Source organism: Roseobacter sp. OBYS 0001, from assembly GCF_019654895.1.
Lineage (GTDB): Bacteria > Pseudomonadota > Alphaproteobacteria > Rhodobacterales > Rhodobacteraceae > Roseobacter > Roseobacter litoralis.
This window is the reverse complement of sequence record NZ_BPES01000008.1, coordinates 1-57,671: the sequence shown is the minus strand read 5'-3', so window position 1 is coordinate 57,671 and position 57,671 is coordinate 1. Positions and strand designations below refer to the sequence as shown.

The 57,671-nt window shown below is 58.0% G+C and carries 49 protein-coding genes (1 of these 49 running past the window's edge); 19 read left to right on the top strand and 30 right to left on the bottom strand.

Going from position 1 to position 57,671, the window contains the following annotated elements; all coding sequences use genetic code 11:
- The 5 genes from K5Q35_RS15475 to K5Q35_RS15455 form a co-directional block, all read right to left on the bottom strand.
- On the bottom strand, positions 1 to 661 hold the 5' portion of the coding sequence (locus tag K5Q35_RS15475; protein ID WP_220800198.1) for an amino acid ABC transporter ATP-binding protein. 68 nt of this gene lie to the left of the window's left edge; the window shows 661 of its 729 coding nt (coding positions 1-661); its start codon is at positions 659 to 661; its stop codon lies beyond the left edge, outside the window.
- On the bottom strand, positions 658 to 1,314 hold the full coding sequence (locus K5Q35_RS15470) for an amino acid ABC transporter permease (RefSeq protein WP_013960708.1): 657 nt from the start codon (positions 1,312 to 1,314) through the stop codon (positions 658 to 660). Before K5Q35_RS15470 ends, K5Q35_RS15475 begins: the two co-directional genes overlap by 4 nt.
- A gap of 3 nt (positions 1,315 to 1,317) precedes the next feature.
- Complete coding sequence (locus K5Q35_RS15465; protein ID WP_220800197.1) at positions 1,318 to 2,037, bottom strand: amino acid ABC transporter permease; 720 nt, start codon at positions 2,035 to 2,037, stop codon at positions 1,318 to 1,320.
- Positions 2,038 to 2,097: 60 nt separating this feature from the next.
- Entirely contained in the window at positions 2,098 to 2,964 is an 867-nt protein-coding gene (locus K5Q35_RS15460; RefSeq protein WP_220800196.1) for an amino acid ABC transporter substrate-binding protein, read from the bottom strand.
- Positions 2,965 to 3,275: 311 nt separating this feature from the next.
- Positions 3,276 to 4,220, bottom strand: a complete 945-nt coding sequence (locus K5Q35_RS15455; RefSeq protein ID WP_013960711.1) for a LysR family transcriptional regulator — start codon at positions 4,218 to 4,220, stop codon at positions 3,276 to 3,278.
- Positions 4,221 to 4,339: 119 nt separating this feature from the next.
- On the opposite strand from K5Q35_RS15455, the gene K5Q35_RS15450 reads away from it, so the two are divergent.
- Positions 4,340 to 5,353, top strand: a complete 1,014-nt coding sequence (locus K5Q35_RS15450) for a D-cysteine desulfhydrase (RefSeq protein WP_220800195.1) — start codon at positions 4,340 to 4,342, stop codon at positions 5,351 to 5,353.
- Positions 5,353 to 6,060, top strand: coding sequence for an aspartate/glutamate racemase family protein (locus K5Q35_RS15445; protein ID WP_220800194.1), 708 nt, complete (start codon positions 5,353 to 5,355; stop codon positions 6,058 to 6,060). The genes K5Q35_RS15450 and K5Q35_RS15445 overlap by 1 nt, the downstream gene beginning before the upstream one ends.
- 94 nt (positions 6,061 to 6,154) lie before the next feature.
- Here the strand turns inward: K5Q35_RS15445 and htpG are convergent, their stop codons facing one another.
- The 4 genes from htpG to araD all read right to left on the bottom strand — a co-directional run bounded on the left by htpG (position 6,155) and on the right by araD (position 11,938).
- The gene (gene htpG / locus K5Q35_RS15440) at positions 6,155 to 8,020 is read right to left on the bottom strand and encodes a molecular chaperone HtpG (RefSeq protein WP_220800193.1); all 1,866 of its coding nucleotides are present in this window, start codon (positions 8,018 to 8,020) and stop codon (positions 6,155 to 6,157) included.
- A 215-nt stretch (positions 8,021 to 8,235) separates the two neighbouring features.
- A complete protein-coding gene (locus tag K5Q35_RS15435) occupies positions 8,236 to 9,636 on the bottom strand; it encodes a M20 family metallopeptidase (RefSeq protein ID WP_220800192.1) in 1,401 nt (466 codons plus the stop codon).
- Between the two features lie 166 nt (positions 9,637 to 9,802).
- Positions 9,803 to 10,108 carry a DUF4389 domain-containing protein gene (locus tag K5Q35_RS15430; RefSeq protein WP_044025190.1) on the bottom strand — a complete coding sequence of 102 codons (306 nt, stop codon included), beginning with the start codon at positions 10,106 to 10,108 and terminating at the stop codon, positions 9,803 to 9,805.
- Between the two features lie 96 nt (positions 10,109 to 10,204).
- Positions 10,205 to 11,938: an L-arabinonate dehydratase gene (gene araD, locus K5Q35_RS15425; protein WP_220800191.1), complete on the bottom strand. Its 1,734-nt coding sequence runs from the start codon at positions 11,936 to 11,938 to the stop codon at positions 10,205 to 10,207.
- 276 nt (positions 11,939 to 12,214) lie between these two features.
- Between araD and radC the strand changes: the two genes are divergently transcribed.
- From radC to K5Q35_RS15410, 3 genes are all read left to right on the top strand, one after another.
- Complete coding sequence (gene radC / locus K5Q35_RS15420; RefSeq protein ID WP_374758637.1) at positions 12,215 to 13,159, top strand: DNA repair protein RadC; 945 nt, start codon at positions 12,215 to 12,217, stop codon at positions 13,157 to 13,159.
- A 316-nt stretch (positions 13,160 to 13,475) separates the two neighbouring features.
- The gene (locus K5Q35_RS15415; protein ID WP_220800190.1) at positions 13,476 to 14,735 is read left to right on the top strand and encodes a sorbosone dehydrogenase family protein; all 1,260 of its coding nucleotides are present in this window, start codon (positions 13,476 to 13,478) and stop codon (positions 14,733 to 14,735) included.
- Positions 14,732 to 15,319, top strand: coding sequence for a cytochrome c (locus K5Q35_RS15410; protein WP_220800189.1), 588 nt, complete (start codon positions 14,732 to 14,734; stop codon positions 15,317 to 15,319). The genes K5Q35_RS15415 and K5Q35_RS15410 overlap by 4 nt, the downstream gene beginning before the upstream one ends.
- Positions 15,320 to 15,430: 111 nt before the next feature.
- On the opposite strand, the gene K5Q35_RS15405 is transcribed toward K5Q35_RS15410, so the two are convergent.
- From K5Q35_RS15405 to K5Q35_RS15380, 6 genes are all read right to left on the bottom strand, one after another.
- Positions 15,431 to 17,206 (bottom strand): hydantoinase B/oxoprolinase family protein, encoded by a 1,776-nt coding sequence (locus K5Q35_RS15405; RefSeq protein ID WP_220800188.1) that lies wholly within the window; start codon positions 17,204 to 17,206, stop codon positions 15,431 to 15,433.
- Between the two features lie 14 nt (positions 17,207 to 17,220).
- Positions 17,221 to 19,293, bottom strand: coding sequence for a hydantoinase/oxoprolinase family protein (locus K5Q35_RS15400; RefSeq protein ID WP_220800187.1), 2,073 nt, complete (start codon positions 19,291 to 19,293; stop codon positions 17,221 to 17,223).
- A 40-nt stretch (positions 19,294 to 19,333) separates the two neighbouring features.
- Complete coding sequence (locus K5Q35_RS15395) at positions 19,334 to 20,617, bottom strand: TRAP transporter large permease (protein WP_220800186.1); 1,284 nt, start codon at positions 20,615 to 20,617, stop codon at positions 19,334 to 19,336.
- Between the two features lie 5 nt (positions 20,618 to 20,622).
- Positions 20,623 to 21,222 (bottom strand): TRAP transporter small permease subunit, encoded by a 600-nt coding sequence (locus K5Q35_RS15390; protein ID WP_220800185.1) that lies wholly within the window; start codon positions 21,220 to 21,222, stop codon positions 20,623 to 20,625.
- A 97-nt stretch (positions 21,223 to 21,319) separates the two neighbouring features.
- Positions 21,320 to 22,372 (bottom strand): TRAP transporter substrate-binding protein, encoded by a 1,053-nt coding sequence (locus tag K5Q35_RS15385; RefSeq protein ID WP_259650551.1) that lies wholly within the window; start codon positions 22,370 to 22,372, stop codon positions 21,320 to 21,322.
- A 61-nt stretch (positions 22,373 to 22,433) separates the two neighbouring features.
- Positions 22,434 to 23,138 carry an isochorismatase family protein gene (locus tag K5Q35_RS15380; protein ID WP_013960726.1) on the bottom strand — a complete coding sequence of 235 codons (705 nt, stop codon included), beginning with the start codon at positions 23,136 to 23,138 and terminating at the stop codon, positions 22,434 to 22,436.
- A gap of 200 nt (positions 23,139 to 23,338) precedes the next feature.
- Here K5Q35_RS15380 and K5Q35_RS15375 point away from each other — a divergent pair, with 200 nt between their 5' ends.
- Complete coding sequence (locus tag K5Q35_RS15375; RefSeq protein WP_220800184.1) at positions 23,339 to 24,241, top strand: LysR family transcriptional regulator; 903 nt, start codon at positions 23,339 to 23,341, stop codon at positions 24,239 to 24,241.
- Between the two features lie 4 nt (positions 24,242 to 24,245).
- Here K5Q35_RS15375 and K5Q35_RS15370 read toward each other — a convergent pair whose 3' ends face one another.
- The 4 genes from K5Q35_RS15370 to K5Q35_RS15355 all read right to left on the bottom strand — a co-directional run bounded on the left by K5Q35_RS15370 (position 24,246) and on the right by K5Q35_RS15355 (position 28,439).
- On the bottom strand, positions 24,246 to 25,352 hold the full coding sequence (locus tag K5Q35_RS15370) for an ABC transporter ATP-binding protein (protein ID WP_220800183.1): 1,107 nt from the start codon (positions 25,350 to 25,352) through the stop codon (positions 24,246 to 24,248).
- 30 nt (positions 25,353 to 25,382) lie between these two features.
- Positions 25,383 to 26,207: an ABC transporter permease gene (locus K5Q35_RS15365; RefSeq protein ID WP_220800182.1), complete on the bottom strand. Its 825-nt coding sequence runs from the start codon at positions 26,205 to 26,207 to the stop codon at positions 25,383 to 25,385.
- Positions 26,208 to 26,217: 10 nt separating this feature from the next.
- Positions 26,218 to 27,072 carry an ABC transporter permease gene (locus K5Q35_RS15360; RefSeq protein ID WP_013960730.1) on the bottom strand — a complete coding sequence of 285 codons (855 nt, stop codon included), beginning with the start codon at positions 27,070 to 27,072 and terminating at the stop codon, positions 26,218 to 26,220.
- Positions 27,073 to 27,152: 80 nt separating this feature from the next.
- Positions 27,153 to 28,439 carry a PotD/PotF family extracellular solute-binding protein gene (locus K5Q35_RS15355; protein ID WP_220800181.1) on the bottom strand — a complete coding sequence of 429 codons (1,287 nt, stop codon included), beginning with the start codon at positions 28,437 to 28,439 and terminating at the stop codon, positions 27,153 to 27,155.
- 499 nt (positions 28,440 to 28,938) lie between these two features.
- Between K5Q35_RS15355 and K5Q35_RS15350 the strand changes: the two genes are divergently transcribed.
- Positions 28,939 to 30,081, top strand: coding sequence for an alanine racemase (locus K5Q35_RS15350; protein ID WP_220800180.1), 1,143 nt, complete (start codon positions 28,939 to 28,941; stop codon positions 30,079 to 30,081).
- Positions 30,082 to 30,141: 60 nt separating this feature from the next.
- Here K5Q35_RS15350 and K5Q35_RS15345 read toward each other — a convergent pair whose 3' ends face one another.
- Genes K5Q35_RS15345 through hutI form a run of 8 tightly spaced genes read right to left on the bottom strand, consistent with a single transcriptional unit; the run spans position 30,142 to position 39,550 of the window.
- Positions 30,142 to 30,945, bottom strand: coding sequence for a phytanoyl-CoA dioxygenase family protein (locus tag K5Q35_RS15345; RefSeq protein WP_220800179.1), 804 nt, complete (start codon positions 30,943 to 30,945; stop codon positions 30,142 to 30,144).
- 37 nt (positions 30,946 to 30,982) lie between these two features.
- Positions 30,983 to 32,023: an aromatic ring-hydroxylating dioxygenase subunit alpha gene (locus K5Q35_RS15340; protein WP_013960734.1), complete on the bottom strand. Its 1,041-nt coding sequence runs from the start codon at positions 32,021 to 32,023 to the stop codon at positions 30,983 to 30,985.
- A gap of 17 nt (positions 32,024 to 32,040) precedes the next feature.
- The gene (hutU, locus tag K5Q35_RS15335; protein ID WP_220800178.1) at positions 32,041 to 33,711 is read right to left on the bottom strand and encodes a urocanate hydratase; all 1,671 of its coding nucleotides are present in this window, start codon (positions 33,709 to 33,711) and stop codon (positions 32,041 to 32,043) included.
- A gap of 11 nt (positions 33,712 to 33,722) precedes the next feature.
- Positions 33,723 to 34,868, bottom strand: coding sequence for an acyl-CoA dehydrogenase family protein (locus K5Q35_RS15330; RefSeq protein WP_220800177.1), 1,146 nt, complete (start codon positions 34,866 to 34,868; stop codon positions 33,723 to 33,725).
- The gene (locus K5Q35_RS15325; RefSeq protein WP_220800176.1) at positions 34,865 to 36,031 is read right to left on the bottom strand and encodes a CaiB/BaiF CoA-transferase family protein; all 1,167 of its coding nucleotides are present in this window, start codon (positions 36,029 to 36,031) and stop codon (positions 34,865 to 34,867) included. Before K5Q35_RS15325 ends, K5Q35_RS15330 begins: the two co-directional genes overlap by 4 nt.
- Complete coding sequence (gene hutG / locus K5Q35_RS15320; protein ID WP_220800175.1) at positions 36,028 to 36,822, bottom strand: N-formylglutamate deformylase; 795 nt, start codon at positions 36,820 to 36,822, stop codon at positions 36,028 to 36,030. Before hutG ends, K5Q35_RS15325 begins: the two co-directional genes overlap by 4 nt.
- Positions 36,819 to 38,360, bottom strand: coding sequence for a histidine ammonia-lyase (gene hutH, locus K5Q35_RS15315; protein WP_220800174.1), 1,542 nt, complete (start codon positions 38,358 to 38,360; stop codon positions 36,819 to 36,821). Before hutH ends, hutG begins: the two co-directional genes overlap by 4 nt.
- Positions 38,357 to 39,550 (bottom strand): imidazolonepropionase, encoded by a 1,194-nt coding sequence (gene hutI / locus K5Q35_RS15310; protein WP_220800173.1) that lies wholly within the window; start codon positions 39,548 to 39,550, stop codon positions 38,357 to 38,359. Before hutI ends, hutH begins: the two co-directional genes overlap by 4 nt.
- Before the next feature lie 75 nt (positions 39,551 to 39,625).
- Between hutI and K5Q35_RS15305 the strand changes: the two genes are divergently transcribed.
- Both K5Q35_RS15305 and K5Q35_RS15300 read left to right on the top strand, forming a co-directional pair.
- The gene (locus tag K5Q35_RS15305; RefSeq protein WP_220800172.1) at positions 39,626 to 40,990 is read left to right on the top strand and encodes a formimidoylglutamate deiminase; all 1,365 of its coding nucleotides are present in this window, start codon (positions 39,626 to 39,628) and stop codon (positions 40,988 to 40,990) included.
- Positions 40,991 to 41,132: 142 nt separating this feature from the next.
- Positions 41,133 to 44,150 carry an aminotransferase class III-fold pyridoxal phosphate-dependent enzyme gene (locus K5Q35_RS15300; RefSeq protein WP_220800274.1) on the top strand — a complete coding sequence of 1,006 codons (3,018 nt, stop codon included), beginning with the start codon at positions 41,133 to 41,135 and terminating at the stop codon, positions 44,148 to 44,150.
- 10 nt (positions 44,151 to 44,160) lie between these two features.
- Here the strand turns inward: K5Q35_RS15300 and K5Q35_RS15295 are convergent, their stop codons facing one another.
- The 3 genes from K5Q35_RS15295 to K5Q35_RS15285 form a co-directional block, all read right to left on the bottom strand.
- A complete protein-coding gene (locus tag K5Q35_RS15295; protein ID WP_220800171.1) occupies positions 44,161 to 45,204 on the bottom strand; it encodes a PLP-dependent cysteine synthase family protein in 1,044 nt (347 codons plus the stop codon).
- 38 nt (positions 45,205 to 45,242) lie between these two features.
- A complete protein-coding gene (locus tag K5Q35_RS15290; protein ID WP_220800170.1) occupies positions 45,243 to 45,968 on the bottom strand; it encodes a sulfite exporter TauE/SafE family protein in 726 nt (241 codons plus the stop codon).
- Positions 45,969 to 46,191: 223 nt separating this feature from the next.
- Complete coding sequence (locus K5Q35_RS15285; RefSeq protein WP_220800169.1) at positions 46,192 to 47,673, bottom strand: PLP-dependent aminotransferase family protein; 1,482 nt, start codon at positions 47,671 to 47,673, stop codon at positions 46,192 to 46,194.
- A 154-nt stretch (positions 47,674 to 47,827) separates the two neighbouring features.
- On the opposite strand from K5Q35_RS15285, the gene K5Q35_RS15280 reads away from it, so the two are divergent.
- From K5Q35_RS15280 to pta, 10 genes are all read left to right on the top strand, one after another.
- The gene (locus K5Q35_RS15280) at positions 47,828 to 48,844 is read left to right on the top strand and encodes a TRAP transporter substrate-binding protein (protein ID WP_220800168.1); all 1,017 of its coding nucleotides are present in this window, start codon (positions 47,828 to 47,830) and stop codon (positions 48,842 to 48,844) included.
- A gap of 61 nt (positions 48,845 to 48,905) precedes the next feature.
- Entirely contained in the window at positions 48,906 to 49,454 is a 549-nt protein-coding gene (locus tag K5Q35_RS15275) for a TRAP transporter small permease (RefSeq protein ID WP_013960747.1), read from the top strand.
- On the top strand, positions 49,454 to 50,794 hold the full coding sequence (locus K5Q35_RS15270; protein ID WP_220800167.1) for a TRAP transporter large permease: 1,341 nt from the start codon (positions 49,454 to 49,456) through the stop codon (positions 50,792 to 50,794). The genes K5Q35_RS15275 and K5Q35_RS15270 overlap by 1 nt, the downstream gene beginning before the upstream one ends.
- Before the next feature lie 24 nt (positions 50,795 to 50,818).
- Positions 50,819 to 51,322, top strand: a complete 504-nt coding sequence (locus K5Q35_RS15265) for a universal stress protein (RefSeq protein WP_220800166.1) — start codon at positions 50,819 to 50,821, stop codon at positions 51,320 to 51,322.
- Positions 51,323 to 51,346: 24 nt separating this feature from the next.
- A complete protein-coding gene (locus tag K5Q35_RS15260) occupies positions 51,347 to 51,733 on the top strand; it encodes a nuclear transport factor 2 family protein (RefSeq protein WP_013960750.1) in 387 nt (128 codons plus the stop codon).
- A 27-nt stretch (positions 51,734 to 51,760) separates the two neighbouring features.
- Entirely contained in the window at positions 51,761 to 53,155 is a 1,395-nt protein-coding gene (locus tag K5Q35_RS15255) for an FAD-binding oxidoreductase (protein ID WP_220800165.1), read from the top strand.
- A 25-nt stretch (positions 53,156 to 53,180) separates the two neighbouring features.
- Entirely contained in the window at positions 53,181 to 54,962 is a 1,782-nt protein-coding gene (gene xsc / locus K5Q35_RS15250) for a sulfoacetaldehyde acetyltransferase (protein ID WP_013960752.1), read from the top strand.
- A gap of 98 nt (positions 54,963 to 55,060) precedes the next feature.
- Positions 55,061 to 56,098 (top strand): YeiH family protein, encoded by a 1,038-nt coding sequence (locus K5Q35_RS15245; RefSeq protein ID WP_013960753.1) that lies wholly within the window; start codon positions 55,061 to 55,063, stop codon positions 56,096 to 56,098.
- 18 nt (positions 56,099 to 56,116) lie between these two features.
- On the top strand, positions 56,117 to 56,476 hold the full coding sequence (locus tag K5Q35_RS15240; RefSeq protein WP_220800164.1) for a cupin domain-containing protein: 360 nt from the start codon (positions 56,117 to 56,119) through the stop codon (positions 56,474 to 56,476).
- Positions 56,477 to 56,519: 43 nt separating this feature from the next.
- Positions 56,520 to 57,518 carry a phosphate acetyltransferase gene (pta, locus tag K5Q35_RS15235; RefSeq protein WP_220800163.1) on the top strand — a complete coding sequence of 333 codons (999 nt, stop codon included), beginning with the start codon at positions 56,520 to 56,522 and terminating at the stop codon, positions 57,516 to 57,518.
- Positions 57,519 to 57,671 lie beyond the last annotated feature (153 nt).

The following is a 57,671-nucleotide window of genomic DNA, read 5'->3' as shown; positions in this document are numbered from 1 at the left end:
CGGTTGGCCGGTCCTCGATAATCGCACCCTCATCCATGAAAATGACCCGGTCGGCGACCTTGCGCGCAAAGCCCATTTCATGGGTCACGACCATCATGGTCATCCCCTCCTGAGCAAGCTCCACCATGACATCAAGCACCTCCTTGATCATTTCGGGATCAAGGGCGGAGGTTGGCTCGTCAAAGAGCATGGCAATCGGGTCCATCGCCAAAGAACGCGCGATGGCAATCCGCTGCTGCTGTCCGCCCGAAAGCTGACTGGGGTACTTACTCGCGTGATCCTCCATGCCGACCCGGGTGAGCAGTTTCTCAGAACGGGCAACGGCCTCTGCCCGGCTGCGTTTGAGGACTTTTTCTTGGGCAAGGCACAGGTTTTCCAGCACAGACATATGCGGATACAGCTCAAAGTGCTGGAACACCATGCCGATGCGCGAGCGCAGAGCCGTCAGGTTGGCCTTTTTGGCCGTTACCTCATCGCCGTCCACGACAACGCGGCCTTCCTGCACCGGTTCCAACCCGTTGACGCATTTTATCAATGTCGATTTCCCAGACCCCGATGGGCCGCATACCACGACAACTTCGCCCTTGGTCACGCTTGTCGTACAATCGCTCAGAACTTTGAAATCGCCATACCACTTGCTGATTTTGTCGATGCTGATCATGTGCTCATCCGGGACTTGAGGCTTCGCACGAGCATTGAGCCCGAGAAGCAGATTACGAAATAGACGACGGCGGCAAAGAGGTACATTTCAACCAGCCTGCCTTCGGTGCGCGCCACGATGGACGACGCCGTCATGAAGTCGCGCAGGGAAACTACGAACACCAGCGAGGTATCCTGAAACAGGATGATGCACTGCGTCACAAGGATCGGGATCATGTTGCGAAAGGCTTGCGGTAAAACGACATAGCGCTGGATTTGCCAATAGTTCAGCCCGGTGGACTGGCCTGCATGGACCTGACCCTGTTTCACGCTTTGAATGCCGGCACGCATGATTTCGGAATAATACGCGGCCTCAAACAGGACAAAGGCGATCAGTGCGGAATAAAAGCTGCCGATGGGGCGTCCGATGGCCAGAGGCACCAGAAAGAAGAACCAGAAGATCACAAGGATCAGGGGCACCGAGCGGATCAGGTTCACATAGGTTGCGGCGACCATCGCCAGTGGTTTGATGCCCGACAGGCGTGCCAATGCAAGTAACGTGCCCAGAACGATGCCGCCGATGATCGACAGGAAGGTCAGCCAAAGGCTGAGTTGCAGGCCTTGCCACAGGAAGGGCAGGGAGTCCCAGATCAGGTTGAAATCAAAGTCTTCCATCGCTTAGCCCTCCTTTCCGACATAGCCCGGAATGCGGGTATATTTCTCGAGGATCTGCATCAGGATCGTCGCGATCAGAGCGATGCAGACGTAAATCACAGTCGCAGCCGTGAAGGCTTCAAACCCCTGAAAGGTGTATTCAGCGATCTGCTGGCTTTGGGCGGTCAGTTCCAGAAGGCCGATGGTCAGCGCCAGTGAAGAGTTTTTGAAAACGGTCAGAAATTCGGATGTCAGCGGTGGCACGATCATGCGAAATGAAATCGGCAGCAGGACGTATCGATAGGTCTGCGATACGTTCAGGCCATGGGCCGTGGCGGCAGCGGTCAAACCGGGTGGGACGGTTTCGATCCCCGCACGGACCTGCTCTGCGATGCGCGAGGCCGTATAGAGGCCAAGTGCGACGACAGCGGTCACGAATTCGGGGTTTGGCATGTCACGTTTCATCCAGCGGCCCCAGTCGTCGGGCACCATTTCTGGAACGGCAAAATACCAGATGAACATCTGCACCAACAGCGGCACGTTGCGGAAGAGTTCAACATAGGTGGCGCAGATGGCCCGGATGAAACGATTTGGCACCGTCTTTCCGACCCCGACCAGCGCGCCGATCACAATGGCGATGCACCAGGCGCTCAGCGCGACCGAAACGGTCCATCCAAAGCCACTGATCAGCCAGCTGAGGTATTGCTCCTCAAACAGAACGGCCCAGTTCCAATTGTAGTCCATCAGTCGCGCCCCGCATATGAAAAGACCGGCGGGCTATCTGCGCGCCGGTCCGGTTTTCGCTTACTCTGGCAATGCGCCGAGTATGAACGCCGCCTGCAAGAGCGGATCCGCAGGCACGCCAAGTGGGTCGAACCACTTGGAATAGATCTCAACAATTTCTCCGGTGCGGAACACTTCCGCGAGGGCTTTCTTTCCGACCAGCTCAAAAGCGCTGTCGTCACGGCGGACCATCAAGGCGTAAGGGTCAAATGACAGGAAATCACCGACAACGGCGAAATCATCCGGGTTCTTTGATTTTGAAATCAGACCATGCAGCAGGATGTGATCGGTCGCATAAGCGTCCACACGGTCAGTTTCCAGCGACAGCATGCCTTCGGCGTGATCGCGTACGGGCAGGATCTTGACGTCCAGCCCAGCAGCCTCGACAGCGGCCATGACGGCGCGTTCGTTGGTTGTTCCTTGGGCGAGAGCCACAGCCATGCCATCAAGATCGGCAACTGAGTTGATGCCTGAATCCTTGCGCGTCAGGATTTTGGTGCCTGTCACAAACGTTACCGGCAGGTATTCGACTTGCTGCTGGCGCGTCAGGTTATTGGTGGTTGAACCACATTCCAGATCAATGGTGCCATTCGCCATCAAAGCGATACGGGTCTTGGGGTTGACCGGCACATATTTGATGCTCAGTTCCTGGTCCAGCTCTGCGGCGACGGCATCGACGACTTTCATGCACAGATCAATCGAATACCCAACCGGGTTCTGGTTCTCATCAAGATATGAAAACGGCACGGAACTTTCGCGGTGTCCGATGACGATCTCACCACTTGCGGCGATTTTGTCCAGCGTGCCACCGTGACCATCCGCCATCGCAACCGGGGCCGACAGGCCCAGTGCAACTGCCGCTGTCAGTAGTGTGTTCTTAAATAGCATTCGGGTACTCCTTGTTGATTGATAAGCTCGGCGCTGTCGTTCTGATCTGTAGCCCAATCACTCCGTCAGATATGCGCAGCTAGGGAAAAAGTGAGCGTTTTGCATAGATTAAAGGTTAACCGTCTTGCTGCGCGCTAGTCTAATGCAAACTTCGCTCGCCAAATTGCGAGAACGGCAACTTAAGGGTTGACCGGTTTAGCCCGGCGCACCGACATTCGCCAAATTGAACGGGTAAAGATGCCAGCGCGCGGGGTCGGTGACGGGTGATCCTTATTAGATCGAATGGAACGCCCGGCGTCGGCGTTGCCCGCTCACTGAACGTCAGACACAGCGTCGTTCGAGGGTTTCGCCAAGCCGTTCAAATGCACAGGCAATGCGATGCTCGAAAGCACATTGCGCCAAGTGACATCTGACTGTGAGCTTTGACCCTCTGACAGGCGAAAAGCCTTTATATCCAGTGTCTGGGTCGGAAGCTGGTCTTCGAGAGAAATCAGCGACCCGTTGGCCAGCGCGCCCACAACCAAGGAACGTGGCAGCCACGCCACGCCAATTCCCCCAAGCGCGAATTCATAAGCTGCGAGCGTCAGTGCTGTTTCCGCCTTTGACACAATCTGCAAACCACTTGGCAGCCGTGGGCTGATGTTGCGTTCAAAAACCTGTCCCAGAAACACGTCGGAGGGGTAACTTATGCCGGGGATCTGCGACATCTGCGCGATATCGGCCAGATCGGGCGCGCAGACGGGGATCAGGACGTCACCGCCAAGGGTCAGCACGTCAAAGGCGCGTTCAAAGAACGGCGTTTGCACCCCCGGCAAGGTGTACATGACCACGAAATTGACCTCACCTGACAGCAAGAGCCTCAGACATTCCTCTTGATTGCTTGAACGCACCCTGACCGAAACATCAGGGTCCGCGGTGAGCGCGCGCACGATCCACGGCGAAACGGTTGTGGTGATCGCGTGCTGGCAGGCGAAACTCAATGCCACGCCGGTCTGACTGGTCGCCATTTTCAGCTTGAGCCTGATTTTGCGCAACCGCATGCTGATGTCGCGCAGTTCCGGTGCAAGCGCTTCGACACCGGGCATCAACGTGACGGGTTTACGCCGGCGGTCAAAAAGCTCTGTGCCGATACTGCTTTCGATGAGCCGCACGCGACGGGTAAAGGCGGATTGCGTCAACATCCTCTTCTCGGCGGCCCGCGCCAAGGACCCGTTGTCCAGAACGGCCAGAATATCGTCGATCCATTCCAAACGCATTTAGATCCACTCCGAATGATGTAAAACTTGCGATTTCCGCAATTTAGAGGCAGCAATTTGCATTAGCATTCAGGGTTCGTCAAACGTAAACAGCGGATATAGCAAATTAAGGATCCAAAATGCATCTTGCCCGCTTTCCCCGCCGTTTTCTTGCGCACTTGCCCACACCATTGGAGCGCCTTGACCGTCTGACCCGGGAATTGGGCGGGCCGGAGATCTGGATCAAGCGGGATGATTGCACCGGCATGTCCACGGGCGGCAACAAGACCCGCAAGCTGGAATTCCTGATGGCAGAGGCGGAACTGGAGGGGGCCGATATCGTGCTGACCCAAGGCGCCACGCAATCAAACCACGCGCGTCAGACAGCGGCCTTCGCGGCAAAGATGGGCATGCAGTGTCACATCGTGCTCGAAGATCGCACGGGATCGAATAACGCCAACTATAACAACAACGGCAACGTTTTGCTGGATCATTTACATGGTGCGACGACTGAGAAACGCCCCGGCGGCGGCGATTTCAATGCGCTGATCGAAGAGATGGCCGTGGAAATGCGTGCAGATGGCAAGAAGGTTTACACCATTCCGGGCGGTGGGTCGAACCCGACCGGGGCTTTGGGCTATGTCAACTGTGCCTTTGAAATGCTGAATCAGGTGAACAGCAGCGGGATCAAAATCGACCACATGGTCACGGCCACCGGAAGTGCGGGCACGCAGGCGGGTTTGATTGTCGGGCTGAAGGCGATGAACGCGCAGATTCCCCTGTTGGGCATCGGCGTGCGCGCACCCAAAGCCAAACAGGAAGAGAACGTCTATAATCTGGCCTGCAAAACGGCTGAAAAACTGGGCTGCCCCGGCGTCGTGGCGCGCGAAGACGTCGTGGCCAACACTGATTATGTGGGCGAAGGCTATGGTATCCCCACCGACAGCGGTCTTGAGGCCATTCAGATGTTTGCCGAGCTGGAAGCGATCCTGCTGGATCCTGTCTATTCGGCGAAAGGGGCGGCAGGTTTCATCGATCTGATCCGCAAAGGCCACTTCAAAAAGGGCGAACGCGTGGTTTTCCTGCATACCGGCGGCTCTGTGGCCCTATTTGGCTATGACGCGGCGTTCGATTTTTCAAACCGCTGGTCCTGATGGCGGATGCGTTTCGGCGCGTCGGTGTTCTGGGTGGTATGGGCGTCGAAGCGACGATTGCCCTCATGCAACGGGTGCATGGTGCGACCGCTGGGCAGGACGATCAGGATCACGTGCCCCTTATTGTGGATATGAACCCGCAAGTTCCGTCCCGTATCCGCCATTTAATTGAAAAGGACGGGCCCGATCCGGGACCGGTTCTTGCAGAAATGGCGGTCAGGCTTGAACAGGCGGGTGCAAAAGCGCTAGCGATGCCCTGCAATACTGCACATCTATACGCCCCGCAGATTAAGCGCAGCGTCAGCATTCCGCTTTTGCACATGCCGGAACTGGCCTGCGCATATGCGGCGCGGTCCATGAAACAGGGTGAGATTGTCGGTTTTCTTGCCTCGCCGGCGACGAATAGCACGGGTTTGTTCAAAGACCTTTGTGCACAAAACGGGACTGTGTCGATCTTTCCTGAAGAGGAAAATGATATTCTGGCCGCCATACGCAGGATCAAGAAAGCGGGCCCGGGCGACGCGGACATCGACCTGCTGGAGCGTGAGGCGCAAAAGCTACAATCCAGAGGAGCCACCTGCGTGATCATTGGCTGCTCTGAGTTTTCCCTTGCAAGTCAGCGCCTTGCGTCCCCGGTCCCGGTTGTGGATACGCTTGATGTGCTCGCCCATGCGGTCGTTGCGTTTTCAGGCGCACGGGCAAAATAGCGTCCCCGTCAGCGATGCGTTGGCCGCCTGTGCGCTGCCTCGACAGGTGGTCGGTTTTCACATGTGCAAATCGACCACCGCAGTGCGCAGGTTCCTACAAAGCGCTGTCCATGACCGACCCGAGGCGGCGCACAAATTCGGCGGGATCCGTCGGAATTTCGCCATCTGCAATCCGCGCCTGATCCAGCAACAAATGCGCCGCATCCCTGAGCAATGGATCAGACGCGGCCTCGCTGGCTTTGGCGCGATCTGCCAGTTTTGTGATAATTCTGTGATCCGGGTTCAGCTCAAGCACCCGTGGCATCGCGTCCTGCAACTGGCCGTGCCGTTTCAGCATTCTCTCAAGGTTGACGTCCATGTCGCCCTCATCCGCGATCAGGCAAACGGGGCTGTCGGTCAACCTTTTGGAGGGGCGCACGTCTTTGACTGACGCCCCCAGTTCCAGTTTGAGCGCTGCAATCAGTTCAGCAAGATCACGCGTTTGCGCCTCGTCTTCGGCATCATCGGTTTTTTCACCGTCGTTGATCTTGTCCAGATCAGCGGCCCCACGTGTAATGGATTTGAACGCTTTGCCCTCAAATTCCGTGATGTGCTGGAGCCAGAATTCATCTACATGATCGGACAACAGCAGCACTTCGACGTCCTTGGCCCTGAACCCTTCCAGATGCGGGGAATGCGCAATCTTTTTGGCGTCATCCCCGGCGATGTAGTAGATCGCATCCTGTCCTTCCTTGCAGCGGCTGACGTAGTCGGACAGGCTGGTCAAATCCCCGGATTTCGTGGATGAAAAACGGCAGATTTCAAGGATGCGATCGCGCAGGGCAGGGTCTTCGACCAGCCCCTCTTTGAGGACCGCACCGAAATTCTGCCAGAAACCTGCATAGTCTTCGGGGGATTTTTTGGCCTTCTTCTTCAGCTCGCCCAGCACTTTCTTGGTGACGGAGGTTTTGATCTTGGCAAGCTTCGGGTCCGACTGCAGCATCTCGCGCGAGACATTGAGCGACAGATCCTGCGAATCCACCACACCGCGCAGAAACCGCAGATAGGCGGGGATCAGATCGCGCGTATTGTCGGAAATAAACACCCGGTTCACATAGAGTTTCACGTGGCTCTTGCGCTCTGCCTCATAGAGATCAAACGGCGCCATGGAGGGTACATAAAGCAGGCTCGTGTGATTGACCGTGCCCTCAACGCGGTTGTGCAAAACATGCCACGGCTTGTCGAAGGCGTTTGAGACATGGTGGTAGAATTCAGTGTGCTGTTCCTCGGTAATCTCTTTGGGCGCGCGGGTCCAGATCGCGGAGGCGGAATTCAGCGCTTCCGTGTCCAGCCGCACCGGAAAGCTGATGTGTTCGGAATAGGTCTTGATGATGTGGCGAATGCGGCTCTCTTCTAGGAACTCCTTCGCGTCCTTTTTCATATGCAGCGTGACGGTCGTGCCGCTTTCGGCGCGCTCGCCGGGTTCGATTGAAAATTCGCCCTTACCGTCTGAAGACCACAGCCAGCTTTCGTCTTCGCCCGCTTTGCGGGTCAGCACATCCACACGGTCGGCCACCATGAATGCGGAGTAAAACCCGACACCGAACTGGCCGATCAAGCCCATGTCGCCCTTTTCCTCGGATTTCAGCGCTTTCAGAAATGCACCGGTGCCGGACCTTGCGATCGTGCCGAGCGTGTCGAGCAGATCGGCGTGGTTCATCCCGATGCCGTTGTCGGAGACCGAAAGCGTCTTTGCCTTTTTATCGACCGCGAGCGAGATGGCGAATTCATCCGCATTTTGTGCAAGGGACGGGTTGGTCAGCGCCTCATAGCGGAGTTTGTCGCAGGCATCCGAGGCGTTGGACACCAATTCCCGCAGGAAGATTTCACGATTGGAATAAAGTGATCCAGCAACGATATCCAGAAGCTGACCCACTTCCGTCTGAAAGGAAAATGTCTCTTTTACGCTTGCATCAGTCATTGTGAAAACCTTTGTATGTGTGGCGTCTGGGCCGGTCGTGCGCAGCAACATAAGAAAACTGAGGGCCGTTTCAACCTCATGGTTTGTAAATGCGGCATTATATGATCTGATGCCAAAGGCATCAGGTATGGGCCATCGGCGACGTTATGATCCGTGTTGTTTTCTAAGGGCCGTTGCAGGTTTCATCAAGGACATAGCTGAGGCACGAAGACGTCTTATTTCTTTGGCAGTGCTGAACCAACCGTGCCCACGTCCCAAAAGATGCCCGCCATGACACGCAACGCGTTGCGACAGACGGATTTCAGCACATGTTCGTCCGGCGCATGCTGCGAGCAGCCGCGATAAGAATGCGGCACCCAGATCGTGGGCAGGTCAAGGATATCCGTAAAGCTGTCATTCGGGAGCGACCCGGCGAGGTTGGGCAGGATGTGCAGCGCACCGCCACTGGTTTCGCGGATCGAGTTTGCGACATATTCTGCCCAAGGGTGCTTGGGATCGAGACGTGTGGCCGAAAAGAAGCCGCGGTCATGCTCTATGATCTGGACATCCTCAAATCCATGCGCATCCAGATGTCGGCGCAATGCAGGCACTACGTCCGCCGGGTCGGTGCCCACCACATAGCGCAGTTGGCATGTGGCACGCGCCCAGCCGGAAATCGCGTTGACCGGGGCCTCTGGCACACCGCAAACCTGCGCGAGAACCGCGAAACTGTTCCATCCGAAAACCCGTTCGGCGGGGGTGAGCGCTTCTTCGCCCCAATCGGGATTGACCGCTGGCCCATCCCCATCTGTTACCGGCAGGTTCCTGAGGGCGGCGCGCACCGTATCGGTCAGGCTGTCAGGTCGCCATTCAGGCACCTTGATCTGGCCCCGCCGGTCGGTGATCGACGCCAGCGCATGCGCAAGGATCATCGCAGGGTCCGCCAAAAGCCCGCCCCAGTTGCCGGAGTGATGCGCGCCTTCATGTGTTTCGACCAGTAAATCAAAGGTCGTCGCCCCGCGTGAGCCCATGAACATGGTCGGCACGTCGGGTTGCAGGCGCGGGCCATCCGATGCGATCAGGACATCCGCCGTGAGACGGTCCTTATAACGAGCGAAAACCTGCGCCAGACCGATTGAGCCAACCTCTTCGCTCATTTCGATCACGATGCGCAGGTTGAACCCAAGACGCCCGCGCGTGGCCAGCACGGCCTCAAGGGCCGCGATGTTGATGATGTGCTGGCTCTTGTTGTCTGCCGTGCCGCGCCCATAAAGGCGGTTGCCTTCTTCGATCAGGGTCCAAGGTGCAAGCCCGTCGCGCCACATATCCTCCTGACCAAGCACTGTGTCTCCGTGACCATAGGTTAAAACGGTGATCTGATCGTGGCTTTCGTGCCGCTCTCCGATCAATAGCGGGCCGCCGCGCGGATCAGGGTTATCGATGACCTCATAGGTGACACCCATCGCTGCAAGGCGTGGGCCGATGGCGACGTCGAGATACCGCGCGCATTCAGTGCGTGCAGTTTGCGACGGGTTCTGGCTTTCGGTGCGATAGCTCACAAGGTGGGTCAGGTCGGACTGAAACCGCCCTTGGTCGAAATATTCGGTCGCGCGGTGCAGAGCGGCGGTGCGGGTCATCATTGGTCCTGTCAGTCTTTCACAGCAGCCCCGCAGGCCTGCGATATGGATCGAATGCGTCCGCTTCTATCTGAATGGATCGTTAAGCACAGCAGGTGCCGTGCCCCAATGCTTCGCAAGCGCTGGGCAATCCGATCCAGGGCGCGGCCGATCCCGTCCCAAGGCCTCAATCAAGATCTGTCCAGGGCCATGGTTTTACGGTACTTGCTGCGGTTTGATATCTTGCCGCCTTCGCGACCCAAATACCCAAGTCGGTGCCAAAATCCGCTATCCGTTCATTGGGCTGTTTGTTGTTCACCAGCATGATGATGAACTGGATGACGGTCATGACACCCAGCACTGTTTGCGCAAAAGAGATCATGACGGCGATGATCAGCACGTAAATCAGCCGCTCCAGCAGGTTGTCCGCTTTTTCAGGCTCTATTTGCTCCCCGTGAAGACGTCCGGCGATTTTCTCTTCATCCTTGTCCATGCTCATTCCCCATACCCAACACTGCCATCGCATAAGCGATGCGTGAAATTCATCCAGACCCGCCTGCGGGATCATATGTCTGCTTTGCGCTGCAAATCAATTGATCTCTGGTTCCGGTACAAATGCGCCGAATTCCGTGCGCAGAAAGTCGAAATCACAGCCCTTGTCCGCTTGTTCTATGTGTTTGAGAAACATCCAGCCATAGCCGCGTTCATAGTGCGGTTTTGGCGGCACCCAGTTTTCCCGACGCTCTGCCAGTTGCTGTTCGGTCAATTCTACGTCCAGTCGGCGGTTCGGAATGTCGACCGAGATCATATCCCCGGTTTCGATCAGCGCGAGCGGCCCGCCCACAAAAGCCTCAGGCGCCACATGCAGGATACAGGCCCCGTAACTCGTGCCGCTCATGCGCGCATCGGACAGGCGCACCATGTCCCGGTGCCCTTCGTTCAGCAGCTTTTGCGGCATGGGGATCATGCCCCATTCGGGCATGCCGGGCCCGCCCTGAGGACCCGCGTTGCGTAGGACCAGAACGTGGTCGGCGGTAATGTTCGCCTGCGGGTCATCTATGATCGACTTCAATTCGGAATAGGAATTTGCCACCATCGCAGGTCCGCGATGTGTCATGAATTTCGCATCCATGGCGGCAGGTTTGATGACAGCGCCATCCGGTGCCAGATTGCCCTTGAGCACCGCCAGTGAGCCTTCGCGGTAGACCGGGTTGCTCAAGCTGCGGATCACATCGCTGTTGTAATTCGTGGCGCTCGCGATGTTCTGCCCGACCGTCTGCCCCGAAACGGTCAGTGCGTCCAAATCCAGCTTGTCGCCCAGTTCTTTCATCAGCGCGGGCAAGCCACCCGCATAAAAGAAATCCTCCATCAGGTAGTCCTGCCCGGAGGGTCGGATATTGGCAATCACGGGCGTCGTCTTTCCGATTGCGTCCAGATCATCAAGCGTCAGAGGCACCCCGGACCTGCGCGCCATGGCAATCAGGTGAATGATAGCATTGGTGGAACAGCCGGTGGCCATGGCAATGGTCACGGCATTCGCGACACTGCTTTGGGTGATGATCTGATCGGGCGTCAGGTCCTGCCAGACCATATCGACGATGCGTCGCCCGCAGGCGGCACTCATGCGCTGGTGGTTCACGTCCGGGGCCGGGATGGACGATGCCCCCGGCAGACACAGGCCAAGCCCTTCGGCGATGGCCGTCATGGTGCTGGCCGTGCCCATTGTCATGCAATGCCCATAGGAGCGTGCGATGCCCCCCTCGACGCCTTGCCATTCCTCTTTGGAAATGTGCCCCGTGCGCCGCTCATCCCAGTATTTCCATGCATCGGCACCCGACCCCAGCACCTTTCCGGCATAATTGCCCCGCAACATCGGACCTGCGGGCAGGTAGATGAAGGGAAGGCCCATGGAAACCGCGCCCATCACCAGCGCAGGCGTGGATTTATCGCATCCGCCCATCAGCACCGCGCCATCGACCGGGTTCGCGCGCAGGACCTCTTCGACCTCCATGGCGACCATATTGCGATAAAGCATCGCGGTTGGTTTCAACAACTGCTCTCCCAGTGAATGGACCGGGATTTCCACCGGCATGCCGCCTGCCTGAAGCACGCCCTTTTTGACGAACTCAACCCGATCCTTGAAATGCATATGGCAGGGTTGCAACTCGGACCATGTATTGAGGATGGCGATGACGGGTTTGCCCTCCCAATCCTCGCGCGACAACCCCATTTGCATCGCGCGCGAGCGGTGGCCGAATGATCGTAGATCGTCCGGTTGAAACCAGCGCGCAGAGCGAAGTTGGTCGTATGATTTTTTGTGCATGTGCAGCTGTTCCATTGTGGTTGGTGCCAGCATACCGCCAAATCTGCGGCGGTTTCCATGGCATGCGCGTTTTTTGGGTCGCGCAGCGCTCATTGCACGACTTTTGACAGGTGGAACGGTCAGACAAAAACCCACCGAAGGATGCACAAGACCCGGTTAGCCAAAACAACGGGCTCGTACGCCATAAATAGTTTTTGCGACCTGTTTTGGTTAACCATGCATTAACCAAAACCACGCATTTTAAGCGATTGATGTAACAAAATCGCTTTGAGGATTATGGGCATGAATAGTTGGCTGACATCCACCTCTTCACTCTTGCGCAAGAAAAAGAGGTCTTCGGGGTCGGACCTGAAACATCCGCCTGCGCGGAAACTGCAGGGATTTTCCGAAGACGCCTTGCGGGGCCTTGATGACTTGGAAGCGAGGATGCCGCCCCCCGACATCGAAACTAGACCGGCCTTCACGCCATCGTATAAAAATACGCGCCGCCTGTCCAAGGATGTCGCAGCGGGTGGGGGGCTGTTGATTGACGGCGATGGCAACAAGGTCCCGCATTATTGGGGACATCGGGAGCGGTTGCGTAAACGGTTCCTGAAAGGTGGGCACGCGCCCATGCCTGAATATGAAATACTGGAGCTTTTGCTGTTCAATGCGATTCCGCGCATTGACGTCAAACCTTTGGCAAAACGGCTGTTGAGCGCGTTTGGCGATCTGAACGGAGTTGTCGCGGCCTCTGAACACCGGCTGATGCAAGTCGAAGGGGTGGAGCCCAAAGTTTATTATCAGCTCAAACTCGCCGAAGCCTTTGCACAGCGTATGGGGCAGGCCAAGATACTTGAGCGTTGTGTTTTGTCGTCCTGGGATGACCTCATCGAATACTGCCGCACGACAATGGCGCATCGCGAGACGGAACAGTTTCGGGTTTTGTTTCTGGACCGCAAGAACGTCATCATCGCTGACGAAGAACAAGCCAAAGGGACAGTTGATCACGTGCCCGTCTATCCGCGTGAGGTTGCCAAGCGCGCGTTGGAGCTTAACGCCAGTGCGATTATTCTCGTGCATAATCACCCCTCGGGCGACCCGTCGCCAAGTTCGCAGGATATTGCGATGACGGATCAGGTGTCATCTGCTTGTCTTGCCATTGGCGTGACCATTCATGATCATGTGATTATCGGCAAAGAGACGGAATTTTCGTTCAAGGACGGTGGCTATTTGGCGTGATCCAGTCAAAGGCTCGCGCCTTTTTCCGATACATGCGGAATTCGTACATCGGATGCAGACCTCCGCGCTCTCAGTAAAAGTTGGCGATTCTTAGGCGTACCTCGCGCCCAGCCAGAACCTAATTTTGCAATATAGCAAAAGGTATTAGCAATAAGTGCCCGCGCCGTCGCACAGGGCACTCAAACCATACGATAGCGTCTGGTCTTCACCGTTGACACGCGTCCTCGTTCGCGCAAACCTCCTCTCATGGTTGAGGGCACACAGGCTCTCGCCATGCGAAATAGAAACGACGAGATACATTCTGGGAGGAATAAATATGATCAAGCGCAGCTTGGCGGCGATGCTTTGTACGTCCATCTTATCCACGCCACTGATGGCACAGGACAACATGGATAAACTCAGCAACATGCAAAAGACGGACGCCACGTTCACTTTTGTTGAGCAAGACGGGGCGCGGGCGGAATCGCTCAAGGCAATTGTCGATCATATAAACGTGCCGGACGGTTTTGAGGTGAGCCTTTACGCCGTCGTGCCGGACGCGCGTTCGATGGCGATGGCACCGCAAGGCACCGTGCTGTTTGCAGGCACGCGCAAGGACAAGATGTGGTCCATCGTGGATCGTGACCGCGACCGTGTGGCGGACGAGGTAAAAGACTTTGCACCCTCGATCACCTTTGATATTCCCAACGGCCCCTGTTTCTCGCCGGATGGGTTCCTCTATATCGCGGAGCGTAACCGGGTCCTCGTGTTCCCGGCGGCTGAATTCTTCTTTGAAGGGCCGGACCCTGCGGTTGGTGTCGTTGTCGCGCAAGGCGAACTTGTCCCGGCCGAGGAAGAAAGCTTCAACCACACTGCACGGGTCTGCGATATCGGCCCGGACGGCAAACTCTATATCTCGCTGGGCCAGCCGCACAATGTACAACCTGTTGAAAAGCTTGAGATATACGACGAATGGGGTATCGGCGGGATCATCCGCATAAACACCGACGGGTCAGACCGCGAAGTGTATACGCGTGGCGTTCGTAATTCCGTCGGTCAGGACTTCAACCCTGCAACGGGTGAGTTGTGGTGGACGGACAATCAGGTCGATGGCATGGGTGATGATATCCCGCCGGGCGAATTGAACCGCCAGACCGCAGCCGGGCAGCACTTCGGCTTTCCCTGGACCAACAGCCGGGTGGAGATCCCCGCCTATAAGGATGTGCCGCGACCAGAGGGGGTCAGCTTTGTTGAACCACAACTTGAGTTGACGGCCCATGCGGCGGATCTTGGCATGCGGTTCTATCACGATGACAGCTTCCCCGAAGGATACCACGGCGGCATTTTCTGGGCGCAGCACGGGTCGTGGAACCGGACCGAACCTGTGGGCGCACGGGTGATGTTCACCGCCCTTGACGAAGAGGGCAACGCCGCCGGAGCACAGGTTTTCGCCGACGGTTGGCTGAATGAAGACACGGGCGAATATCGTGGCCGCCCGATGGACATCGAATTTCTGCCTGATGGCTCGATGCTGGTATCGGATGACTTTGCCGGTGCGATCTGGCGGATTGCCTACGTCGGATCGCAGTCCGAATGAAGGCTCTGATGACACTGTTTCTCGGCGGGCTGATGCTCGCCGGGGGCACCGCTGTGCCTGTACAGGCGGGGGACCCGGAAGCGGGGCGCAAAATCGCCAATATGTGCCGCACCTGTCACGGCATTGACGGCTATGCGACGATACCAATCGCGCCCCATATCGGGGGTGAGCCGGTGGAATACCTCGAAAGTCAGCTGATGGCCTTCAAGACCGGGCAGCGCCAGCATGAAATGATGAGTGTTGTGACTGCGGGTCTGACTGCGCAGCAAATTTCGGACGTGGCGGCGTGGTATGCCGCGCATGAGGCGCGCGCAACACTGCCCGAGGGCATCTTGGCTGCAAACGCGCCGCAGGCCTGCGTATCCTGTCACGGCGCGGATGGTATCTCGCAACTTCTTGATGCGCCAAACCTTGCAGGTGAGACAAACATTTACATTGATACGCAACTTAAAGCGTTCAAGCGCGGGAAGCGTCAGCATGATATCATGTCCGACGTGGCCGCGGAGTTGTCGGACGCAGAGATCAGGGAGATTGCGGATTGGTATGCCGCTGTCGGGTTGGAAATCCTGCCCCCACCGGAGTGAGCGGTGCTAAGAACGGCAAAACACGGAAACTTGAAAAGCCAAATGCGCCAGTCTGAACGAGTGTGCCGTCCGGACTGGCGCATTTAGAACCGCGTGCAGCTCAGCGCGGGATCAACCCGCCTTTTCCAGTTCCTCGCGTCGCCGCGACGTCGCATCAAGTGCGACGGTCTCAGCCTCCAGATCAAGCACGACGCCATAAACCTCATGTGCTTGCTCGGCTGAACAAAACCCATCCAGAACATCGTCGAGCACCTTTTGAGGGTCGCGTTCCAGCGGGCTGCCATAGCCACCCCCGCAGGGGCTGTAATAGGCCATCACATCGTCTTTTTTCACCTCAAGGCCGTGAAACTTCGAATGCATCTCACGCGTCGGGGCGTTGGAGGCGGCATTGTAGATTTCGCATTTGCCAGCTGCCCCTTCCTTGCCGCCAAAAATGCCCCATGGCACGTTTGTGTGACGCTCGCTTTCATGTGTGATGATGCCATCCGTCAGGATACGCTGGCTTTTGACGACGCCAATGCCGCCCCGGTGTTTTCCGGCCCCCGGCAGTACGTCGTCGCGCAACTCGTATCGTTCGCAGATCATCGGGATATGCATCGCGAGATCTTCGAGCGGGTTGTTGCGGGTGTTGGCCATCAGGTTGTCGATGCTGTCCGGGCCGTCTGACTGCGGACGCCCGCCGTAAGCCCCTTCGTTGACCTCAAGGAAAACCCAGTATTCGCCATCCGGGCGCACGCCCGCGTAGGAGGCGAACGAGATCGACGCCGATGAGCCCGCGATGATTTCATCCGGCAGCACGGGCGCCATGGCCTTGATGATCAGGTCGATCATCATGTTGCACTGCGTAAACCGGGCCTCGGCCGAGGTGGGCGCAATGGGGTTGAAAATCGACCCTTCCGGCGCGATGACCGAGATGGGCCGAAAAGAGCCCTGATTTGACGGGACCCGTGTGTCACTGGTCGCGGTATCCAGTAGCAGCTTGCGGAACGCGGCGAAGGCCGCCACCTTGGTCGAGCCTTCAAACGGGACGTTATAGGCGGTGGGTGTCTGCGGTGAGGACCCTGTCAAATCGACCTCAATCCGGTCGTGGATTACCCGCACGCACACTTTTACGGGCAGGGTCTGACCACGGTTGCGCCCGTCATCATCAAGCCACCCTTCGGCGCGGTATTCTCCGTCGGGGATGGCCTCGATCCGCTGGCGCAGCATCTTTTCGGAATAATCCATCAGCTGGTTGCAAGCGTTGAACACCAGTTCCTTGCCGTAGCGATCCAGCAGTTCGACAAAGCGCTTTACCCCAAGGCGGGCCGAGGCGATCTGCGCCTCGATGTCATCAACCAACTGGCGCGCCGCACGGGAATTATTGTGGATGAAATTCCACATCGTGTCGTTGCGCTTGCCCTTGCGGTAAAGCTTGGTGCCGGCAAACAACATCCCTTCGGCATAGACGTCATGCACATCAATGATCAGCCCCGGCGTGGCCGCGCCAATGTCGATATGATGCGCAGTGTTGCCGGAATAACCGACCAGTTCGCCCTCGTAGAATATCGGGATGACGATGGCCAGATCAGGCGTGTGTGACGCTCCGAAATAGGGGTGGTTGTGCACGACCACGTCGTCTTCGTACCACTCGCCATCATCAAGCGTTTTCTCAATGCCGTGCAGATAGCCGGGAATGGAACCGATGTGCATCGGTGTCGATTCAGATTCGCACAACGTGTTGAAATCCGTATCAAAAAGACCCGCGCCCAAATCCTCGGATTCCCGAATAATGGACGAGAAAGACATGCGAAACAGCACATGCGCCATTTCTTCGGCAATGGTTTCGATGGCCCCCCGGATCACCTGAAGGGTGATCGGATCAATTGTTTTATTCTCTTTGGTCATTGAATTGTCCTCCTTCAGGATTTCGTCAGGCGCATGCTGCCATAGTCCAGAACCTCAGCGGTATATCCGGGCGGCAACAACGTGGTGGAGTTGTGCTGGATGATGATCGCGGGCCCGTCCACGGTGGTTCCGGCCCCGAGCTTGCCGCGATCAAGGCGCGGTGTGATGTGGCTTGTGCCATCGTCAAACACGGTTTCGCGCTCATACATAAACGCGTTTTCCACATCATCGGGCTTGCCTTTGAACAGCGGGTCCAGCGCGTGATGACGTACTTTTGCCGTGGCAATGACGCGCACGGTATAAAGTTCAACCAACGCATCATCAAAGGCGTATCCGTAATCCGCCTTGTGCTGTTTGTGGAACGCGTCGATCACCTCGGCCTTGTTTTCAAGGCTCAGCCCGCCCGTGGGCATCGGAATGCGCAGTTCAAAGCCCTGACCGTGATAGCGTATCTCGGCGATGACCTCATAGGCCTGTTCGGCGTTGGGAATATCATCGCTGTCCAACAACACCTTGCCCATCGCACTGAGATCAGCAGAAACTGCGTTGACCTTGTCGATCGCCGCCTGATCAGCACTGAAAAGGTTGGTGATGACAGAACGCGTGTGTTCGTATTGCAAATCCGTGCCCAGCAGCCCCATCGCCGCCGTGATACCCGGTGCAAGTGGCACCAGAACATCGCGGGCCGAAACAAGTTCTGCCAGCGCCGTGCCGTGGAAGGGGCCCGCGCCGCCAAAGGGCATCAGCGAGAAATCGCGCGGGTCATAGCCCCGTGCGACCGAATTGGACCGGATCGTCAGGGACATGTTGTTGTTGACGATCTTGATGATGCCAAGGGCTGCATCCGTCACAGAGATACCAAGCGGGTCCGCGATCTTTTCCTTGATCGCCTTGTGGGACAATTCCGGATCGAGCGGCAGATCGCCGCCAAGGAACTTGTCCGCATCCATCCGGCCCAGCACCACCTGCGCATCGGTCACGGTCGGCTCTGTGCCGCCACGGTTGTAACAGGCCGGTCCGGGTTGCGACCCGGCGGACCGCGGTCCGACGTTAAATCCGCCCGCCGCATCAAGATAAGCGATGGAGCCGCCACCCGCACCAATGGTCTCCAGATCAATCATCGGCGCCATAACGGCATGGCCTGAGACAATTGTGTCGCGTGGGTTTTTGATGCGAAATTGCCCGTTCGCAATGGTCGAGATATCGGCGGATGTGCCGCCGATATCAACGGTCAGGATGTTTTCGGTGCCTGCCAGACGCGCCTCGGACAGTGCACCGATCACGCCCCCGGCGGGGCCGGACATCAGGATGCCAACCGGCTTTTTGGCGCAGCCGTCGATGGTGGAAATACCGCCATTCGACTGGATCACCCGCAGCTTGGCAGGGATACCCGCGTTTTTGACCTTGGCTTCGAGATTGCGCAGATAAAGCGAGGATTGCGGACCGACAAAAGCGTTCATCGCAACGGTCGAGAAACGTTCATATTCGCGGATGACATTTGCAACTTCTGACGAGATGGACACATAGGCGTCCGGTATTTCCTCAAGCACGATGTCGCGCGCGCGCTTTTCATGGCTGTCATTCAGAAACGAAAACATAAATCCAATCGCGATGGATTTCACACCGCGCTTTTTGTAAATCGCACAGGCGGCGCGCACCTCGTCTTCGTTCATTGGAACCTCGATCTCGCCGGTGGGCGGGCGAATGCGTTCCGTCACCGCAATTCGGTTGCGGCGCTTGGACAAGGGATGGCTCTGCCATGGCACATCAAAGTGCAGCGAAAAGTTATGCGGGCGCTTGTGGCGACCAATATGCAGGATATCGCGGAACCCTTTTGAGGTGATGAACCCCACTTCGGCACCGTTGTGTTCGATGGTGATATTCGTGGCAACCGTGGTGCCGTGGCTGATCACTTCGATCTGTTTCTTGTCGATCTCGGCGATGTTGCAGATCTGTTCAATCCCTTCGACCACGGCGATGGACTGGTCCTGTGTGGTGCTGGGGACTTTGTGGAAAAACGTGCCTTTGTCACACTCCAGAACAAGGTCAGTGTTGGTTCCGCCTACATCTACGCCGATACGCGCCATGTTTCATCTCCCTTGGGGTTTATTGAAGTCATTCTGTTTGTCATTTCATTACACCGGGCAGCCAAAGCGCGATCTGCGGGAAGGCCAGCAGCAGCACGATCATCAGGATCAACGCCACCAGAAAGGGCAGGGTGCCTATTATCACGTCACTGATGGGCCCGTTTTTGCGCACACCCTGAATCACATAGAGGTTGATCCCGATCGGCGGCGTGATCAGCGCCGTTTCCAGCATCAGCATCATCAGGATGCCGAACCAGATCAGATCAAACCCCATGCCCGCAACAATTGGTGCAAGCAACGGGGTCGCGATCAGCAAAAGTGAGAAAGCCTCCATAAAGCAGCCGAGGATCATGAAGGCGATGACGATCACGATCATGGTCTGCATCGGTTCAAGGCCCAGACCGTTGACAAAGCTGCTCATCAACTCCGTCAGGCCAACAACGGCGAGCACGAAGTTCAAAAAGACAGCGGCAAAGACGATCAACATCACCATGGCAGTGGTCCGCATCGTGCCCTCAACGGCCTGCTGCAGCATGTTTATTGAGACTTTGCCGTTCCACGCGGCCAGCGCCAAGGAAGAGACAACACCCAGTGACGCGGCCTCCGTCGGGGTGGCGATCCCTGCATAGATGGATCCGACAACGATCAGGAAAATACCGAGCGGCGGCAGTAAATCGGGCAAGGCCCTGATCCGCGCGCCCCAGTCACTGTGACCGCGTGTGCCGCCCCAGGATGGTTTGATGATGCAGGCGATCAGCACGGTCAGCATGAACAGGCCAGCGAGGATCGCCCCCGGTATGAAGCCCGCCATATAGAGTTGCGGCACCGAGGTATCCGTCAGCAGCGCATAGACGATCATGTTGATGGATGGCGGGATCAGGATACCCAAAGTGCCACCCGCCGCCAAAGTCCCCATGAACAGGCGCGGGTTATAGCCGTCCTTTTCGATTTGGGGCATGGCAACCGTGCCCACCGTCGCCGCCGTCGCAATGGACGACCCCGAGGTTGCCGCAAACAGCGTACAGGCGCTGATGTTGGAGTGCATCAACCCGCCGGGCAGCCATGACAGCCAATGCGACAGGGCCGCATACATCTTTTTGGCTACATCTGCCCGCAACAGGATTTCGCCCATCAGGATGAACAGAGGCACCGCCGTGAGAATGAAATCGATGCTGTTGGTCCAGAAGATGTCACCAGCAGCAAGATAAAGCGGCATCGGCGAGTAGATATACGCCAGCGCCAGAGCCAGTATGCCAATCACCGCAGCGATTGGAACGCTAAGCGCGATCAGGCCGAATAAAATTCCCGAGGCTGTGCCCAGCATTGTGGTTAGTCCCTTCTGGCTGTCGATGGATCGTCAAGAAGCCCGCTTGTTTCTTCCTTGATCTCTTCTTCCATCGAGGTTGCCCCACCGAGTGCATGCAATGTGTCGAACCGTCCGCGCACCAGTGCCGAGATCATGCCGTAAAGAACCACGAACAGCGTGAAACAAAACAGGCACCAACCCAGCACCCAAAGGCCTTGTGGGATGATAAGCGGGGTATGAAGCGGTGTGATGGAATGAGAGTTGTTTTCCCATGTGACCGACACCATCAGTAGGGCGCGCCATGTGACGATCACGACAAAGAAGGTCAAAAGGGACAGCCCCAGAATATCCAGAAGCGCGCGTCCAATGCATGGAAACAGTTGATAGCCTACGTCGATGCGCACATTCGCTTTTTGCAAAAGCGCAAAGGGAAAGGCAAAGGCGGTGGATATGGCAAAGAGATAGCCGGAGATTTCATCTGACCCTGCCAGCGAGATCCCGAAAAACTTGCGACACAGCACATCAATGGAGACCATGAAGGCGGCGAACAACATCATCGACCCACCGATCCATACGGCGATGCGGGATGTGGTGGTGAGCCGTGCAAGCAAAGTGTTGTACATAGTGAACCCGTTGAAAATGCGGTGCGTCCTGTCGTACTAGGGCGCACCGCCAGTGAGTGGCGCGACATGTCCTTGCCGCGCCAACAGGGAGGTTCGTTTAGTTCGTGGGGGCACTCAGGCCCGCCGCAGCGCCTGCTGTCTCGTTCCATGCCGAGACACAATCGTTGCCGCAGCGATCAGACCATCGCTTGAGGACATAGTCGCTGAGGATGGCTTGACGTGCCGCCTCGTCGTCCGGGCTGGGCGTGTTCAACGATGCGGCACCTGCTTCGCCCATCGTGCATTCAACCGTGCCGGTCAGACATCCAACGCCCATGGCCTGTTCGGATTCCGCAATGGCCCAGCCGGCCTCTTCCATCTCGTCAAACGCGGCCTGCATGACCGAGCGGCTTTCCTCGTCGAGGCCATCCCAAAGATCTGCATTCACCGCGGTAAAGGTGATCGAATAGCCAATCGGCAGGGTAAAGACATGGTTGATAACCTCATGCCATTTCGCCTTGAAGGCTGAAACCGGATCAGTGACCGCGCAATCGGCGACCCCCTTTTCAAGTGCAGGAACAACTTCGGCAAAGGGCAATGTGACGACAACGCCGCCTGCACCTTCGACAAAATCACCCAAGGTAGCAGAGTGGACCCGTATTTTACGTCCCTTCAGATCATCGATGCTGGCGATTGGCTCAACACAGTAAATCATGGACGCAGGCCAGGGATGCAGCGACACAATCGTGGCCCCGTATACATCGCGGAACGTCTGATCCATTGTCGGCTCATAGGCCGCCGCGATCTGACGCATCGTGGCAAAGTCAGGTGCGATGCTGGAAAGATCCGTGCCCTCAATCGCAGGGTTTTCGGATGCAACATAGCTGCCCAACCCATGCGCGACCTCGAAAACACCAAGCTTCAGCAGGCGCATCACTTCGGTGCCCTTAAGGCCCGCTTCGGTGATCGGGATGGCGTTGCCTGTTATCCTGCCGCCTGTCGCGGCAGGCAGCTTTTCGCTCCAGAACGGCTGTTCGACATTCTGCCATGACGACAGGTTGCCCCATGTGCCGACGACTTTGAAATCACGTTGAATCGTCTCTGCTTGGCCCGCGATTACGGACAATGCAGTTACCATGGCGCAAGACCCTAAAGTTCTGATAATTTTCATTTTAACCCCCAAATGATTTTTGAAAGGCCAACGCGCAGCCAATCCGCGCGTTGGCGCGTTATTACTTGCCGACGGTATTGAGGTATTCGACGCAGGTATCCACGGTTTCGACATCGCCGAATTTGGAGTCGATATCGAAGAGGTTCCATGCAACAGCACCGGGCACTCGATCCCCGATCGCCTCTTTCACCGCGATGGTGCGGAACCCGTCTGCGATGCCGTCACAGATGGTTTGGCGCACGCAGGCACAGGCCGTCACGCCGGTCACGAGGATCGTGTCCACACCATTTGCGCGCAGGATGCCGGCCAGTTCGGTGCCGTGGAAAGAGCTCGCGCGTTTTTTCAAAAGGGTATACTCGCCCTCAATTGGCGCGATGCGGCTGTCGATGGCCCAGAGATCCTCATTCGCCAGATCAACGACATCCACCGGAATTTTATCATGCCACAGGCCCATGTCCGTGAAAGGAGCATTGCGGTCAGTGATCTCATAGGCCGTGGTGACATGGATCACGGGATGACCATTGGCGCGGAAAGCCTTGAGCAGCTTCTGCATGCCGGGAATGATCTCGTTATCCATCTTTTCCTGATCGCAGGTGAAAGGGTTGCCCGGCCGCGTCCAGGCATTCGCCAGATCGACACTGACCAATGCGGGTTTTTTGCCAAAGCCCACGCGCCGGGCGAATCCACGCTCTTTATACAGCTTTGTTGCCTCGTCGAACGCCTGCTGCAGCATGCGATCCAGTTCTTTGACATCTACGTCTTCCATGTCCTGTCCTTTTGTGTTTCGGGCCCGAAAGGACCGATCTGTTGTTCAAATTCAGCGTGGCGCAACGATCGCCTGACGCCAGTGAACGCCCTGAGGGGTACAGAAACAATTGCTGTGTGAGCCACTATTATTGATCTTTTTACAATTATCGCTAAGGCTATATAAATCAGGGGGTTTTTAATGCGATTGGGGTATGGATTATGGCGGCACTGCCGAATTACAGGAATATTGAGGCGTTCAATGTTGTCGCGGTTGAGCTGAGTTTTCGCCGGGCTGCGGAACGTCTGGCGATGGATCAGAGCGCGCTGAGCCGAAGGATCCGCCAACTTGAAGATCTGCTGGGGTATCAATTGATCCGCCGCACAACGCGCGAAGTGTCCCTGACGGCCGCCGGCGAAGTTTTCCACGAGCGAACGCGGCTGATGAGCAGCGAGATTGAGACCGCTGTGCGCGCCGCAGGCATCGCAGCCGAAGGCAAGAGCGGCTCTCTGAGGATCGGGTATATGTCGTTCGCCGCAATGGAAGTGATGCCAAGCGTTGTGCGCGAATTCACCCACCGCTACCCCGATATAGACCTTGAACTGCAGTATATCCGTACGCAAGGTCAACGCATCGAACTGTCGCGCAACAGAATTGATGCGGGGTTTATGCTGGGTCCTTTCTCTCATCCGCAGTTCGAAAACAGAGTGCTGGTAAGCGAACCACCCGTCGCGATCTTATCGACGGACCACCGGCTGTCGACCCGGCCATCCGTGACCTTGGCCGAGATTGCACAATACCCGATGGTGTTGGGAAGCAGGGCGGAATGGGACTTCTTTCGGTTGTTTCTCGAAGATCTCTTTTCACGCGAAGGACATAAGATTCAAATCAGCTATGAGGCGTCAAATGCGCTTGGAATTCTGGGGCTTGTATCATCCGGCTTGGGTGTTTCTGTGTACTCCCAAGGTATTGCACGGTTCCAGCCCCGCACGATCATGACCAAACCCATCAGTGACTGTGATGCGAGGATCTCAACGTTGCTGGCATGGAACCGGGCCTATAAAACGCCCGCCCTGATGAATTTTATCGCAGTCGCAGAAGAGCTCTATCCCAACGCGTCATAACGCGTTAATCGCCGCTGGAATTGTTGGTGCCCAGCAAGTGGCAGACATTGTCTGACGACCATTCCGAAATCACAGCGTCACCGACTTTGAGCGGGTTATCAAAATATGCGCGGTCGTCCATATATACGATGAATTCATCGTCCTGCGTCGTATTCAAGCCGACTTTGACGAATGTCCCCTGATATTCGACGTTGATGACCTCACCTTGCAGGGTGTTCATGTCTTGCTCTGCCTTGGAAACGATGCGGATTTTGTCCCGGCGCACGGCAAAGCTGATCGGATCACCGATGGCCATGTCCCGTTTGACGGGCAGATCAAAGCGCGCGCCACCTTCGGCTTCGGCCACGACCTGCGACCCGTTTGTGGCCGCAATCGTGCCTGTCACCACGTTCTGGCCGCCCATGAAACGGGCGATATAGGGGCTGTATGGCTGGTCATAAACGGCACGCGGATGGTCCGCCTGTTCGATGATGCCGTGATCCATCACGATGACTTTGTCCGCCAGCGCAATCGCCTCGGGTTGGGTGTGGGTGACGTGAATGAAGGTAATGCCCAAATCGTCCTGCAGTCGCTTGAGTTCGACCCGCATCTTGAGCCGCAGGAATTCATCGAGTGCGGATAGCGGCTCGTCCAGAAGCAGGACCTGCGGGTTCGTGATCAAGGCCCTAGCCAAGGCGACCCGTTGCCGTTGCCCGCCCGAAAGCTCGGAGGGCATTCGATCTGCGAGGTTCGCAAGCTCAACCCGTGCCAGCATTTCCATCGCCTGTTCCTGCCGCGCCGGTTTTGCCACGCCATGTATCTTGAGGCTGAACGCGACATTGTCTTTCAGGTTGAGATGCGGAAACAGGGCGTAATCCTGAAACATCAACGCCGTACCACGTTCGCCCGTGCGCATGGTTGTGACGTCATTTCCGCCAATCAGAATACGGCCCGAGGTCGGCGTTTCATGCCCCGCGATCATCCGCAAGAGCGTGGATTTTCCGCAGCCGGAAGGGCCGATCATACAGCAATAGCTGCCCCCTTCGATCACCTGATCGACAGTACCAACGGCCTGAAAATTCCCAAAGGACTTAGTAATCTTTTCCAGTACAATTTCGCCCGTTTTGCTCATTTTCTTGGGTTCCTTATTGTGCGTCGGGTGTCATTTGCCGCGTTTGCGTTGTGAAAAACCGATACCAGCAAATGCCGCCACGATGAGGCACAGGCTGAGGGCTGTTGTCAGTGTGCCAATCGCATAAAGAGCGGGCGTCGTGACGTTGGAGGTCAGCGTTGCAATATGGATCGGCAGCGTGTTCTTTGTTCCTACGGCCAGAAGCGAGCGTGGGAATTCGTCATAAGACAGCGTCAGCCCAAAGAGCGCGACAGCGATGAGTCCGGGGTACAGGATGGGAAGGGTCACGTAGCGCAGGACGCCGACGGATGTGGCGCCTGCATCGCGTGCGGCCTCTTCCCATGAGCTGTCAAACCGGTTGAGCACCGCAAACATGATCAATAAGCCAAAGGGCAGGGTCCAGCTCAGGTGCGCGCCAAGACCCGAGATCATCCAGTGCGGGCGAATACCGATGGTTTGAAACATCTGACCGATGCCGAGGCTCACCAGAATGCCGGGCATGACCAGCGAGATAATGGCGAGGTAAAACACCGGACCGGAGCCGAAGAAACGGCGTCTGAACGCCAGTCCGGCAAAGAAGGATGCAACCACCGTGATCAACATCGCCACTGCGCCCAAAGTCATTGAGCGTTTGAACGATCCTGCAAGATCGCCGTATCGGGTTGAGGTAAACAGATCGTTGAACCAATGGGTCGAAGCCCCGCGCATCGGAAAGGTCATGCCGCCCGTTTCCCCCTGAAAGGACAAGACAAAGATCGCGATCATGGGCCCGTAGAGAAACAGGATGAAGGTAACGAAGAAAGCCGTCAGCAGGTAAAAAGCCAGACCGCGCCGGGATTTTTTGTTCTGTGTCATTGGTTTGCCCCTATTTCGCCAGCTCGGCGCGCACATCGACCACACGCAGGATGACCGACACCATAAAAACCACCACCGCGATCAACAGCACCGCCATGGCAGCCGCTTGCGGATAGAACAGCTGATCAATGTTGTTCTTCATCGCGGAGACAACAGACGTGCTTTGCCCGCCGCTCATCACGCGGACGATAAAGAAATCACCCATCACCAGCGTCACGACAAAAATCGTGCCAAGCGCGATGCCGGTGCGGGTCAAGGGGATGATCACGTTCCACAGGATCTGCAGCTGGCTCGCACCTGCATCCTCCGCGGCTTCGATGACATTCGGGTTGATCTTTACCATCGCGTTAAAGATCGGCACGATCATGAACAACGTGAACAGGTTCACATAGGTCAGGATCACGGCAAAATCGGAGAACAACAGAAATTCGAGGGGTTGGTTGATCACACCTGTCGACATCAGCGCGGTGTTGAAAATCCCCTCTCGGCCCAGAAACGGGATCCATGAAATCATGCGAATGACTGTCGAGGTCCAGAACGGGATCGTGCACAACAAGAACAGCGCGATCTGTATCTTCAGGTTTTTGACATAAAAAACAAGGTAGTAGGAAACGGTGAAACCGATCACCAGCGCGATGGCCCATGTGATGGCCGCATAGCGGATCGTGTTGAAGAATATCTTCCATGTGACCCAGGAGGAAAACACCTTGGTGTAGTTTTCCAATGTGAAGTCGGGAAAATACTCCAGACCGTCAAAAGTCCAAAAGCTGAGCGATACGACAGTGGCGAGCGGAATGCCCACAAAGGCGATCAAAATCGTCGCCATTGGCAGGATTTGCAGCCATGAAATCAATGTCTTGTTCATGAACGGTCAACCACTCTTAATTGCTGATCTGGGCCGGGCGCTGCTGACACAGCGCCCGGCCGTTTGTGAAAAAGGGCGCGTCAGGAAGCGACGAATTCGTTCCAGCGCTCGACCAGATACTGGCCTTCATCCATCAGCGTGTTCCAGGCTGTGATGCCGCCGACACGCTGCTCGAAAGAGCCGCCGTCACGCGCGCGTCCGGGCTGTTCCATAACGCCACCAAAAGGGTCCTTGATCTCAACGGCGGCGGGTTTTCCTTCGTACCAATAATCCCACTCTTCAGCGCTCAGCGCTGCCTTTGTGGTTTCAGGCACCGTGCCGTAATAGCCTTGCCGTGCAACAAATGCGCCGTATTCGCCCGAGAGCATCCAGTTCATATATTCATAGGCGGCGTCGCGTTTCAGACCGTCGAGGTGGCTCATCATGCCCAACCCATTGCCCCAGCCGCGATAGCCTTCGCTGAGCCCGCGATATTCGCAGTCGATACCGCGCGAGCGCACAGCGGTAACGGCGGGCGACCACATGGATTGAATTACGACCTCGCCCCCGGCGATGAAGTTCACCGATTCATCAAAGGAGGACCAGAATGCGCGGAAATGGCTGGCTTTCTTGAGGTCAATCAGGATGGCGATGGTCTTGTCGATTTCCTCCGGCGTCATGTTGCCTTTGTCGCCGTATGTGATGTCGCCGCGCGCTTCGATGGCCATGGCCGCGTCCATGATGCCAATTTGCGGCACGTTGATCAGCGCGGTTTTGCCTGAAAATTCAGGGTTCAGCAGTTCCGCCCAGCTGTTGAGATCGCGGCCGATCAGGTCCGGCCGGATGCCCAGCGTATCCGCATTGTAGATCGTTGGAATGATCGACGCCTGATCCGTTGCGCCACTGGCGAAACCGCCCTCGCCATTCACATACTGGACTTCGAAGGGCAGGGTGCCCTGTGTCGACATGGGCGAGCCATCGAAATTGGTGCCGTCCCGAAAAATGGGTATGATTTTTTCCCAGTTCTCAATACGGCTGACGTCAATCGGCTGCATGTTGCCGCGCCTCCAAACCCGCTGAGTGGCCCAGAATTCCAGATCGGCAATGTCCAGCGTATCAGGCTGGTTAACGACGCGCGCCATAATCCCATCGGTCCAGGCGTTTTGCATCTCTACCTTGAAGCCCAAATCCGCAGAAGCCTTTGCGACCATATCCGGGAATGCGGAATAGGCAGGTCCGAGGTGCAACAAAGTAACATCCTTGATGTCCTGCGCCCAGATCATCGGCGCGCCCAGAACACCGGAAGCTCCAGCCAGCGCCGTGCTGGTCCCGAGCTGTTTCAGGGCAGATCGGCGTGAAATCTTCGTTGGTTTATTTGTTTTTTGCATTTGTCTCTCCGCTGTGGTGATCGCCAAAGGTTAATTCCGGCAGATATCCTTGGTGGCATTTTGGATGTGTTTTTAGTTGTAAAATGTATGTTCGCCGACAAGGTGCACGCTTCGTGCAACGAACGCGCTTGTTGGTCTTCACTCTAGAGGCAGACGCCCGCAAAGATTGAGCGTAAGATTCTCATTAATTAATGCAAAATTTGCAATAATGCGGATGCTCAAAAAATAAGCGCTGCCAACCGGTCCAAACCGACGGTCATAAACGTTAGCCGCTGTTGCAGGTTTTCAAAAACTGACGGCTGCGCTTGGTATTTGTTTCAAGCGAAATGAATTTCGGTGACAGGCGCAAAAGGATAGGGTGCCGCCGTTTCTGCGCGCCGTGGCATCGAATACTGGGGGCGTGCCGCTTTTGGTTTTTTCGGGAAGCGGTCGCCATCGGATACCGGAACCCACGTGACGGCACTTTCGTTTTCGACGTTGCGGGTGTAAGGGCAGGCGCATGACTGATCCTCGTTTTTCCTATCTGCAGACACCCTGCTTGCTCGTCGATGAGGCGCGCATGCAGCGAAATATTCACCGTTTGTCCGATCATGCCGTGACATTGGGCGTATCACTGCGACCGCATCTGAAAACGACGAAAAGTGTCGAGGCGGCACGCTATGTTCTGGCCGATGGAAACGGGCCTGCCACAGTGTCGACCCTCGCCGAGGCCGAAGTTTTTGCCGCCGCCGGGATCAGGGATATTCTCTATGGCGTTGGTATCTGTGCGTCCAAGCTTGACCGCATTATCGCGCTGCACCGCGCAGGCTGCCGTGTGACGGTGCTGTTGGATTGTGCCGCACAGGCCGAGGCTGTTGCATCTGCCTCACGCGCGGCGGGCATCGTGATTCCGGCACTTATCGAGATTGACAGCGATGGGCATCGCAGTGGCTTGTCACCCAATGATCCGGCACTCGTTGAGGTCGGGCGCATTCTGGTAAATGGCGGCGCAGAACTCACCGGTGTTTTGTGCCACGCAGGAGGCAGCTATGGTTCCGTCGGTCGAGACGCCCATGTAAAATGCGCCGAGCAAGAGCGTCTCGCGGTCGTTCAGGCCGCAGATGCGCTGCGCGCCGCAGGATTGCTCTGCCCGGTCGTGAGTGTCGGTTCAACGCCCACGGCGCATGCGGCAAAAGACCTGACCGGAGTGACCGAGCTGCGCGCAGGCGTTTACGTGTTCTTTGATCTGGTCATGGCCGGTATTGGTGCATGCAGCGTGGATGACATCGCGCTCAGCGTTCTGACCACCGTCATCGGTCACCAGAAAGAGCGGGAATGGACGATCTGCGATGCAGGCTGGATGGCAATGTCGCGCGACCGGGGCACAGGAGCGCAGCGCGTCGATCAGGGCTATGGGATTGTATGCGACAGTGCAGGCGTGCCGATCCCCGGATTGATCATGGTGCAAGCCAATCAGGAACATGGCGTCATCGCGCGCCATCCGGATTTCAAGGGCGCGATACCGACCTTGCCGGTCGACACGCAACTGCGCATCCTGCCCAACCATGCCTGCGCGACGGCGGCACAGCACAGCGGGTATCACGTTGTGCCCAAGGAGGCGGGCGCCCCCTTGATGAAGTGGTCGCGGTTTGGTGGCTGGTAGGCTGCTTGGGTCAGCCTCGCACGGGCAGCCCGGCATAGGCGGACCCATAGATCGCGCCGCTTAGTCGGCCGTTTCCAGCAGCATCGGGAACCAGTCTTCGCGCAGGCGCTGCCCCTCTTTCATGTCATGACCGGGAAACGGGGGCGATGTTGGCCCCGGACGCTCGACAAAACGTGCGTCATCGCCCAGCAAGCGCAAGGAAAACGCCCGGCGGCGGGTGCCGCTTTCATTGCCGCGCGCGCCATGCAACGTCTTGTAGTTGAACGCCACGGCGTCGCCTGGTTCCATCTCATATTCGCGGATGTCCATCCCTTCGGCGTCCGGGTCTGGCACCTGCATGTAGTCATCATCGTTTGGATAAAAGCTGGTCTCTGCCAGCCAACGCGTGGGCAAGACCGGCTTTTCCCACAAATGCGAGCCTGCCACACAGCGCAGGGATGCATCGCGCACAGGATCAAGCGGCGACCAGAAGCTGACAGTTTGCTGCCCTTCCACAAAATAATAGGGGCTGTCCTGATGCCACGGCGTGGGTTTGGATGTACCCGGTTCCTTGACCAGCACATGGTCGTGAAACATCTGAACGCTCTTTGATCCCATCAGCTCAGCGGCAACCGCAGCAGCTGGTGATGCCTTTATGGCTTCGGCAAATTCAGGAATGCGGGTCCAGTTGCAATAATCGTCAAAGAAACGACCGCCTTCTCCTTCCTTGAGGTTTTCGGCCGCGTAGGGTCCAGGGTCCGCCATATTGCGCGCCACGCCCGCGCGAAGCTGGTCCACCTGATCCTTGAACAAGCCTTTGACAAGGACAACACCGTCGCGGGCATAGGCGTCGATGTGGTCTTGAGTGAGGAGGGGATGTGTCATCGGTTTCGTCCTTGGTAAATGGATGGTCGTGCGCGGGCTATTCGGCCATCTGGCGATCGACCTGTTGTTCTTCGTTGATCATCGCCTGCAACTGGCGGCGGAAGCGAAGCTGTCCGCCATCAATGGGCAGGTCGATATGCGGCGAGGTCTTGTTGGCCATGCCTTTTTGCACCTCGTTCAATACGGCGCGGTCTTCTTCGAAGGCGTGCTGCACATCCTCGCTCATCATCTTGGACAGGGCCTCATCATCGGGTCGGATGTTGCGCAGCTGGAACCAGTAGTACCGCGTGCGGCCCTCATCGGTGGGTGTCATGAAGTTATAGCTGTCCATGATGAACGTATTTTCATGCAGCGGCCCATCCGGACCACCGGTGCCAGCCGGTGTAAACACCGCCTTGATCAACGCATGCGACGGGTAGCGGACCTCGTAGTGCTGCAAACGGTCGCAATTTCCCTCGAACTCGACGACCTTCTTGTAGAACGGGGCAGGTTCGTGATCCATCATCCAGCGATGCACGATTACACCCTCGTCCGTCTTGGTGATACGCAGGGGCGTGTCCTTGGTGGCTGCCGCGGCAAAGCTGCTTTGATGCACCCATGCCACATGGGTCGGGTCCAGCAGGTTGTCGCACATCAGCAGATAGTTGCAGTCCAACTCCATCGCCGCACCCCGGTTTATGCCCCATGCCGGATTGTCGTAATTCTCGATCTCGAAAATGTCGGCAGGATCGGCCAGCGCGGGATTGCCCATCCAGATCCACACCAGCCCGTATTTTTCTTGCAGCGGATAGGCATGCACCTTGGCGTTGGAGGGAATGCCGCCAGAGCCGGGCGCCCAGACACATTGGCCCACGCAATTGAAGGTCAGGCCGTGATAGCCGCATTCAACCGTGTCCCCTTTGATGCGCCCTTTGGACAAGGGCAGCTTGCGGTGCGGGCAGGCGTCTTCCAGCCCGACCAATTCCCCCGCTTCAGAACGGAAAACGCAGATTTTTTCACCAAGCACCGTAATCTGTTGCAATTCGCGCGTGATCTCATGATCCCACGCGGCGACATACCAAGCATTTTTCAAAAACATCTGCATGTTCCTTTTGTTCAGCGGCCCAGGATACCGGGCAGGTTCAAGCCATTCTCGCGCGCGCAGTCAAGGGCGTCTTCATAGCCTGCATCGGCGTGACGCATCACCCCTGTCGCAGGGTCATTCCACAGGACATTCGCAATGCGGCGGTCTGCATCCTCGGACCCGTCACAGCAAATGACCATGCCCGAGTGCTGCGAAAAGCCCATGCCGACACCGCCGCCATGGTGCAGCGATACCCATGTCGCACCGCCTGCCACGTTCAGCATCGCATTCAAGAGCGGCCAGTCCGATACCGCGTCCGAACCGTCCTTCATCGCCTCTGTTTCGCGGTTGGGCGAGGCCACAGAACCACTGTCCAGATGATCACGTCCGATGACGACCGGAGCGCTCAGTTCGCCAGTGCGCACCATTTCGTTGAACGCAAGACCCAGCTTGTCACGCAGGCCCAGTCCCACCCAGCAAATGCGCGCGGGCAGGCCCTGAAACGCAATCCGTTCGCGGGCCATGTCCAGCCAATTGTGCAGATGCGGGTCGTCGATCAGTTCTTTGACCTTGGCATCTGTCTTGTAGATGTCCTCCGGATCGCCCGACAGCGCGCACCAGCGGAACGGGCCGATGCCCCGGCAGAACAGCGGGCGGATATAGGCGGGCACGAAGCCGGGGAAGGCAAAGGCGTTTTCCAGCCCTTCCTCTTGTGCGACCTGTCGGATGTTGTTGCCGTAATCCAGCGTAGGCACGCCTTGGTTCCAGAAATCGACCATCGCGGCGACCTGGGTTTTCATGCTGGCGCGCGCGGCTGCCTCAACCGCCTTGGGGTCGCTTTCCTGCTTTTCGCGCCACTGCGCGACGCTCCAGCCTTGTGGCAGATAGCCGTGAATGGGGTCGTGGGCAGAGGTCTGGTCGGTGACCATATCGGGCTTCACGCCGCGCTTGACCAATTCGGGGAACACATCAGCGGCATTGCCGATCAGGGCGACGGATTTCGCCTCGCCTGCTGCGGTCCAGCGCTCAATCATCGCCAGCGCTTCGTCCAGATCATGGGTTTTTTCATCGACATAGCGGGTGCGCAGACGGAAATCGGCGCGGGTCTCGTCGCATTCCACCGCAAGACAGCAGGCCCCGGCCATCACCGCCGCCAGCGGTTGTGCACCACCCATGCCGCCCAGACCGCCAGTCAGGATCCAGCGGCCCTTGAGATTGCCGTCATAATGCTGGCGACCCGCTTCCATGAAGGTCTCGTAGGTGCCCTGCACGATGCCCTGCGTGCCGATGTAAATCCACGACCCGGCGGTCATCTGACCATACATCGCAAGGCCCTTTTTATCGAGCTCGTTGAAATGTTCCCACGTGGCCCAATGCGGCACGAGGTTTGAATTGGCGATCAGCACGCGCGGCGCATCCTTATGCGTGTTGAAGACGCCCACCGGTTTGCCCGACTGCACCAGCAGCGTTTGCGTCTCCTCTAGGTCTTTCAACGCGGCGACAATCGCATCGAAATCCTCCCACGTGCGCGCAGCACGCCCGATGCCGCCGTAGACCACCAACTCATGCGGGTTCTCGGCCACATCCGGGTGCAGGTTGTTCATGAGCATGCGCATGGGCGCCTCGGTGAGCCAGCTTTTGGCCGTGATTTCCGACCCGGTGGGGGGGTAAACGTCGCGCAGGTTATGACGGGCGTTGGTCATGGTTTTCTCCTTCAGTGCGCCAGCAGGTGGCCGGCGATGATATTGCGTTGAATTTCAGAGGACCCTTCGTAGATGCGCATGATGCGCAAATCGCGGGTCAGTCGTTCGATCGGGAAATCACGGGTATAGCCATAGCCCCCGTGGATTTGCAGTGCCGCGTCGGCCACACGATCCGCAGCCTCGCTGGCCTTCAGCTTGGCCATCGCCGCCGCTTCGCTGAAACGCGCGCCCGTATCGCGCTGCCGGGCAGCCTCAAGCGCCATGAGCCGCGCGCCGTATAGATCGAGCGCCATATCGGCGAGCATCCAGCGGATACCCTGTTTGGCGCTGAGTGCCTCGCCGCCGATGACGCGATCACTGGCGTAGGCTTTGGCTGCATTAAGGGCCGCTTGCGCCATGCCGATACATTGCGCGGCAACTTCGACGCGTCCATTGTCCAGCACTTTCATCGCGGTGCGAAAACCTGACCCTTCCTCGCCCAGCAGGGCCTCCGCCGGCAGGTGGCAATCCAGCGTCAGCGAAAACACATGCCCGCCCTTGAGGCCCATGGTTTTTTCCGCAGGTCCGGCGGTAAATCCGGGCGTGTGCTTGGGAAGGATGAAGGCGGATATCCCGCGATGCCGCGCCGCCGGATCGGTGACCGCAAAGACGATGAGGACATCCGCGACACCCCCGTTCGAGATGAAACATTTGGACCCCCTCAGGTGCCATCCATCCCCCTCGCGGGTTGCGCGGGTTTTCATATCTGCCGGATCGCTGCCCGCTGAGGGCTCGGTCAGGGCAAAGGCACCCAGTGCTTCGCCTGTGGCCACTTTGGGCAGCCAATGGGCTTTTTGCGCCTCGGTGCCGCCGATCAGAATGGAATCGCTGGCCAGAAAATGCGCGGTCAGTGCCGAGGCCGTCGATCCGCATCCACCGGCCACGATTTCAACGGCGCGCAGCAGGGCAGGGGCGGAAATATCCGAGCCGCCGAAGGCTTCGGGCAGGTTCGCGCCCATCATACCCGCATCTGCCAGCACCTTGAGCTGCGCGTGGACGAAATTCGACGTCTCGTCCGTTTGCGTTGCAAGGGGCGCGATCTTGTCCGCGACGATCCGTTCGAGCAGATCGCAAAACAGGGTCTCGTCGTCGTTCAACATATGCCAGATGGAGGTCATAGAACCACTCCCTTGTCGCGCAGCAGGGCCAGCCGCGCCGCGTCCACATCGCAGAAATCCGACAGGATGCGGGTCGCATCCGCGCTCAAACCTGGTGCGGGGGTCTGTGCAATCGGTTTTTCACCGTCAAACCACACGGGCTGCCCCACCAATGTGCGCGCGCCGTGCTGAACGAGGGTGCGCGCCTTTGCATGTGCGCTTGTGCTTGCCTCGGCGATGCTCCAGATCGGGGCAGAGGGAAGTTGCGCCTCTGCCAATGCGATCATGGCATCTTCTGTCGTTTGTTTTGCGCTCCACGCTTCGATGCAGGCTTTGAGCGCGGGTTCATGCCGGGTGCGCAGACTATCCGTGCCAAAGCGTGCATCCTGTGGCAAATCGGGTTGCCCGATCAGGTCCGCCAGACGGGCGAATTGCGCCGGGGTCAGCACCGCGATCACCACCTGACCGTCCCGTGTTGCAAAACATCCGAAAGGGGTCGATAGCGGGTGCCGGTTGCCGACCCGCTCCGGCGTCTGGCCTGCATAAAAATGCAGCGCGTGGCTGGTGGTCAAAAGGGAATAAAGCGCGTCATACATCGCGATGTCCAGCACGGCACCTTGTCCTGTGCGCCCACGATTGACGAGTGCGGCAAGGATCGCCCAACTGCCAAACAGACCGCCCATCAGATCGGCGACCGATTCACCGGTTTTGAGCGGCGCGCCGCCCTCTTCTCCGGTGGCGGCCATCAGGCCGGACATGGCCTGCACGACCAGATCATAGGCTGGCAGGTCCTTGAACGGTCCGGTCTGCCCAAAACCCGACACACGTGCATAGATCAACCCGGCGTTTTGCGCACGCAAGGTGTCAGGACCAAGCCCGATCTTATCAGCCACGCCGGGACGGAAGTTTTCGACAACCACATCGCAGCCTGTGGCGATCTGCTGCGCAAGCGCCAGCCCTTCGGGGTCTTTCAGGTTCAGCGCGATGCTTTTCTTGCCGCGATTGTTCAGCGAAAACAGCGCGCTGTCACCATCAAGGAATGGTCCGATGTGACGATAATCATCCCCGCGTGGCGGCTCCAGTTTGATCACCTCCGCCCCCAGATCGGCCAGCAACGCCGTGCAAAAGGGTCCCGCAAGGACGCGGGTGAGATCCAGAACCTTGATCCCGTCCAATGGCTTCATGTCCGCAGTTCCGGTGCGAGGTTAGCAAGACGGTTCAACATCTGCGCCAGATGAGGGCGCAGCCGCCCAGCACGTGCGTCGTCATAGGTCCAGGGCGCGGCTTCGGTCTCAAGATAGGCCGATTGCGCAATTTCCATCTGGATCGCATGCCAGCCTTGCGCGGGTCGTCCGTAATGACGGGTTGTCCAGCCGCCTTTGAAACGGGCATTCAAAACGCTTGTGTACGCTGGTGCGGCGGCGACGAGCTCCCAAACACATTGTTCGATCCGGGGCGCACAGGTCGCGCCCGAGTTGGTGCCAATGTTGAGGTCCGGCAACACACCATCAAACAGGAACGGGATATACGAGCGGATCGAGTGGCAGTCATATAGGATCGCCACACCGTGCAGGGCCTGCACACGGGCCATCTCAGCCGCCAGCGCCGCGTGATAGGGCGCGTGAAAATCGCGTCGACGGGTGTCGATGTCTGCCTCGCCGGGCGGCGTATCCCAGATGTCGCGCCCGTCAAAATCCGTAAGCGGGATCAGGGTGGTGGTGTTCTGACCGGGGTAGAGGCTTTCGCCCTCAGGATCACGATTGGCGTCGATCACATAGCGATGGAAGTTGGCCGTCACCGTCGTCGCATCTGCCAACAGACCATCATAGAGCCGGTCAATATGCCAATCTGTGTCCGCCAGCAGGCGGCCATTATCGTTCAGTTTTGCGGCAATATCATCGGGCACATACGTACCCGTATGGGGAAAGCCAAGCACGATGGGGCTGCTGCCCTGATGAACGCTGACGGAGGTCATGCCGCCTCTCCCTTGACGAAGGCAGGCAGATCCACGCAGGCCGCCAGCGTGCCATTTGCGACCAAGGCGCTGGCGGCTTCGATGGAGGGTGCCATGTAGCGGTCTTCGACGATTGTCGGTACATGCGCGCGCAAAACGGCCATCGCGGCCTTGAGCGGGGCGCTGGTTTCCAGAGGGGCGCGGAATTCGATGCCCTGCGCGCCGCACATCGCCTCAACGCCGAGGATCACATTCAGGTTCGCGTTCATGCGCAACAGGCGCCGGGCGGCATGGGCTGCCATGCTGACGTGGTCTTCCTGATTGGCGGAGGTCGGAGTGCTGTCGGTCGTGCAGGGATTGGCGAGGTGCTTGTTTTCGCTCATCAGCGCGGCGGTGGTGACTTCGGCTATCATCAGGCCGGAGTTGAGGCCCGGATCAGGCGTCAGAAAGGGCGGCAGATCAAAGGACAGCGTCGGGTCGACCATAAGTGCAACGCGCCGCTGCGCAATCGCGCCCAGTTCCGACACGGCCACGGCGATCTGATCGGCGGCAAAGCCCACGGGTTCGGCGTGGAAATTCCCCCCCGAGACGATCAGCTCATCCTCCACCAGCACCAGCGGGTTGTCGGTGACGGCATTGGCCTCGATTTCGAGCGTTCTGCCTGCAAAATGCAGAATATCCATCGCGGCACCCGTCACCTGCGGCTGGCAGCGGATGCAATAGGGGTCCTGAACCCGCGTGTCGCCCTCCACATGGCTTTCGCGGATTTGCGAGCCTGCCATCAGCGCCCGTTGCGCGCGCGCCACGGCGATCTGACCCGCGTGTCCGCGCAGGGTGTGGATTGCATCCTGCAAGGGTGCGGTGGACCCCATGATCGCATCGGTGGACAGGGCACAGGTCAGTACGCAGGTCGCCGCATTGCGCCACGCGCCCCACAGGCCGACAAGCGCGCAAGCGGTTGAAAACTGCGTGCCGTTGATCAGCGCCAGACCCTCTTTTGCGCCCAGCACGATGGGGGTGATGCCCGCGCGGCGCAGGGCGTCACCGGCGGCCATGCGTGTGCCTTCGAAAACGGCCTCACCCTCACCGATCATGGCTGCGGCCATATGCGCCAGTGGCGCCAGATCGCCCGATGCACCGACCGACCCTTGGCTGGGGATCACAGGGGTAACGCCGCGCGCGAGCATGTTCTCGATACTCTCGACGGTCGTCATTGCAACGCCGGATGCGCCGCGGCCCAAGGACAGCAGTTTCAGCACCATCATCAGCCGGGTGGTCGCTGCGTCCAGCGGCTCACCCACGCCGCAGCAGTGTGACAGGATCAGGTTGCGCTGGAGCGTTGCGACATCCTTGGGTGCGATCTTGACGCTGGCCAGTTTGCCAAAGCCTGTATTCACGCCATAGACCGCATCATCACCGGCAGCGGCCTTTGCCACAAGCGCCTGCGCCGCTTTGATCCCGGCATGGGCCGAGGGGCACAGCGTGACAGCACGGTTGTTCGCCCAGATGTCTTGCAATTGCGCGAGCGTTGCCGCACCCGGTGTCAGCGTGAGTGTCATATCGCCCCCTTGAAGATGCGGTGATGCAGCGGGTTGAACCCGATGCGATAGGCCAATTCGCTTGGATGCTGCGCGTTCCAGACGCACAGATCGGCGCGTGCACCTGCCATGATCCGGCCGCGGTCTTCTTCGCCCAAGGCAGCGGCCGCATGGGCCGTCATGCCCAGCAAAGCTTCCAGCGGGGTCATGCGAAACAGGGTGCAGGCCATGTTCATCGCCAGAAGCGGCGATGTCAGTGGCGATGATCCGGGGTTGCAGTCCGTGGCCAGAGCCATGCGCACAGCGTGTTTGCGGAAAGACGCAATCGGCGGGACCTTCGTTTCGCGCAGCGTATAGAATGCGCCGGGCAGCACGACCGCAACCGTGCCGGATTTCGCAAGCGCCTGCGCGTCGGCATCCGTGGCATATTCCACGTGATCAGCGCTCAGCGCGCCATAGTGCGCCGCCAGTTGCGTGCCGCCGATGTTTGACAATTGTTCAGCATGGAGTTTGATCGGCAGGCCAAGTTCCACCGCGACGTCAAAAACGCGCGTGATTTGCGCTGTGTCAAAGGCGATGCCCTCGCAGAAACCGTCAACCGCATCGACCAGCTCCTCGCTGTGTGCGGCACGCAGGGTGGGTAGGCAGATGTCGTCGATATAGGCGTCCGGGTTGCCCTTGAATTCGGGCGGGACAGCATGCGCGCCGAGAAAGCTGGTGCGCACATCTACCGGGCGGGCGCTTGCGATCTGGCGGGCGACGCGCAGCATCTTGAGTTCCGTGTCACGGTCCAGCCCGTAGCCGGATTTCACCTCGATCAGCGTGACACCTTCCGCGATCAGCGCATCCACACGGGTCAGCGCATCTGCCAGCAGCGCCGCCTCGGATGCGCTGCGCGTGGCCGTCACGGTCGATACGATTCCCCCGCCTGCGCGCGCCACTTCTTCGTAGCTCGCACCGTTCAGTCGCAGCTCGAATTCAGTCGCGCGATTGCCGCCGAAAACCACATGCGTGTGACAGTCGATCAGCGCCGGTGTCACCAGCCGCCCGCCCAGATCATGCGTTGTTTCGCTGCAGTAAACATCGGGCATGTCGGCACTTGGCCCCACCCACGTGATCTGGTCGCCATCGGTGGCGATGGCACCTTCCTCGATCAGACCGTAGTCCTGATCATCCCGCAGGGTCACAATTCTGGCGTTGGTGAAAAGCATCCGTCGACTCACTTGCAAGTTGGCGTTCTTGGTGTTTTATGTGCATACATAATATTATGTCAAGCGGAGTGAACCATGCAAAGGATTTGGGCTGAAAAGGCGCTGTTACCCTCTGGCTGGGCGTCAAATGTGCAGGTCGATATTGATGTGCAAGGCCGCATCGGTGCGGTCCAGCCCGACGCACCCGAGACCGGCAGCCGCGTTGCGATGTTGCTTCCAGCCCCCGTCAATGTTCACAGCCATGCGTTCCAACGCGCCATGGCGGGCCTGACCGAGCGGCGCGGCCCCGACCCAAGCGACAGCTTTTGGACATGGCGCCAGTTGATGTTCCGCTTTCTCGACCGCCTGACGCCGGATCACATCGAAGCGATCACGGCATTCGTGCAGATGGAGATGCTGGAGGCCGGATATGGCGCGTCGGTCGAATTTCACTATCTGCATCACCAGCCGGGCGGCGCCATTTATGACAGTATCGCGGAAACATCCGAACGCGTGGTGGCTGCAGCGGATCGCACGGGTATGGGGCTGTGCCTGTTGCCCGTGCATTATCAATTCGGCGGCTGTGACCAGCGTGACCTGACCACGGGGCAGATACGGTTCGGCAACACGTTTGAACGGTTCCAGAGGCTGCATGCGGCGGCCTCGAGCAGCATCAGGAATGCTTCGGCAGACTGCAACATCGGCGTCGCGCCCCATTCCCTGCGTGCGGTCGGCATTGCCGATCTGCAAGCCTATGGCACGGCATTTCCGGACGGTCCAATCCACATGCATCTGGCTGAACAGCGCGCCGAAGTCACGGAGGTCGAAGCGCATTGGGGCGCGCGGCCCGTGGTTTGGGCGTTGGACAATATGGACCTTGATGCGCGCTGGTGCCTGATCCACTGCACCCAGATGACCCCTGACGAGACGATCAACCTTGCACGTTCAGGTGCGGTTGCGGGTCTTTGCCCGATCACCGAAAGCAGTCTGGGCGACGGGATTTTCGACGCGGTGCGCTGGGTCGATCATGGTGGGGCCTTTGCGATCGGGTCTGACAGCAACATCCACATTTCACTGAGCGAAGAGATGAGGACGCTGGATTACTCCCAACGGCTGCGTGATGGCACGCGCGCAGCGCTGGCATCGCCCGGGAAATCAACAGGGCGGCGGATTTTTGATGACATCCTGCAGGGTGGCGCGAAGGCGGCGCAGCGCGCGTCAGGGCGCATCGAGGCCGAATGCTGGGCGGATATGCTTTCGCTTGATACAACCTCGGAACACCTGTGGGGCAGGGACGGCGACACGGCGCTGGATGCATGGATTTTCGCAGGGGATGACCGTTTGGTGACGGACGTCTGGTCTGCCGGGCGGCATATGGTGAAAAACGCGCAGCACGTGGAACGCACGAAGATCGTCGCAGATTACAAACGAACAATCGACGCGTTGCGGGATGCTTTATGACCGCCCCTGATTGCGGGTTCGCGAAGGCTGCGGACCCCGGTACGGGCCGGTTTTGGGCGGCATTTCTGATGCGTGTTTCTTGACAGCACAGAACGACAACCGCATCACAGGCGCAGGTGAAGTACAAGCGGGCGGGTGGGTCATGGACAAAACGGCAAAGCGCATTCAGCACTGGCAATCCGTCCTTGCGCAAAAGTGGCACATCAACGCAGAGCTGACGCCGCTGGACGGTGAATATGACCTGAATTTCCGCGCGACAGCCGAGGATGGCGCGGGCTATATCGTCAAGGTCATGCGGGTGGGCTGCGACAGATGGCTCGTCGATATGCAGGTGAAAGCGTTTGAACACATCACCGCACGCCAGCCGCAATTGCCCTGCCCCATGGTTATTCCCGCGACGGACGCGGCGTCTTTGCTGACGATCAGGGACGAGAATGGGCAGGAACGCCTTGTGTGGTTGCTCGGGCAGTTGCCGGGGCGATGTTATGCCCATATCGCCCCTAAAAGCGAACCGCTGATCCATGAGGTGGGGCAGGTGCTCGCCGGGACGGCAATGGCCTTGGCGGATTTTCACCACGAAGGGCTGGCGCGCGATTTCAAATGGGATTTGATGCGTGCGGCGTGGATCGGGGACGAGATAACCTGCATCACCGACCCCGCCCGGCGCGAGATGATCAAGGACATCCACGCGCAGTTTGCCGCCCTGATGCCCGCGTTGAACGCGCTGCCGAAACAGGCCATCCACAATGATGCAAACGACTACAACATCCTTGTCACAGGTGCGCTGTCTGCGCCGCGCCGGGTCTCGGGCCTGATTGATCTGGGCGATATGTGCGCGGCCCCCCGGATCTGTGATCTTGCCATTGCGGCGGCTTACGTTGTGCTTGATCATGCCCGCCCCGAAGCGGCCCTTGCCGCTCTCGTTGCCGGGTATCATGCGGTTTATCCGTTGACGACGGGCGAGCTTGATATGCTCTGGCCGTTGCTGCGCATGCGCCTTGCGGTAAGTGTCGTGAATTCTACGCTCATGGCGGCGGATAGTCCCGATGACCCTTACGTGACGATCTCGCAAGCACCGGCCTGGCGATTTCTGGAGGGCAACACCCTGCACGCCGGTCTGCTTGCCGCCCGCCTGCGTGCAGCCTGCGGATTGCCCGTGGTCAAAGGGGCCGAGCGGGTTCAGGCTTGGCTGGAACAGGAACGCCGAAATTTCGCGCCTTTGATGGGTTGTGATATCTCAGACGCCCCGCTGGGTTCGCTTTCTGTTGAGCAGTCAACCTGGCCCCAGAACCCGTTTCACATGCCATTGGAAGAAGCCGCCAGAGTGGGCGCGGAGTTCGAAGATCAGGGCCGCATCTGGCTGGGCTATTACCATGAGCCGCGCCTGATCTATGCAGAACCCGCCTTTCGTAAAGGGCCGTGGAAGGCCAGTGACCGGCGCACGGTCCATCTGGCCGTTGATGTGTTCACCGCAGCGCGCACGCCCATGTTTGCCCCGATGCGCGGCGAGGTGTTTGTTGCCGAATACCGCGCCGGACATCTGGATTACGGTGGTGTCATAATCCTGCGCCATGAAACGCCGCAGGGCGATCCGTTTTACACGCTCTATGGTCATCTCGACCCGGAGTTTCTGGATCGGCTGCGCGTCGGTCAGGTGATCGAGCGGGGGCAAGAATTCTGCCGTTTGGGCGATGCGACGATGAATGGTGGCTGGGCCCCGCATGTGCATTTCCAGCTTGCGCTGACGACTGAGGGCATCGAGGCCGATTGGCCCGGTGTCGGTGACCCTGACGAGATGTATCTGTGGCGTGCCATCTGCCCCAACCCTGCTGCATTGCTGAACCTTGAGGACGACAGGGTGCGGTATGCTCCGACCTCAAAACACGACATCCGGGAAGCGCGGAAGCAGAAATTTGGCGGTAACCTGAGCCTTTCCTATGCCGACCCGGTGATGCTGGTGCGCGGCTGGAAACACCATCTGTTCGATGAATGGGGCCGCCCCTATCTGGACGCCTATAACAACGTGCCCCATGTGGGTCATGCCCATCCGCGCATTCAGGCGGTGGCTGCCGATCAGCTGAAACGCATCAATTCAAACACCCGCTACCTACACCCGGCACAAACGGCGTTTGCGGACAAGATCCTGTCGAAACTGCCGGATCATCTGCAGGTCTGCTATTTCGTGAATTCGGGCACCGAAGCCAATGAATTAGCCCTGCGTCTGGCGCGCGCTCATACGGGTGCCAAGGGGATGGTCACACCCGATCACGGCTATCACGGGAACACGACCGGGGCGGTCGATATCTCTGCTTACAAGTTCAATAAACCGGGTGGTGTCGGGCAATCCGACTGGGTGGAACTGGTGGAAATCGCGGATGATTACCGGGGTTCTTTTGGCCGCGATGATCCGATGCGCGCGCAGAAGTTCGCCGATCTGGTGGACCCGGCCATCGCATCCTTGCAGGACAAAGGGCAGGGGGTCGCGGGCTTTATCGCCGAAACCTTCCCGTCCGTCGGGGGGCAGATCATACCGCCCAAGGGTTACCTTGCTGCTGTCTATGCGAAAATTCGCGCCGCCGGCGGGGTGTGTATTGCGGATGAGGTACAAACGGGTCTGGGGCGGCTGGGCGCGTATTACTTTGGGTTTGAGGTTCAGGAGGTTCTGCCCGATATCGTTGTGATGGGCAAACCCATCGGCAACGGGCACCCCCTCGGCGTGCTGGTCACAACGCGCGAGATCGCGGCGAGTTTCGACAACGGGATTGAGTTTTTTTCAACCTTCGGGGGCTCAACGCTGTCATGCCGGATTGGCCGCGAAGTTCTGCAGATCGTGGATGATGAAAACCTGCAGGATAACGCGCGCCAAATCGGTGGGCAGTTGATGGCGGGTCTCAAGACGCTGGAAGCGAAATACGATTGTGTGGGTGACGTGCGCGGTATGGGGCTGTTTCTGGGGGTGGAATTGATCCGCCCTGACGGCGCGCAGGCGCCTGAGATATGCGCCTATGTCAAAAACCGCATGCGCGATCATCGCATCCTGATCGGCAGCGAAGGGCCGAAAGACAATGTGCTCAAAATCCGCCCCCCGCTGACCATCGAAGCGGAGGATGCCGCGATGATCATAGAGGTGCTGGATCACATTCTTGGCGAAGTTGCCTGAGCGTGCCTGATCACTTGAAATGGGTGTTCAGGTGGTCGGAATAATCCTGATAGGCCCCGATACAGTGGCTTACCCAATCCGGATTGTAATAGGTGTCCAGATAGCGATCTCCGCTGTCGCATAACAACGTGACGATCGACCCTTCACGCCCGGCTTTGATCATGTCCTGTGCGCGCTGCAGTGCCCCCCAGAGGTTCGTTCCAGAGGATGGCCCCGTCTTGCGCCCGATCAACTCTTCGAGCCACAGCATGGTTGCCACGCTCGCAGCATCCGGCACCGCGATCATGTGATCAATAATGCCGGGCTGAAAGGAGAGTTCGACTTTGGGCCGCCCGATCCCTTCGATGCGGCTGGATTTGTCCGACAGCAGATTGCGATCCCCTGTCATGTAGCTTTGATAAAACACGGAATTTTCCGGATCCACGACCGTGAGTTCCGTATCATAGCCCTTATAGCGAATGTAACGGCCCAGAGTGGCCGACGTGCCGCCGGTGCCCGCACTCATCACCAGATGCGCGGGGATGGGATGGAGTTCCTGTTCCATCTGGGTGAAAACGCTTTCGGCAATGTTGTTGTTGCCCCGCCAATCAGTGGCACGCTCGGCATAGGTGAATTGATCCATGAAATAGCCACCGATTGACGCGGCGAGCGCAACCGAGGCCTCATGCATCTGCGGCGCGGCATCCACAAAGTGAACCTTGCCGCCATAAAACTCGATTTGCCGGATTTTACTGCGGGCGGTGCTTTTGGGGAGTACGGCAATAAAGGGGACGCCGATCATCCGCGCGAAATAGGCCTCCGAAACGGCGGTGCTGCCAGAGGAGGCTTCGACGATGGGTGTGTCCGCGTTGATCTTGCCGTTGCACAACGCATATAAAAACAACGACCGAGCGAGGCGATGTTTGAGGCTGCCTGTGGGATGCGTGCTTTCGTCTTTCAGATAGATATCCACACCGGTGAGGCGCGGCAAAGGGAGCTTGAAGAGATGCGTGTCAGCCGAGCGATGCGCATCGGCGTTGATCTGGCGAATGGCGTGGGCGACCCAAATGTCCATGAAACTCTCCTTACGTGCGGTTGCCAGCCCGGCACCGTTTAAATGGATTTGAGCAAGAGCAACAGCGCGCCGGTTGAAGAAATCGACAGCATCAGGAAACGGCCCGTGGCTTTGGTCATGTACCCGCGTACCCGCTTTCCGGCGGCATAGCCGATGATCAGGCCGGGCAGGAGCATCAGCCCAAGAAACGCCAGCTGCGCGGAAAATGCCCCGGCAAAACTGAGGGCAACCAGCGATGAAATATAGGAAAAGGTGAAAACAAGCGCCATCGTGGGGCGTGTTTTCTCAATGCGTTCGTTCTGATAAAGCACCACCAGCGGCGCGCCGGGAATACCCGTGGCAGTGCCCATGACCCCAACCGCAACGCCACATACCGCAAGGTTGCGCGATGTCAGCGCGAGCGCTTTGGCAAAAACGGTCACTGCGACGGCCACCAGTATCAGCAGCGCAAACAACACGCCCAGCGTATCGGTCGGAACCAGTATGACGATCGCCGCCCCGATCGCGGTCCCGATCAGGATGGTGGGCAGCAGGAATGCCACTTCTCGCTGCACAACATTCGCGCGGCCATCGCCAAGCATCAGAAGGGATAAAAACAGATTGATGAACAACATCGGCCCGGGGACATATTCAAGGCTGACGAGCGCCAGCAAAGGGGCCGCGATCATGCCAAATCCCATGCCGGTTGACGTCTGTACCAGCGCCGCGAGGATCACCACGCCATTTGCGAGCACCAGCGACGAGATCGGCTGCGTGAATTCCATGTCGCCTGTTCCTGTGTTGCGCGCCTGTGCATCTTGGTCGAAACCGGGCGCATCGTGGTGCAATGCGGCACCTTAGGGCTTTGTCGTTGGGACTGGCAACGGCGTTTCTCCGGGGGTTTGGCGCAGGCGGGCGGGTTGCAGCACATTCGCATGATCAACCAATCCCGAACGGGGTGTCGTGATGCAGATATCCGGTGTCGGGCTTGCAGTTATGGAACTCAACTCACAGCTTTTGTGCTGCGGTGACTTTCGCAGCGATCAACCGCACGCCTTCGGGAATTTTATCCACCGGGATCGAAGAGTAGCCCAACCTGAAAAACCCCTTTGGCTGATTGTCTCCGCTGAAAAACGGCGCGCCGGGTTCTATGACGACACCGTCTTTCAGCAACTCCGTGGCGAGGGTTTCGGTATCAATGCCGTCCGGCGTTTTGACCCAAAGACTTGTGCCCCCAAATTGTGCGGCGCCTGAAATCTCCAGATCAGTATTGCCAAGCGCATCGACCACAGCGGCGCGGCGTTTGGCAAAGGCGCGTCGCATGTCGCGGATCAACAGATCGTAATGACCTTGAGCCAGAAAATACGCGGCCGTTCTTTGCAGATGGCCGGGCGGGTGCCTCAGGATCATCGAGCGCAATTCGCGCGCTTCGGCAATTACGCGTTCGGGTCCGACGAGGTATCCCAACCGCAAACCGGGAAACAGCGCTTTGGAAAAGCTGCCCGCGTAAAGCACACGCTGGTCTTTATCAATTGCCTTCAGCGCGGGGCTTGGCGGCTGGATAAAGCTCATCTCGAATTCATAGTCATCCTCGACAATGATGAAATCATGCTCCTGTGCTTGCTCAAGCAATCGTAGTCGACGTTCCCGTGTGAGCGTGGCACCGGTGGGCGCATGGTGGCTCGGGGTGACGAAAACTGCCTGCGTTCCAATCGGGATCTTGTTGGGCGGCAGCCCGTATTGATCAACATCAACTGTCGTGATGTCGGCGCCGCACCACTGCAATGCCTGCAACGTGTCTGGATAGCCGGGGTTTTCACACACGGCCTTCAGTGGTCTGCGCGTTAACAATTCAATCGCCAGCCAGATCGCATTTTGGGCCCCCACAGTGACAAGAACCTGATCTTGGTTGGCCGTAATGCCACGACGCGGCAGCATGCGGGACAGAATGTAGTCGACAAGTAACGGATCATCCGTGGCCCCGTTACCCGCCATCAGGTCGAAATCGCGCTTTCCGATGGCCTGTCGCGCGCATTCCCGCCACGCGGTATGATTAAAAAGTGCTGTGTCCATTTCGCCGAACACAAACGGATAGGGCAGGGCGCGCCAGTCTTTCGGCTTGACCACGCGTCTTCGCGCGGCGAGGTTTTCTGACAGGATATTCTTCCAGACTTCACTGTTTTCAATGGGTTCGTTGACATGCCCTTTGGGCAGGCGTGGGACCGCGTCCGTTTTGGCGACGAGGTAACCGCTGCGGCTTTGCGTTTCCAGATACCCCTGAACCACCAGCTCCTGATAGGCGAGCGTCACCGTCATGCGGGCCACGCCGAGGTGTTCTGCGAGTTTGCGCGAAGAGGGCATGAGTGAGCCGGGCAAGGCCTGCGTGGAAAGGATCGACTCGATCACTTTCTCGCGGATCTGCGTTTGAAACGGACGCCGGGAGGTGCGATCGAGAAAAAAGACGTCGGGCGCGATGCGAACTTTAGCCATCGCCCAATTCTTGAGCTTTACTGGTCTAAGTCAATAGAAAAACTGGCCCTAACGATTGGTTAACGATTCCTTCTATCCGTCGCTCAGCCGAGAGGGAGGTGGAATGCTCCTCCTGCGGCAGAGCGCACAGGCGCACAATATTTGGGAGGACGATATGTCTTATTTCACACGTTTCATGGCGTCGACGGCGATTGCGCTGAGCGCCACGTTCATGAGTGTCGGCATGGCCGATGCAAAGAATTTCAAGATCGCAGTTGGGGACAGCGGTGGCAGCAGCCAAGAGGCGACCGGCGTTGCCTTCGTGCAAGCTCTGGAAGAGCTTTCGGGTGGCGCACACACGGCCACGCTGTTTCTGAACGGCCAGCTTGGCTCCGAGCAGGACACGGTCAACGAAGCGGCCATCGGCACGCTGGACATGTCCATTCTGGCAATCAACAACGTCACACCGTTCTCGCCGACAGTCGGTGTGTTTTCACTGCCCTACGTCATTCTGAGCCTCGAGGATGCGGAAAAACTGACCCAAGGCCCAATCGGTCAGGAACTGACGGAAAACACAATCGAAGATGCAGGTGTGCGGATTATCGCATGGACCTATACAGGCTTTCGCCGCCTGACGAACTCCAAAAAGCCGGTGACATCCGTGGCGGACCTGCAAGGTCTCGTGATCCGCGTGCCCAAAAACGAAATCATGATCGACACCTATAAAGCCTGGGGCATCAGCCCGACCCCGATGGCATGGTCGGAAACCTTTGCGGGTCTGCAAACCGGCGTAGTCGACGGTCAGGACAACCCCTACACGACCATCAACGCGATGAAGTTCTATGAAGTGCAAAAGTACGTCACGAACATTCGTTACATCTTTTCCATCGAGCCGCTGATCATCTCTGAGCAGGTGTTCCAAGAGCTGTCCGCCGAAGATCAGCAGACCGTTCTGGACGCCGGCAAAGCCGCGACAGCTGCCTCCGCACAATTTCTGCGCGACAAGGAAGCCGAGATCAAACAAATCCTGCTCGACGAAGGTATGGAAATCTCTGATCCGGAAAACAACGAGGAAGAGTTCATCAAGCTGGCAACCGAAGCCGTCTGGCCAAAATTCTATGACAGCATCGGCGGTATCGAAAAGATGAACGCTGTGCTGGCTGAAATCGGTCGCGCGCCCGTGTCTGAATAATCGCAACTCAAAACGTCGGAAGGCATCTAATGGTGCCTTCCACAACTGAAAGCGGGGGGTCATGACAAAATTCTGGTACATCATCGACAACATAGAGAGCTACATCTGTCGCACGTTGCTCGCGGTATTTGTGTGCCTCTTGTTCTTGCAGGTCATCGTTCGGACCCTGTTTGATTTCTCGTTCTCATGGGTCGAAGAACTTTCGATTTACATGTTCGTGTGGTTCGTCTTTTTCGGCGCAAGCTATGCCGCCAAAAAGGGTGCGCACAACCGGGTCACCTTTCAGTTCAAGTTTCTGCCAAATGGCGCGATCAAATATATCGAGGCCTTTGCCGATCTCTTCTGGGTCTTCTTCAACGTCTATTTTGTCTATCTTTCTATAGACTTCATCTTCAACAAGATGAACCGGTTCCAGTCTTCCCAGACCATGGGGTTCCACCTCAGCTGGGTCTACATCGTTCTGCCCATCGCCTTCACCCTGATGACGTTCCGCGTCCTTCAGGTGAATTACAAAAAGATCGTTCTGGGGGAAGACCTGCGCGATCCTGACGCCATCGATCTCGAAGAAATTCGCGCCGAAACCACAACGCCCAAGCAGGAGAAGAAGTAATGGAATCGCAAATCATCCTTATCCTTTTTGGCGGCTTCCTGCTTTTGATGGCCATCGGTGCGCCAATTACGGTTGCGCTTGGTGTGTCCACGCTGATCTCGTTCCTCTATCTGGATGAGAACCCGATCAAATTCGTTCAGATCGCCTTTACCTCCGTCGGGTCATTCCCGCTCATGGCGCTGCCCGCGTTCATTCTGGCGGGTGCCTTGATGGAGGCCGCTGGATTGTCACGACGCCTCATCAATGTGGCGGAAAGTTTTGCCGGGCCTTTCACAGGCGGCATGTCCGCCGCGACGGTTTTCGCCTGTCTCTTCTTTGGTGCGATCTCAGGCTCAGGCCCCGCGACCACGGCGGCGGTCGGTATGTTGATGATCCCGGCCATGATCCAACGTGGGTACGGGCGCAGCTATGCCTCTGCCATCACCGCGTCATCGGGCGGTCTGGGCATTGTGATTCCGCCATCGATCCCGTTGATCATCTTTGGCATCGCAGCCCTTGGCATGCCCGCGCCACCCGCAGCAGTTGAACAGTTCGGCCAGTTCCAGACCGTATCCATTCCCAAACTCTTCATCGCAGGCTTCATGCCCGCCTTCCTGATCGCCGGCAGCTTGTTGCTGATGAATTACATCCTCGCCAAAAAGCATGGCTATAAAGGCTCATCTGAAGGCTGGTCGGCGCGTTTGATCTGGTGCGAAATGTACCGTGGTTTCTGGGCGCTGATGGCCCCTGTGGTAATCCTCGGCGGCATCTATTCCGGCTTCTTCACGCCGACAGAGGCTGCAATCGTGGCGATCTTCTATACACTTGCCGTTGGAACGTTCATCTACCGCGAACTCAGCTGGACCAAACTGTTCACCGCACTTGAGACGACCACATGGCTCACCGGGCGCGTCCTGCTGATCATGTTCACCGCGACCGTTTTCGGGCGTCTGCTGGTCGAAAACCAGATCCCGGCGGTCATTGCAGATGGAATGCTCTCGGTCACAAGCAACATTTACATCATCTGGGCGCTGGTGATCCTCTTCCTGCTTTTTGTCGGCATGTTCATGGAGACGTTGGCGACCATTCTGATCCTCGTGCCTGTCATGCTGCCAGTCGCCTATAGTGTCGGGATCGACCCGATCCACTTTGGTGTGGTGATGGTGTGCTGCCTCGGCATCGGGTTCCAGACCCCGCCACTGGGCGAGAACCTGTTCATCGCCTCGGGTATCTCTAACATCTCGATCGAAAAGATATCCGTGGCGGCCCTGCCGTTTGCCTTCATCAACACGATTGCGATTTTCATCATCGCCTACGTCCCTGAAATCACGCTCTGGCTCCCTCGGGTCCTCGGTTATTGATCGCTGATCAGAAAAGAGTTCATCATGAAATCCAAGATAACCAATATCCTGTGCGCCACGGATCTGTCCAAACACTCGGCCTACACGCTGTGTCACGCGGCCAGCCTCGCGGCCGCCACCGGTGCCAAACTGCACATGGTGCACGCGGTCCTGCCGATGAGCGACGACGTCAAGATCACTTTGCAGATGTTCATGCAGACCACAGATTCCGCGGAAACGGCAATGAAAGCGCGCCATGATCACGCAAGGGCCGTCATGGCGGAACGGCAAAAGTCGTTCTGGGCGCATGTGGACGAAGAAGACCGCGATATACAACAGCAGGTCGAGTCAATCGAGCTGGTCGATGGATACCCTGCCGAGGTGATCCTGCGCCGGGCCGCCGAGCTTGCGTGTGACCTGATCGTTGTCGGGGCCCATGAGCACGGGTTTTCTCAGACCTTCCTTGGCACCGTCGCGAAACGTGTGCTGCGCCGTTCCACCATTCCGACGCTGGTCGTGCCCTATCGGGACGACGAGTCGAATTCCTGATCCTCACAAACACTGGAGACGAAAATGTCCAAGACCCTGACCGCCCAAGACCTGTCCGATACATTCGATGCGTTCAACCGCCATGATGTCGATGGCGTCATGACCCACTTCGCCGATGATTGCGTCTTCTACACCGTTGGTGGCGACGCGGTTTATGGCGGCAAAGTCGAAGGTGCCGAGGCCATCGCCGCCGCGTTTTCCGCCGTCTGGGCCGGCATGAAAGACGCCCATTGGGACCACCACAGCCACTTTGTGCACGGGGACCGCGCGGTGTCCGAATGGACTTTTTCGGGCACGGGCGCTGATGGCATGCGCGTTGAGGCGCAAGGCGCTGATCTGTTCACGCTGCGCGACGGTAAGATCGTCGTAAAACAGGCCCTGCGCAAATCCCGCCCGCCTTTCAAAGCGTAATTTTCGTCTCGTTGATGGAGCAGTAAAATGCCACACAGACCAAAGCACTGGCCCAAGGCCAGCTATGACCCGCGCTATGATCCCATTGTGGACGCGGGCCCGGGTCACAACCGGGATCATGCGCCAACCTACTGGATTGGCACAGCAGGCACACCACCTGAAGATGATGGACCGATATCGGGTGACATCGATGTGGATGTTGTCGTTGTCGGGTCTGGTTATACAGGGCTGTCTACGGCGATCCATCTCGCAAAAGAGCATGGGATCAAGGCGCATATCCTTGAGGCCAACACAGTGGCCTGGGGCTGTTCCACCCGCAACGGTGGGCAAGCGCAGATCTCGTCTGGCCGTCTCAAGCGGTCGGAATGGATCAAGCGTTGGGGTGTTGATGTGGCCAAAGGCATGCATGCCGAGGTCTGCGAAGCCTTTGAGCTGTTCAATGATCTGATCGGGTCTGACGACATTGACTGTGATCCGCAAACCGGTGGCCATTTCTATATGGCACACCGCGAAAAGGTCATGGCCAAGCTGGAAAAGGAATGCGGTGTTCTGAACGACGTGTTCGGCTATGGCGCACGCATGGTGTCACGCGATGAGTTGCACGAGAACTACGTGCGCGATCAGGAAGCACATGGTGCCCTGTGGGAGCCTGACGGCACCTCGATCCATGCCGCCAAACTGGCGTTCAGCTATGTGCGACTGGCGCGCAAACTTGGTGCCAAAATACACACCGCCAGCCCCGTGATGGGCTGGAAGACCGTGAACGGGGTGCACCACCTCACCACGCCGGGTGGTATCGTGCGCGCGCGCGCCGTGGCCTTGGCGACGGCGGGATATACGCCACCGGGTCTGAATGAAAAAACCAAGCATCGCCTGATGCCGATCCTGTCAAACTCCATCGTGACGCGCCCACTGACCGACGAAGAGAAGGCGGAATGCGGGTTTCAGGTAAAATCACCCCTGACGGATACGCGCACCCTGCGGCATTACTACCGGTATCTGCCGGATGGCCGGGTCCAGATCGGAAGCCGCAGCGCCATCACGGGTCTTGATGCGGAGAACCCCAAACACCTGGCTCTTTTGCAAAAAGGCCTCTATCGTAAGTTTCCGGTGCTTGAGGGCATCGATTTGGATTACTCTTGGTGGGGATGGGTGGATGTCAGCCATGACATGATGCCCAGGATTTTCCAGCCCGATCCCAAGCAGACGATCTTTTATGCGATGGGCTATGGCGGCAACGGCGTGATGTACTCTGCACAGGCCGGCAAACGCATGGCGCAGATGGTGGCGGGCAAGGGCAAGGATCTCAAGCTCCCGATCTTTACGTCGCAACTGCCAAGCCATGGCATTCTCACCCCTTTCCGCAGGTTGGGGCAACGGGTGGCCTATCCCTACTACTACGCCCGCGACGAAATTCTCTGACTTCTCTGATACAAGGATTATTGACATGAAAATGACGACAGAAGAGGCCTTTGTTAAGGTCTTGCAGATGCACGGCATCGACAACGCCTTCGGGATCATCGGCTCCGCCATGATGCCGATCTCGGATCTCTTCCCGGCAGCGGGTATCAAGTTCTGGGACTGTGCCCATGAAACATCCGGCGGCATGATTGCGGACGGCTACACCCGCGCGTCCGGCAAAATGTCCATGGCCATCGCACAAAACGGCCCCGGCATCACCAACTTCGTGACGCCGATCAAAACGGCATATTGGAACCACACGCCCATGTTGCTGGTGACGCCACAGGCGGCCAACAAGACCATCGGTCAGGGCGGTTTTCAGGAAATCGAACAGATGAAATTGTTCGAAGACATGGTCTGCTATCAGGAAGAGGTGCGCGATCCGTCCCGCATGGCTGAAGTGCTGAACCGTGTGATTGAAAAAGCATGGCGCGGTTGTGCCCCTGCACAGATCAACATACCCCGCGATTACTGGACGCAGGTGATCGACATCGAACTGCCCCAGATCATCCGTCTGGAACGCCCACAAGGCGGCACCCAAGCGGTCAAGGAAGCGGCAAAACTGCTCTCAGAAGCCGAATTCCCCGTGATCCTGAACGGTGCAGGCGTGATCCTGTCCGGTGGCATCGACGCCTCTGCCAAACTGGCCGAAGCGCTGGATGCGCCGGTGGCCTGTGGCTACCAGCACAACGACGCCTTCCCCGGCTCGCATCCTCTGGCAGTTGGTCCTTTGGGCTACAATGGCTCCAAGGCGGCGATGGAACTGATCCAGAAGGCGGACGTCGTTCTGGCGTTGGGTAACCGTCTGAACCCGTTCAGCACGTTGCCTGGCTACGGCATCAACTACTGGCCACAAGACGCCAAGATCATTCAGGTCGACATCAACTCCGACCGGATCGGGCTGACCAAGAAGGTCGACGTGGCCATTCAGGGCGACGCCAAAGCTGTGGCTGAACAGTTGCTCGCACAGCTCAGCGATGGTGCTGGCGACACGGGCCGCAAAGAGCGTACCGATCTGATTGCCATGACAAAATCCCGCTGGGCGCAGGAACTGTCATCAATGGATCACGAGGACGATGCGGACGAAGGCGTCACATGGAACGAGCGGGCACGCGACCGCCAGCCCGACCGCATGTCACCCCGTCAGGCATGGCGCGCGATCATGTCCGCGATGCCATCAGATGCCATTGTGTCCTCGGACATCGGCAACAACTGTGCGATCGGTAACGCCTATCCGTCCTTCGACAAGGGCCGCAAATATCTGGCACCGGGCCTCTTTGGTCCCTGTGGCTATGGCTTGCCCGCGATTCTCGGTGCGAAAATTGGGTGCCCGGACGTGCCGGTGGTCGGTTTTGCCGGTGACGGCGCATTCGGCATCTCGATGAACGAGATGACGGCTTGCGGTCGGGGCGATTGGCCTGCGATCACCATGGTGATCTTTCGCAACTACCAATGGGGTGCGGAAAAGCGCAACACCACCTTGTGGTTCGAAGATAACTTCGTCGGCACTGAGTTGAACGAAGGCGTCAACTACGCAGAGATCGCCAAAGGCTGTGGCGTCAAAGGCGTGCAAGCCATCGGCATGGAGCAACTGACAGACGTTCTGAACACTGCAATCAAAGAGCAGATGAAAGACAATGTCACCACCTTCATCGAAGTTGTTCTGAACCAGGAACTGGGCGAACCTTTCCGTCGCGACGCGATGAAAAAGCCGGTTTCGGTTGCGGGGATCACTGCATCCGATATGCAGCAGCAACAGATCGGCTAACTGCCAGAAATCGAAGGGGGCGCGCAGACTGCGGCCCCTTCGCCTCTATTCAAAACGCCGCGCAAGCCGGCAAGCGCGCGACCAAGGAGATTTGTCCGATGGCTACCCCATTGACTGCCCAAACCAGTGTTTTTGGTCGTGTTCAGACGTTTTTATCCGACAATGGGCCGGGTTTTGCGGTCTCGGTCGTTGTTGCGGCAGCCGCGCAATTCCTGTCCGAACATTATGGTGCCCCGGCGATGCTGATGGCGCTGCTATTGGGCATCGCATTCCATTTTCTTGCCGAAGAAGGGCGCTGTGTCACGGGTATCGGGTTTACATCCAAAACCGTGCTGCGCATTGGTGTCGCGCTGTTGGGCGCGCGCATCAGCGTGGAACTTCTGATCGGTCTGGGCCCCAAGCTGATCGGGCTGGTGGTCGCCGGGGTGATCCTGACGATCCTCTTTGGTCTGTTGGGTGCGCGGCTGCTTGGACGCGGCTGGCGCTTTGCTTTGCTGACAGGCGGGGCCGTCGCGATCTGCGGGGCCTCGGCCGCCATGGCCATCGCGGCCGTTCTGCCCAAGAACGAACATTCCGAACGCAACCTCATTTTCACCGTCCTCAGTGTCACGATCCTGTCCACCGTCGCCATGATCGCCTATCCGATTATCACCTCCGCGCTGGCGCTTGATGACATCGCAGCGGGCGTCTTCCTCGGCGGGACGATCCACGATGTAGCGCAGGTGGTCGGGGCCGGATTCTCTGTCAGCAACGAAACCGGCGAGACGGCGACCCTCGTGAAACTGATCCGCGTCACCATGCTGGCCCCGGTCGTGCTGGTCTTTGCGCTGGTGATCCGCGCCTTTGCCGAAGATGCTGACGCCGGGGACAAGCGCCCGCCGCTGATGCCGTTTTTCGTGGTCATGTTTCTGGTGCTGGCGGCGATCAACTCCTTTGGTTTGATCCCGGCCTTTGCCCAGTCCTTTCTGGCGGATCTGTCGAAATGGGCGCTACTGGTGTCGATTGCGGCGGTCGGCATGAAAACGTCGCTCAAGACGATATTTGATGTGGGCGGTCAGGCGATCGTTCTGATCGTAGCCCAGACCATCTTTATTGCGGGCTTCATCCTTTACGGCATCACCCATTTCGCCAGCTAACCTGATAGGACCGAACACATGCGTGTCATTGATTTCAAAGACGATGCCCCCCTTACCAAACGCCGCCTTGCTGACCTGCCCGACCGGGTGGTCGAGGGCGATCCGCACCACGAAACCCAGATGCGGTTCAAAAGCCTGGACGGGACGATGCTGGCGGGCACATGGACCAGCACGCCCGGCAAATGGATCGCTTTTGCGGACCGCGACGAATTCTGTGTTCTGCTGAGCGGGCACATCAAGCTGATCTCGGATGATGGCACCGAACAGGAGTTTCGCGCCGGGGACAGCTTTGTCATTCCCAACGGGTTTCGCGGTTTCTGGCATGTGCTTGAAACCACAACCAAGCATTTTGTGATCCGGGACTACAGCGCGGATTAACGCCGCGTCGACCCGCAGGTCTCGCATTTTTCGGAGTATCGACATGACACCGCTACAGCAAATTATGGACAACGCTGTCCGCCTGAACCGCAAGATCGTTCTGAGCGAAGGGGAAGACCCGCGCGTGATTGAAGCGGCCATACGAGCGCGGCAACGGCAGATCGCGCGGATCGTTCTGGTCGGGGATAGCGACAGGATTGTCTCCGCTCTCACGCAAGCGGGTGCCGATGATCTGGATGGTATCGAAATCCAGGACCCTGCAAATAGTGCGCATCTGGCCGAGTTGACAAATACCTATTACACGCTGAGACAGCACAAAGGGGTGACACCAGAGATTGCGGCGCAAACTGTGCAGAACCCGCATGTGTTTGCCGCTTTGATGGTTCGGCTTGGGCATGCCGAGGGGACGCTTGGCGGGGCTGTGACCGCCACCGCTGAAATCGTGCGCACGGCAATTCAGGTGATCGGCACCGCGCCGGATGCCAAGATGGTGTCGAGTTTCTTTCTGATGTTGCTGAACCAGGACCACCATCCGAAACAGGGTGTACTGGTCTTTTCTGATGCGGGTTTGGTGATTGAGCCGAATGCTTCGGAAATGGCCCAGATTGCTGCAGCGTCAGCAGTGTCATTTTCCAAACTTATGGGTGAAACCGCAAAAGTCGCAATGCTGTCGTTCTCAACCAAGGGAAGTGCGGGCGGTGAGAAAGTGTCCAAAGTCGTCGAAGCGACCGCTTTATTGCGCGACATGGCGCCTGATTTGATCGTGGACGGGGAATTGCAATTCGATGCAGCCTTTGTTCCCGAGGTCGCCGCCGCCAAGGCGCCGGGGTCTGCGGTCGAAGGGGAGGCGAATGTCTTCATCTTCCCTAATCTGGATGCTGGTAACATCGCCTATAAGGTTGCCCAACGGATTGGGCGCGCGCGGGCGGTCGGACCTGTCTTGCAGGGCCTTGCGCAACCAGCCAACGATTTGTCGCGGGGCTGCACCGCGGATGACATCTTTGACATGATTGCCGTGACAGCGGTGCAATCCGGGCGTTGACGTCTCCTTTATACTGGCCCCCGATTAGGGTCGGGGCTTAGCGTCCGCAATCCCCCCACGTGTACTTTAGGGAGGGTTCGTCAATCTGGCTTGTTGCGCAAAATTTCCATGACGGCGTTTTTTGCGGGTTTGAGGGTTTCTAGGGTTTTGGCG

What these genes read in the sequence shown, in the direction of transcription:
- pta (WP_220800163.1), top strand. Translation starts at nt 56,520, where the DNA reads ATGACACCGCTACAGCAAATTATGGACAACGCTGTCCGCCTGAACCGC.
- htpG (WP_220800193.1), bottom strand. Translation starts at nt 8,020, where the DNA reads ATGACTGATGCAAGCGTAAAAGAGACATTTTCCTTTCAGACGGAAGTG.
- K5Q35_RS15275 (WP_013960747.1), top strand. Translation starts at nt 48,906, where the DNA reads ATGACAAAATTCTGGTACATCATCGACAACATAGAGAGCTACATCTGT.
- K5Q35_RS15410 (WP_220800189.1), top strand. Translation starts at nt 14,732, where the DNA reads ATGAAGGCTCTGATGACACTGTTTCTCGGCGGGCTGATGCTCGCCGGG.
- K5Q35_RS15450 (WP_220800195.1), top strand. Translation starts at nt 4,340, where the DNA reads ATGCATCTTGCCCGCTTTCCCCGCCGTTTTCTTGCGCACTTGCCCACA.
- K5Q35_RS15395 (WP_220800186.1), bottom strand. Translation starts at nt 20,617, where the DNA reads ATGCTGGGCACAGCCTCGGGAATTTTATTCGGCCTGATCGCGCTTAGC.
- K5Q35_RS15380 (WP_013960726.1), bottom strand. Translation starts at nt 23,138, where the DNA reads ATGGAAGACGTAGATGTCAAAGAACTGGATCGCATGCTGCAGCAGGCG.
- K5Q35_RS15330 (WP_220800177.1), bottom strand. Translation starts at nt 34,868, where the DNA reads ATGACCTCCATCTGGCATATGTTGAACGACGACGAGACCCTGTTTTGC.
- K5Q35_RS15465 (WP_220800197.1), bottom strand. Translation starts at nt 2,037, where the DNA reads ATGGACTACAATTGGAACTGGGCCGTTCTGTTTGAGGAGCAATACCTC.
- K5Q35_RS15285 (WP_220800169.1), bottom strand. Translation starts at nt 47,673, where the DNA reads ATGGCTAAAGTTCGCATCGCGCCCGACGTCTTTTTTCTCGATCGCACC.
- K5Q35_RS15470 (WP_013960708.1), bottom strand. Translation starts at nt 1,314, where the DNA reads ATGGAAGACTTTGATTTCAACCTGATCTGGGACTCCCTGCCCTTCCTG.
- K5Q35_RS15355 (WP_220800181.1), bottom strand. Translation starts at nt 28,439, where the DNA reads ATGCAAAAAACAAATAAACCAACGAAGATTTCACGCCGATCTGCCCTG.
- K5Q35_RS15415 (WP_220800190.1), top strand. Translation starts at nt 13,476, where the DNA reads ATGATCAAGCGCAGCTTGGCGGCGATGCTTTGTACGTCCATCTTATCC.
- K5Q35_RS15385 (WP_259650551.1), bottom strand. Translation starts at nt 22,372, where the DNA reads ATGAAAATTATCAGAACTTTAGGGTCTTGCGCCATGGTAACTGCATTG.
- K5Q35_RS15255 (WP_220800165.1), top strand. Translation starts at nt 51,761, where the DNA reads ATGCCACACAGACCAAAGCACTGGCCCAAGGCCAGCTATGACCCGCGC.
- K5Q35_RS15265 (WP_220800166.1), top strand. Translation starts at nt 50,819, where the DNA reads ATGAAATCCAAGATAACCAATATCCTGTGCGCCACGGATCTGTCCAAA.
- K5Q35_RS15365 (WP_220800182.1), bottom strand. Translation starts at nt 26,207, where the DNA reads ATGACACAGAACAAAAAATCCCGGCGCGGTCTGGCTTTTTACCTGCTG.
- K5Q35_RS15270 (WP_220800167.1), top strand. Translation starts at nt 49,454, where the DNA reads ATGGAATCGCAAATCATCCTTATCCTTTTTGGCGGCTTCCTGCTTTTG.
- K5Q35_RS15300 (WP_220800274.1), top strand. Translation starts at nt 41,133, where the DNA reads ATGGACAAAACGGCAAAGCGCATTCAGCACTGGCAATCCGTCCTTGCG.
- K5Q35_RS15360 (WP_013960730.1), bottom strand. Translation starts at nt 27,072, where the DNA reads ATGAACAAGACATTGATTTCATGGCTGCAAATCCTGCCAATGGCGACG.
- araD (WP_220800191.1), bottom strand. Translation starts at nt 11,938, where the DNA reads ATGCACAAAAAATCATACGACCAACTTCGCTCTGCGCGCTGGTTTCAA.
- K5Q35_RS15435 (WP_220800192.1), bottom strand. Translation starts at nt 9,636, where the DNA reads ATGACCCGCACCGCCGCTCTGCACCGCGCGACCGAATATTTCGACCAA.
- K5Q35_RS15240 (WP_220800164.1), top strand. Translation starts at nt 56,117, where the DNA reads ATGCGTGTCATTGATTTCAAAGACGATGCCCCCCTTACCAAACGCCGC.
- K5Q35_RS15325 (WP_220800176.1), bottom strand. Translation starts at nt 36,031, where the DNA reads ATGAAGCCATTGGACGGGATCAAGGTTCTGGATCTCACCCGCGTCCTT.
- K5Q35_RS15295 (WP_220800171.1), bottom strand. Translation starts at nt 45,204, where the DNA reads ATGGACATTTGGGTCGCCCACGCCATTCGCCAGATCAACGCCGATGCG.
- K5Q35_RS15445 (WP_220800194.1), top strand. Translation starts at nt 5,353, where the DNA reads ATGGCGGATGCGTTTCGGCGCGTCGGTGTTCTGGGTGGTATGGGCGTC.
- K5Q35_RS15400 (WP_220800187.1), bottom strand. Translation starts at nt 19,293, where the DNA reads ATGGCGCGTATCGGCGTAGATGTAGGCGGAACCAACACTGACCTTGTT.
- K5Q35_RS15390 (WP_220800185.1), bottom strand. Translation starts at nt 21,222, where the DNA reads ATGTACAACACTTTGCTTGCACGGCTCACCACCACATCCCGCATCGCC.
- K5Q35_RS15280 (WP_220800168.1), top strand. Translation starts at nt 47,828, where the DNA reads ATGTCTTATTTCACACGTTTCATGGCGTCGACGGCGATTGCGCTGAGC.
- K5Q35_RS15405 (WP_220800188.1), bottom strand. Translation starts at nt 17,206, where the DNA reads ATGACCAAAGAGAATAAAACAATTGATCCGATCACCCTTCAGGTGATC.
- K5Q35_RS15305 (WP_220800172.1), top strand. Translation starts at nt 39,626, where the DNA reads ATGCAAAGGATTTGGGCTGAAAAGGCGCTGTTACCCTCTGGCTGGGCG.
- K5Q35_RS15345 (WP_220800179.1), bottom strand. Translation starts at nt 30,945, where the DNA reads ATGACACATCCCCTCCTCACTCAAGACCACATCGACGCCTATGCCCGC.
- K5Q35_RS15460 (WP_220800196.1), bottom strand. Translation starts at nt 2,964, where the DNA reads ATGCTATTTAAGAACACACTACTGACAGCGGCAGTTGCACTGGGCCTG.
- K5Q35_RS15340 (WP_013960734.1), bottom strand. Translation starts at nt 32,023, where the DNA reads ATGTTTTTGAAAAATGCTTGGTATGTCGCCGCGTGGGATCATGAGATC.
- hutU (WP_220800178.1), bottom strand. Translation starts at nt 33,711, where the DNA reads ATGACCAACGCCCGTCATAACCTGCGCGACGTTTACCCCCCCACCGGG.
- K5Q35_RS15290 (WP_220800170.1), bottom strand. Translation starts at nt 45,968, where the DNA reads ATGGAATTCACGCAGCCGATCTCGTCGCTGGTGCTCGCAAATGGCGTG.
- hutI (WP_220800173.1), bottom strand. Translation starts at nt 39,550, where the DNA reads ATGCTTTTCACCAACGCCAGAATTGTGACCCTGCGGGATGATCAGGAC.
- hutG (WP_220800175.1), bottom strand. Translation starts at nt 36,822, where the DNA reads ATGACCTCCGTCAGCGTTCATCAGGGCAGCAGCCCCATCGTGCTTGGC.
- hutH (WP_220800174.1), bottom strand. Translation starts at nt 38,360, where the DNA reads ATGACACTCACGCTGACACCGGGTGCGGCAACGCTCGCGCAATTGCAA.
- xsc (WP_013960752.1), top strand. Translation starts at nt 53,181, where the DNA reads ATGAAAATGACGACAGAAGAGGCCTTTGTTAAGGTCTTGCAGATGCAC.
- radC (WP_374758637.1), top strand. Translation starts at nt 12,215, where the DNA reads ATGGGCATGAATAGTTGGCTGACATCCACCTCTTCACTCTTGCGCAAG.
- K5Q35_RS15375 (WP_220800184.1), top strand. Translation starts at nt 23,339, where the DNA reads ATGGCGGCACTGCCGAATTACAGGAATATTGAGGCGTTCAATGTTGTC.
- K5Q35_RS15260 (WP_013960750.1), top strand. Translation starts at nt 51,347, where the DNA reads ATGTCCAAGACCCTGACCGCCCAAGACCTGTCCGATACATTCGATGCG.
- K5Q35_RS15370 (WP_220800183.1), bottom strand. Translation starts at nt 25,352, where the DNA reads ATGAGCAAAACGGGCGAAATTGTACTGGAAAAGATTACTAAGTCCTTT.
- K5Q35_RS15455 (WP_013960711.1), bottom strand. Translation starts at nt 4,220, where the DNA reads ATGCGTTTGGAATGGATCGACGATATTCTGGCCGTTCTGGACAACGGG.
- K5Q35_RS15245 (WP_013960753.1), top strand. Translation starts at nt 55,061, where the DNA reads ATGGCTACCCCATTGACTGCCCAAACCAGTGTTTTTGGTCGTGTTCAG.
- K5Q35_RS15350 (WP_220800180.1), top strand. Translation starts at nt 28,939, where the DNA reads ATGACTGATCCTCGTTTTTCCTATCTGCAGACACCCTGCTTGCTCGTC.
- K5Q35_RS15430 (WP_044025190.1), bottom strand. Translation starts at nt 10,108, where the DNA reads ATGGACAAGGATGAAGAGAAAATCGCCGGACGTCTTCACGGGGAGCAA.